Genomic DNA, 57,671 nt, shown 5'->3' with positions numbered 1-57,671 from the left:
TGGAGGGCACGAACGTCTGGTATACCTTTTTGCGGAAGAATATACCAGATTGGGCCATGAGGTAACCCTGCTTGCCGGGCCCGATTCGCATTGCAGCGGCAAGGTTATAACTTTTGGCGCAAACGATCTTAACAGGTCAAAAATGCAGCAATACAAAGAGGTTTTATTTGTTTGGAAATACCTTATCAAAAACCATCAAAAATTTGATCTTGTGCACAATTTTGGCCGGCTTATATATTACTTTCCTATTCTTAATAAATCCGTCAAAAAATTGATGACCTACGGCAGGCCGGTTAGCAGGCGTGGCATCCGCATTATTAATGCTTTACCCAATAAAAACCTGGTTTTTACGGCATGCAGTAACAACTGTGTTGCAACAGGTAATGTAGCAGGCCAATGGCACACCATTTACAATGCAATAGATTTTGACCAGTACCGGTTAAACGAAGGTGTTGCTCCTGATGCACCGTTGATGTTTTTGGGCCGACTGGATAAAATTAAAGGAGTACATAACGCCATAACAGTAGCAAAAGCAACCGGCAATAAGCTACTGATAGCCGGCAACATTTCACATACCGAAGATAACTATCTGTATTTTAAAACCGAGATCGAACCATGTATTGACGACGATAGAATAGTTTATTTGGGAGCATTAAATGACGAGGAAAAAAACAATTATTTAGGGCAAGCAAAGGCATTGCTGTTCCCAATTGAGTGGGATGAGCCCTTTGGTATTGTGATGATAGAGGCCATGGCTTGCGGCACCCCTGTGATCGCATTTAACCGGGGATCGGTGCCGGAGGTTGTTGAGGATGGGGTTAATGGCTTCCGGGTCAACAACGTTGATGAAATGATCAGCAAAATAGATAGTATACAGCTAATTGACCGATTTGCCTGCAGGCAGGCCGTGATACAAAGGTTTGATGTTAGTATCGTAGCAAGCCAATATCTATCACTAAAAACAACATAATATTTATGACTTTTAAACAAAAGATCGGGGCGCTTATTATTAAAAGTGCCCCCGTATCTCCAGAGATAATTTCAATTTTAAGGGGCGAATTGCGCGCTTTCAGGAACAGGCTTAATTATCGTCTCAACCCCTTTAAAAAGGCGGCAGTAAAAAAGATCACCAACGCCGCTAACATCAGCTTAAATGTTGGCTGCGGCCCCTTTGGGCACGATGGATGGGTAAATGTAGACCTGATGGCCCTGAAAAATGTTTCTTTTACCTACGATACCCGTAAGCACCTGCCGTTTAAAGATAATACAGTTGAAAGGATACGGGTAGAACATTTTTTTGAGCACATAGATAAGTCATTTGAAGCGCCATTTTTTTTAGAGGAATGTAAAAGAGTGATGAAACCCGGGGCAGTTTTAAGAATAGCCGTACCCGATGTCGAAAAATTTATTAACGCCTACTATCTTAACGATGAAGTATCATGGAAAGCACTGGGTTATGATATTAATAACCTTCCAAATGGGTTTGATACAAAAATTGCTATACTAAACCACATTTTCAGGCAGGATGGCGAACACAAATATGCCTACGATTGGGAGGCAATGCATTTCCTGCTAACAAAGCACGGGTTTAAAAATATCACCAGGCAGCAATACAGGCAATCGTTAGACGAGCAATTGATTGAAGACCAGTTTAATCACAGCAACCATTCCTTATACGTGGATTGCGTAAAGTAGCTTTGAAAAAAATTGTCCTTATTTCGGTAGGTCAGCCCTCAACCAACCCCAGGTTAGTAAAAGAAGCCAATGCTTTACAAGATGCGGGGTATAAGGTTTATGTGATATATACATTTTGGACACAATGGGCCTGGGAAACAGACAAACAATTGTTTAAGGAAGTTAACTGGACGCCGATATTAGCGGGCGGTTCGCCGTTCCAAGACAAATTAACCTATTTTTTTACCCGGTTAAGGGTAAAAGCAGCGCGTTTTATTGCTAAAAACATCACCTTAAAATTTGGCATTGCAGAAATTGCACTTGGGCGCACTTATCCGGAATTACTTAAAAAAGCACTTTCTGTAAAAGCTGATCTGTATATCGGCCATATACAGGCTGCCCTGCCCGTAGCTGTAAAAGCGGCAAAAAAACACCAGGTTAAATGCGGTTTCGACATCGAAGATCTTCACCGGCACGAGGTTAGCAATGATAATACTTCATTTGAGTACATTATCTCTAAATATATTGATGATAAATACCTTCCACTAACCGATTATTTAACGGCAAGCAGCCCAATAATTGCCGGTGAGTACCGCAAGCTTTACCCAGATACAGATCCTGTTACGATATTAAACGTATTTCCAAAAAGCAATGCGGTTAACCATATGCATCAAAACAAAAATGGGGCAATAAAACTCTTTTGGTTCTCTCAAACTATAGGCGGCGGGCGGGGCTTAAGTAATATTATTAACGCTTTAAAACTTTTAGGAAACAATCCGTTCGAACTTCATTTATTAGGAATGGTTGATGATGCCTTTAAAGAAAACTTTGATACCGGTGGGTTTCCTGTTTACTTCCATCAACCAATTAGCCCCAATAAACTTATAGAATTTGCCACGCAGTTTGACATTGGCATAGCCGCCGAAAATAATACGCCATACAACAGGGATATTTGCCTAACCAACAAAATATTTACTTATATGCAGGCCGGGCTTGCTGTAATAGCCAGCAATACTACCGCCCAGCAGGCCTTGTTAACCCAATACCCTGCTATAGGGCTGGTGTACCAAAATGATCGTATCGAATCTTTGGCTGTTGCACTGCAATATTATTCCCAAAATAACGATGCCCTTGTAAATACAAAGCAAGCCTCATATTCCTTAGCGCTGGAAAGGTTTAACTGGGAACAGGAAAGTATATCGTTCTTACAAACTGTGCAAAAAACATTGCAGACATCATGAACCGTAAAGTACTCATTATTTCACTTTACTTCCCACCGGTAAATGCTGCAGATATGCAAAGGGTAAGGATGAGCCTGCCCTATTTTGCAAATTTTGGCTGGGATGCAGAAGTAGTTTGTGTTGATGAACCATACACCGATATGGTGACTGATGAATTATTACTCCAAAGTGTGCCCGGCACCATCAGGATCCATCGGGTTAAAGCATTAAGTAAAAAAATAACGGCTAAATTTGGCTTAGGCAACCTGGCATTACGCTCATTGTGGTATTACCGTAAAACAGTAAATAAGTTACTGGCTGATTCTAAGTTCGATCTTATATATTTTTCTACTACGCAATTCCCTGTTTGTATCCTTGGTAGTTACTGGAAAAAGCGTTTCGGAATCCCATATGTAATAGATATGCAGGACCCATGGCATTCTGATTATTACCAGGATAAACCTAAAGCACAGCAACCACCAAAATACTGGTTTTCGTACCGGTTAAATAAATACCTTGAACCATTAGCCATAAAACAGGTGGATGGTCTTATCAGCGTATCAGAAAGCTATATAACTACGCTAAAGGAACGGTATCCGCAGATACAGAACATTCCGCAGGCTACCATTACTTTTGGCGCTTATCAACCCGATCTAACCATCGCGGCAGATAATGCTCAAAACTTCACACCCCTGCTTGATGCTGATTATAAAAATATAGTTTATGTTGGCCGTGGAGGTACAGACATGCATAAAGCGGTAGGCGCTTTGTTTACCGCATTTAAAAAATGTGCGGGTACAGATCCAGATTTATTCAATACAATAAAATTTTACTTTATTGGTACAAGTTACGCGCCTTTAAGGCAAGGCATACCAACCATACTACCGCTGGCAAAGCAGTATGGGATGGAAAGTAACGTCGTCGAAATTACTGATCGAATAAGTTATTACCACACCTTACTTACCCTGCAACAAGCTGATGCGCTATTCATACCGGGATCGGACGATCCTGCGTACACAGCATCTAAAATTTACCCTTATTTACTAAGCAAAAAACCACTTTTGGCAGTATTTAATGCTAAAAGCCCGGCACTTGCCACACTTGGCGAATACGGTGCTAAGCATGTTTACACCTTTAATAATGTTGATGAGATAACAGGCTTTTTAAATGAAGTAGCCAAAGGAGTTGCCATTGCAGAAAATTATAATGCTAATGCCATCGAACGGTATTCAGCTAACAACATGGCAAGGCAGCAATGCCTGCTTTTTAACAAGGTGGTAGGCAAATGAGATTAGCCATTATTACCACCCACCCTATTCAATATTACGCGCCCATTTTTAAGCTGCTTAGCCAGCGTGGAAAGGTTGGCATAAAAGTATTTTATACGCTTGGTCAGCAGGGAAACAAGTATGATTTTGGGTTTGAAAAAAACATTAACTGGGATATTCCATTATTAAACGGGTATGCTTATGAATGGATTGAAAACACTTCTACCTTACCCGGCTCACATCATACTAAAGGAATAATTAACCCTACTCTTATTAATAAGATCAAACTGTATAACCCTAATGCCTTATTGGTTTTTGGGTGGAATTATCACAGCCATTTAAAAGTCCTACGCTATTTTAAAAACAAAATACCCATCTATTTTAGGGGAGACTCAACACTTTTAAACTACAGTAATCCGGTAAAAGAAACACTAAAATATTTATATCTTAAGTGGGTATATAAACATATTAGCCATGCTTTTTATGTGGGCACCCGTAATAAAGCATACTTTAAAAAGTACGGATTAAAAAATGATCAGTTATCTTTTGCACCACATGCTATAGATAATGACCGTTTTAAAGTAGACCGTTCTGAGGGTGCCAATGAGTTACGGGCGTCATTAAACTTGTCTGCAGGTGATATACTGATAGTATATGCCGGCAAGTTTGAACCTGTTAAAAACCTGCATATTTTAATTGCAGCAATTGGCGCATTAAATAATCAAAAAGTACATTTACTTTTAGTGGGTAATGGAATGGATGAACTTGCCTTAAAGCAACAAGCCGGAATAAGTGTCGCATCTAATAATATCCATTTTTTAGATTTTGTAAATCAAACATATATTCCCATAATATATCAGGCAGCTAACCTCTATTGTTTACCCTCAATATCTGAAACATGGGGATTATCTGTAAACGAGGCTATGGCATGTAATAAAGCTATATTAGTGTCTGATAAGGTAGGATGCGCTATTGACCTGGTTAAACCCGGCTACAACGGCGCAATATTTAAAAGTGGTGATGAAAATAGCCTGCTTAAAAAACTGACGGAACTAACCGGATCTGCCGACAGGTTAACCGAACTTGGCAAACACTCGGGTATGATCATAAAAGACTGGGATTTTACCCAAATTGCGATTGCAATTGAAAATAAATTATTGAATGAAACGAACTGACCGCATAAAGCTAAATTTTATCCGCAACTGGAATTTACCGGGTAAGGAACGGCTGGCACATTTTTTCAGTCCGTCCGATCAGCTTAAAAGCCAAATTAAGGATGGTATTGTATGGTTAAATACCGAGGATATCGCTATTTACACAACTGCCGATAATTATATAGAATGGACAATTTTAAGCACCGGCACTTACGAGGACGAGATTAATAAACTGATCAGGGTATCGTTAAAACCAGGGGAAAACGCGTTAGATATTGGCGGTAACATTGGCTTGCAAAGCATCCGCATGTCGCAATGTGTTGGTAATAATGGTAAGGTTTATGCCTTTGAACCACTTAACCACCTGCAGGAAAAATTCAAAAAAAACGTATTGCTTAACAAGGCAGTTAATGTAACACTGCTTCCGTTTGCATTATCAGATACCGAAACCGAGGCCGAATTCAGCATCAACAAAAACGCATGGAACCAGGGCGCTTTTAGTTTAAATGATTCACAAGGACATAGCGATAAGCAAACCGTGTATGTAAAAATTGCCGACAACCTCCCGGAGATACAGGCGCTAAACCACCTGGCTTTAATAAAAATAGATGTTGAAGGGTATGAATACCAGGTGTTGCGCGGCCTTACAAATACGTTAAAACAATATAAGCCCCGCATTATTTTTGAATATGATAGCAACTATTGGGCTACAATTGGCCAAAGTATAACAGACTGTACTGCCTTTTTACTATCAATGGGCTATACGTTATACCAAATAACACCGGTTGGCTGCGAATTGATAATTGATGCTAAAAAAATTGAAAGTGGAAACCTGTTTTGCATCCCGCTTAAATAATGGCTAACAAACAAAAGCTGGAAAGGTACCTGGTGCTTTATTTACCCTGGCTTTTCGCATCGATATTTAGGGCTGATGCTGTTTTATCGTACATGATAGCCTGGCTGGGATCACTCCTTATATTTTATATCAGCTTAACAGGTTGGGTAAAACCACTGCCGCAAGATCGCAGCTTTAGTGAGCAACTGATGAGGCCGCTATTTATTATGCAGATAATCTTTGCCGGTTTTATGTGCTGTACATCGATTTTTTACTTTTTAGATATATTGGGTTACAGCGATTTCCAAAAAACAAACAGTATTATTTTAACCGACCAAACAAGGCTAATGTTTACGGCGCAATGCCAACGCTATTATAGCCTTGCACACGCATCATTTGTTACCGGGATATTGGTTTTCATGAAATATCCCGAAGAAAAAAAATATTACATAGAAAAAGAAGCACTTGCAAATTTACTGTTAAGGGTAGCTGTTATCAGCTTCCCTGTATCAATCGCATTCCTTAAGATACCCGGACTGTCCCAGTTCTACTACCAGCTTAGCTCGCTTAGTTTTATTGCCGGTACCCTGGCCCTGGCTTTTGCCATACCGTTAAACAAATCGTTAAACACCATTATTTGTACTGTGCTGTACCTGTTTAACCTTTACCAGGCATTTCATTCGGGTTATAAAGAACCAGTTATTATAAGCATTATGGTACTGGGTGTATTTTTATATCCCAACTACAAAAAAATAATTACGGTAACGTTTATACCCTTATTATTAGCTGCCTTTTTATTGTTACCCACCTACGTAACTAATTTTCGCCAGAATGCGTGGTCGGGGGATGTTGATGTGGAAGAATCATCACAATTAGCACTGGATGCTACGTTGAATAATGACAATGACGACTCTAACTGGTCGTTTTTTGTTTACCGTTTAAGCGAAATAGATATGTTTATCACCTTCGCGCAATCTACCCCTCAAAATGTAGACTACTATGGCGTTAAATTATTAGAGCAATCTTTAATAGCAATAGTACCACGCGTATTTTGGCCAGGCAAACCCGTAACAGAGGACCTGGTAATGGAGCGCGTTTATGATGCCGGTGTAGCTAACAGGCTGTCAAACGTATCTGCCAAGCCCGCGTTTGTGGTAGATGCTTATCTGTCCGGCGGTCTTATCGGCATATTTATAATTCTATTTGCTTATGGTGCAACAGCACAACTTATCTCTATTAAAGCAGAACAACTATTTGGAGGATATATTTTAGGTACTGCTTTAATATTTAGCGGCCTTTTCCAAATATTTTGGCGTGGCTTAAGTTTTGAATTTTTAATTAACTCTGTTTTTTGGAGTTACATAACGATGATCATCATTCAAAAGATATTATTGGGAACTGCTTTTCTTAAACGGATTTGAAAATACTGCATATCGTAGCTGCATATAAGCCGGCCTATATTTATGGGGGCCCTACTATGTCGGTTGCTATGCTGTGCGAGGCTTTAGTTAATGCAAAAGTACAGGCAGAAGTGTTTACTACAACTGCAAACGGTATAACCGAGTTACCTGTTATAGCTAACAGGCCAACTACAATTGATGGTGTAACGGTAACATACTTTAAACGCTTAACAAAAGATCATACCCATTTTTCGCCTGCTTTGTTAAAGGCTTTATGGAAAAGGGCTAAGGAGTTTGATGCGGTACATATCCACGCCTGGTGGAACCTGGTATCGGTATTATCGTGCGCTGTTGCTTTGGTTAAAGGAGTGCCGGTTATCTTATCGCCCCGGGGCACTTTAAGTAGTTATTCATTCGCTAATAATAATATCGGTAAAAAAAGGATCATCCATACCCTGTTAGGAAAAAGGTTATTGGCCAAATGCCACATCCATGTTACCGCCGCAAGAGAAAGTATATCTATACTTGATGTTGTAAAACCTTTAAGTACTGCAATTATACCAAACTTTGTAAAGCTACCGTCAGCTTGTGTTGAAAGACCCGCCGCCGATGGACCTGTAAAACTGCTTTTCTTTTCGCGCATCGAAGAAAAAAAAGGACTGGATATTTTGCTGAAGGCGCTTAATACGGTCACGCCCCCTTTTCACTTAACCATTGCCGGTGATGGCGACATTAACTACATCAACAAACTAAAAGCATCTGTAACAGATCCCAGTATTACCGCTAATATAACTTGGGCCGGTTTTTTTAATGATGATAAGTTTGAATTGCTTAGCCGACACGATCTGTTAGTATTACCATCGCATGATGAGAATTTTGGCAATGTTGTGATAGAAAGCCTTAGCGTGGGCACCCCCGTATTAATTAGCCATAACGTTGGCCTTGCCAATTACGTTAAAGACCATAAACTGGGCTGGATTTGCGATACTGATGCAGCATCGGTAAGTGATGCCATCAATAACATGACAGATTACAGCACACAAATAGCCGAGATACAGAAAACAGCGCCAGGCATTGTCAGGGCAGACTTTTCCGGATCTCGGTTACAACAGCAATACGTCAATTTTTATAAAGATATTTTAGCACATGAGCGATTATAAGGATTATGGGTACCATAACAGTACCATAACCTACAACTTCAATTACATTTTGCAGCCATTGCTAAACATGCTGGATAAAAACAAGAACCACTGCATTTTAGATCTGGGCTGCGGCAATGGTTACCTGGTAAACCATCTCATCACCTTAGGGTATAACGCATATGGTACCGATGCTTCAGAGAAAGGCATCGGGATAGCCAAACAAAAGAATGCCAACAGATTTTTTGTGCAGGATCTGTCGACCGGGAAATTGCCGGTTGAATTACAGGGATTAAATTTTGATACCATTATATCCACCGAGGTGATAGAGCACCTTTACGACCCGGAGGCCTTTATTACTTTTTGTAAAGAATCATTACCCGGCAAAGGCGAGATCATACTATCTACCCCTTATCATGGTTACCTTAAAAACCTTGTTTTAAGTATATTTAACAAGTGGGATACTCACCTTAGCCCCATATGGCTTGGCGGCCATATAAAAATGTGGTCGGCAGCAACCCTAAGCAGCCTGTTAACAAGCAAGGGGTTTAAGGTTATATGCTTTAAAGGCTGTGGAAGGGTACCTTATTTATGGAAGTCGATGATCATTAAAGCACAATTAAATTGAATACCCGGTATTCCTTCATCATACTTACTTATAACGAGGAAATACACCTGCCCAGGCTGCTTTCATCAATAGCGGGATTAAATGCCCCAACGTTCGTACTTGATTCGGGCAGTACAGATAATACCACTGCAATTGCTGAAGCGGCCGGGGCTACAGTATTACAGCACCCGTTTGAAAACCATCCAAAACAGTGGGATTTTGCGCTTAAAAACTTTAATGTACAAACCCCCTGGGTAATTTGCCTTGATGCCGACCATATAGTTACACCCGAACTTTTCCTGCTGCTGCAAAACTTTAATGAGGAACAACACCGGGATATAAATGGTATTTATTTTAACCGTAAAAACTTTTTTAAGGGGCGATGGATAAAGCATGGCGGCTATTATCCATTTTACTTGTTAAAAATGATCAGGTATGATGTTGGATTTTCGGATATTAACGAGAATATGGATCACCGGCTGGTAGTACCGGGTAACACAATCATCTGGAAGAATGGCCATATCCTGGAAGAGAACTTAAAGGAAAACAACATCAGCTTTTGGATAAGCAAGCACAACAAATACAGTGATCTGCTGGCCCACGAAGAGATTGAACGCATGCTGAGCCTTAGGCAGCAAATAGTAAAAACCCATTTTTGGGGTTCGCCAGATGAACGCACGGCATGGCTTAAACAGCGATGGTGGAAACTTCCCCGTTATTTGCGCCCGGCATTATACTTTACCTATCGTATAATATTTAAACTGGGCGTGCTCGACGGCCGCACGGGTTTAATATTCCATTTCATGCAGGGCTTTTGGTTTAGGCTGGTAGTAGATATTAAAATAGATGAGCTGCTAAAACAACGCAATAATGAAGCAAAATAAACCCGGGTTTAACCCTGCATTAAAGTTTGTTATTAAGTTTTTATGTCTGTTTGCCTTATTTTATGGCTTTTATATTCTTTTCCTTGCCATCACATCGCACGAAGGAAAATTATATTCACCGTTTTTAGACGAGCATCTTAACTTTATTAGCTGGCTAAGGTATACACTGATAGAAAGCAGCGCGGGCATTTTAAATTTACTTGGCTATCAAACCAAAACAACCACTTATCAAATGCTGGTGGTTGGGCACAACATCATACATGTAGGGTACGATTGTTTGGGTTTTGGGGTGATGTGTTTCTTTTCGGCTTTTGTAATTGCCTACCCCGGGGTATTAAAAGTTAAGCTATATTTTTTTATACCCGGCCTCGTATGCATCCAGTTACTAAACCTTTCGCGGTTTATACTGCTTGCACTTTACTGGCGGCATACCACCGTTTATATATCAGATCACCACACCATTTTCAACATAGTTACCTATCTTATCATCGCCATAAGCCTGTATTTTTACACCCGTTATCAGGACCGCGCCGTAAACCAAGCTACACTTTAACCCTTAATTACAATTAGCTAAAACATAAAAGCCTGTAAATCAATAAATTTACAGGCTTTTGTTGCTTTTTGTTATCAAATCTGGCGGTGAGGGAGGGATTCGAACCCTCGGTACAGTTTCCCGTACGTCAGTTTAGCAAACTGATCCTTTCGGCCTCTCAGGCACCTCACCATTATTTTCAAGAATACTTCCCTTTTTTCAGGGATTGCAAATATAGCAAATCGCTTAAGCTGTCAAAAAAATAAATCAGATTTTTAATAATCAATCCTAACGTGATAAATGCTGGCCAGCATCCGCTTAAATATATTTTTAATGGTTTCCAGGTCTTTCAGTGTTATGTTACTGTCATTCAACTGGTTTTGCTCAAGCTTGTACTTCACAATACGGTCAACCAGTATGCCTATAGATTCTTCATCTGGCTCTTTTAACGACCTCGAAGCAGCCTCTACCGAGTCGGCAAGCATTAAAACACCGGCCTCTTTTGAGAAAGGAATAGGCCCAGGATAGCGGAAAATATTCTCGTTGATGAATTTTTCGGGGAAATTTTTCAGGAACGACTGGTAAAAATAATCAACCCTGGTATTACCGTGATGGGTACGTATAAAGTCGATAACGATCTCGGGCAGGTTGGCTTTGCGTGCCATTTCGATACCCTTACTTACGTGGCGGATAATGATCTGGGCACTTTCCTCGTAAGGCAGTTTATCATGCGGGTTAAAGCCCGAACTTTGGTTCTCGATAAAAAACAAAGGATTCTCCATTTTACCAATATCGTGATACAAGGCCCCAGCCCTAACCAGCAGCGCATTACCGCCAATGGAGTAGATCGCGTTCTCGGCCAGGTTGGCTACCTGCAACGAGTGTTGGAAAGTACCTGGTGCGCTAAAGGCCATTTCGCGCAACAGGGGCGCGTTGGTATTGGTCAGCTCTATTAATGTGATGTCTGATGTGATGGCAAACACTTTCTCGAACAGATAAATAAGCGGATAAGCAAGTAAAGTAAGCAGTACGCTTACAGCAAAGGGTATAAAATCGATCCAGTCTATCGAATTAAAGGTGCCCTCGCGTATCAATGATATCCCCAGGAATGCTACAAAATAGGTAAACGTGATGATCAATGCCGATATCAGGAATTGCTCGCGGCGGATAAGGTTTTTGATGCTATAGATAGACACCATACCCGCGGTGATCTCAAAATAAGCGAATTCAAAGCTGTTAGGTACAAAAAAACCCGCTATAAGCACAACCAGCAAATGTATGTTTAATGCCAAACGGGTATCAAACAATATACGGATGATGATAGGCACTATACAATAGGGTATGTAGTAAAAATTTGGCAGCCCCAACTTTATAGCCAGCGACAAAGTAGCCAGCATGGCCGTTATAACCAGCAAAATCAGGCTCACCAAACGGTTATCATCATAAATATCCCGCCTAAACAAGTACAGGAACACCATTAATAAAGTGATGGTTATGCCTACCAGTAAAAACTGCCCTAATAAAACAAGGCTGCGGTTGCCATTGGTGCGGGCGTTATCTTCAAAGGCTTTTTTGTATGATGCCAGCTTCTGGTAAGCTTCATCGTTTATTACAGAGCCTTTACCTATTATAACATCTCCCTTTTGAACCATACCCCGGGTGATGGACAGGTTTTCGGTAACTTCCTTTTCTAAACGGGCGGTAAGGTTGGCATCATATATCAAGTTATTTTGCAACCTGTCCTGCACAACGTCAAGCAAAAAGGCCTTATCAAGGCCTGGTGATTTGCTTATCTCAAAATCGCAATAGGCAATGGCCCGTTCGCGGGTAAACAGGTCGGCGGTATTTTTATCGGTGGCAACATTAGCGCTTAAAATGGTAACCACGTAATTTTTGCCGCTTTGCTGGTATTTGGGGCTAAGCTTTAAAATACCCTTATCATAACATGTTTTTAAAATATCGTACCCGGTTTGCAGGTAGGCGTTTTTCTGTTTTTCGTTAAGACCAGCCGAGTGCCACTTTACTTCCAGGTCGGTTTTAAAACCCTCCTGCTGCTGCCGGCCCATATCATCATTTTTTTGATAGATGGGTGTTACAGCGGCCAGGGCGGCCTTTTGGTCGGCCTCTATTTCGTTATCGGTTTTAAGGATAGCGAAGTTGTAGGGCGATACCAGGTCTTTTTGGTTCCAGATCCTCCCCTTTTCGTATTCGTAACCAAACTTAGCTTGCTTGGGCAGGGCGTATACAATCACCGTTACGCTCGCCAGCATCATAAAAAACTTAACATTAAGGGCGTATTTACGCAGTAAGGCCTTTTGCCGGGACGATGATAGTTTTGCCATTAGCCGTGTTTATCCAATCAAAAATAATATAAGTTTCGGTTATCTGTTATTTTTCTTGCTTTTATCAAATCAAAGTTGATATCTTTATGATATCATTTTAAAATCAAACATTATCATGCAAACCGAAAAAGTTACCACAGCGCCATCAGGTTATTTAGCCTTTATTTTAGTACTTGTTCTTATTGGCGCAGCCGCAGCCGCCTTTTATTGGCAGCAGCCTGTTGTAGGCGCCATAATATGTGTAGTAAACTTTGTTTTTATTTTACCCGGCCTTGCCATAGTAAACCCCAACGAATCGAAGGTGCTTACCTTGTTTGGTAAATACCAGGGCACTGTTAAGCAAGATGGTTTTTTTTGGGTAAACCCTTTCACCGTTAAAAAGAAGGTATCGTTAAAGGCCTACAACCTGAACGGGCAGCAGCTAAAAGTAAACGACAGCGTAGGTAACCCCATTGAAATTGCCGCAGTAATTGTATGGCAGATAAAAGATACTGCTAAAGCCGTTTTCGCGGTAGAAAATTACCTTCAATATGTAAATATACAAAGCGAGGCTGCTGTGCGCCACCTGGCCAACTCCTTCCCTTATGACCATATTGAGGATGAAAACGCCAGTATTACCCTGCGCGGCGGATCTGAACAGGTTGGAATATTGCTGGTACAGGAGCTGAACGAACGCCTGGAACGCGCCGGCATCGAAGTTTTAGAAGCACGCATATCGCACCTGGCTTATGCGCCCGAGATAGCCCACGCCATGTTACAACGCCAACAGGCATCGGCTATTATATCGGCCCGCAGGTTGATAGTTGAGGGGGCTGTGGGTATGGTAGAAATGGCCCTGCAAAAAATGGAAGAGAAAAACATTATCGAGCTGGACGAGGAACGAAAGGCAGCTATGGTAAGTAACCTGCTGGTTGTGCTTTGCGGCGATAAAAGCGTATCGCCTATAGTTAATACGGGTACTTTATATCACTAAGATGATGAATCAACTAAAAAATTTCAACTTCATAAGTTCAAATGAATTGACAGTTGTAAAAACCTCTTTCATCAATTTTACTTATGAAATTAGGGATGAACAATATGCATATGCCCTAATTAGTGATCCTGACAAATTTATCGGGACATTAAATAATACATGGACTTTTGAAAAAGACAGTAGTTGGGATGGAAAGTTCACTAAGATATTAATTAAAAATATCACGGCTGAAAATGTTGGATTTTTCACATTTGAAGAAAACTCCAAAAACTTACTACTGGAAATGAACAATGGTTTTAAAGCAGAGCTTGTGAAAACTTCTTATTTAATGGGAATGAAATCGGATTATGTTTGGCGTAATGCGAGCTTTGGCGATATTTTAACTTTAAAAGAAAGCACCTGGAGCGGTAAAAAACCCATCAAAATAATTTTAAATGCCCCTTTAAGCAAGTCACCAACCGAAATGGAATTAATGTTATTATACGGAGTTGCTTATAGCTTAACCAACCGTTTCCGTTATATAAAACTTCCTTTAGGATTATATTAATAGCAATGAATGACTTAAGAAATGCCGACCAGCTCCGCACCAACGAACTTTTTATTGCAAGACATGGTTTCTGGAAACCGGAGTTTGAACTTACCGATGGGCAGTTTGTATATGCCAAACTCAGCTACCGATCTAACTTTAAGCGCGACGCCATTATTGAACTGCCGCAAAACAGCTGGACCATTAAACGTAAAGGATGGTTTAACCGTACCCTTTTGCTTAACCGAGGAGAGGACGAACCTGTAGGCAACTTAGTCCCCGAAATATGGAAAAGGGATTTTAACCTGTTGTTTGACACTGGTTTTGAAGCCACTTACCTGTGTAAAAAGTTGTTCTCCAAATCAATTACGCTAACCAACAGCCAATTAGGTGATATTTTACACATCACCCAAAAGCCTTTTGCAGTTAAACAACCTTTTACGGTAACTATAGCCCTGCTTAAAACACCTGAAAATATGCCGCCACTGCCATTGCTTATAATGATAGGGTTGCATGTGATAATGTTACGCCAGAAACAGGCTGCAGCACATTAATATTATGGCCGAAAAAAAAGCATTTGTATTAAGAATAAACCCTGATGTGCTAAAGGAGATCGAGACCTGGGGTGCTGATGAATTCCGCAGCACCAACGGACAGATAGAGTATTTGCTGCAGGAGGCTTTAAAGGCACGTAAGAAAACATCGCGCAAAAAAAAGGATTCATAATAAAATACTATGCATGCATAATATTTTTTAAATCTATCTTTATCTATGGGCAATAAATCCTAAATTTGCCCCACCATTATAAAAAGCATTTCTCGTATGAAAGAAGTATATATCGTATCGGCAACCCGTACCCCTATCGGCAGTTTTGGCGGTAGCCTGGCATCATTATCGGCTACGCAATTAGGCGCTGTAGTTATTAAATCGGCAATTGAAAAAGCGGGTTTACAACCGGCAGATGTGCAGGAAGTATATATGGGCAATGTGCTATCGGCTAATTTGGGCCAGGCACCTGCCACACAAGCGGCGATATTTGCCGGCTTACCTTACTTACCTGCAACTACAGTGAACAAAGTATGCGCATCTGGTATGAAAGCGATTATGCTGGCAGCCCAAAGTATAGCCAATGGCGATAACGATATTGTACTTGCCGGCGGTATGGAAAGCATGAGCAATGTACCCTACTACCTTGATAAAGCCCGAAACGGCTATCGTTTAGGCAACGGGCAAATTATAGATGGCCTGGTAAAAGACGGCCTTTGGGATGTATATAACGATTATCACATGGGTTCGGCAGCCGAGCTTTGCGCGGTTGACTGCAACGTAACCCGCGAGGAACAGGATGCCTTTGCAATAGAATCGTACAAACGTGCTCAGGCATCACAGGCGGGTGGCAAGTTTAAAGCCGAGATAACCCCTGTTGAATTAAAGGATAGAAAAGGTGAGGTTACTTTATTTGCTGATGACGAAGAACCGAATACGGTAAAATTCGATAAGATCCCTACCCTTAAGCCGGTGTTTAAAAAGGACGGCACGGTTACAGCCGCCAATGCTTCTACTTTAAATGATGGCGCAGCGGCTTTGGTACTAATGAGCAAGGAAAAAGCCGATGCGATGGGTATCAAACCTTTAGCCAAAGTAGTTTCTTTTGCCGATGCCCAGCAGGCACCCGAGTATTTTACCACAGCACCCGCGAAGGCCATCCCACTGGCCCTGCATAAAGCTGGCGTGTCTGCAGAGCAGATTGATTTCTTCGAGATAAACGAGGCTTTTTCAGTGGTATCTTTAGCCAACAATAAAATATTAAAGCTCGATGCTGCTAAAGTAAATATTAACGGTGGCGCGGTTGCAATCGGCCATCCGCTTGGTGCATCCGGTGCACGTATCATTGTAACGCTGATACATGTTTTACAGCAAAACGGCGGTAAACTTGGCGCTGCAGGTATCTGTAACGGCGGCGGTGGCGCCAGCGCAATGGTTATCGAAAACTTGTCGTAACATCAATATATCTTTTTAATAATTTAGCGGCGGGTAATACGTTATTATCTGCGATATCTTTATCTTAAAAATATTTGATGAGAGGTTTTCTTTCTGCACTTTTCCTGTTATTCATATCTACCGCATCTTTCGCGCAGCATTCCGACGGGAACAAGGACCTTAAGGACTTAGGTGTTTACCAGGATAGCCTTGCCGCACTTGGTAAAAAGTTTGTGAACCACCCCGATGAACTGGAGCGCAAAAATGCCAATTACCGGTTCATCCCCTTATTGGTTGCCGCTTTAAGGGTTCCTCATTCCTTCAATTTCCCGTTCGATTCGGTTAAAAGCATCAGCATTATTAACGCGCCCGATAACCGTTTCAGGATCTTAAGCTGGCATATAATGAACCAGGATGGCAGCTACCGCTTTTACGGCACCGTACAAATGAATACCGGCGGCAGCCTGCTGATGTACCCGCTCGAAGATTATTCGCCCTTCTTAAAAAACCCCGAAGACTCGGTAACCGATAGCCACAAATGGTATGGCGCACAATATTACAAAATAGTAAAAGTGGCAGCTTCAAAACCTTACTATGTTTTATTAGGCTGGAAAGGCAACACGGTAAAATCAACAAAAAAGGTGATCGAGGTGCTATCTTTCGACAGGAACGATAAGCTAAGCCTGGGCATGCCCGTGTTTGATGGCAACAAAAAAAACCGCAAACGCATCATTTTTGAGTACACCCGGCAGGCATCAATGCTTTTGCGTTACGTAGCCGATCAGCAGCTGATCGTATTTGACCACCTTGCCCCGCCCGACGATAAAATGAAGGACAGGCCCGAAACCTTTGGCCCCGACCTTACCTACGATGGTTACAAACTAAAAAACGGCAAATGGGTATTTGTAGAAAACCTTGACATGCGCAACATACCCCAGGAACAGGATGTAGATTATGTAGACCCAAAAGCACAGGCAATTAAAGACAGGGCATCCATCCCACTAAAGAAAAAAAATTAAAAACTTATTATCTGGTAGTAATCAAAACAAAGCGGGTATGCTTTGTAATAATTTCGGTATAAAATTTCGGATTAATTTAATTATAGTATTTTAGGCAAAAATAGTTCAGAAAAAGCATGGCAGAAAACCTACAAGCTACGGCTCCGTCAAAACCAAAATCCAGATTTCCAATGGCAGTCCCGTATATCATCGGGAACGAAGCTGCAGAGCGTTTTAGCTTTTATGGGATGCGGTCGGTGCTCACACTGTTTTTAGTGAACCAATTTTTTAACCCGGCAGATAACCCGGCATTAACCGACCAGGCCAACGCACATGCTAATAAGCTGCACCATTTATTTGTGATGGTAGCCTATGCGCTGCCCTTTGTAGGCGGCATGATAGCCGATTGGTTTACCGGCAAATACAAACTTATTTTATATGTATCGATAGTTTACTGCATAGGGCATTTAATGCTGGCCACGTTTGATGGCGGCCTCACCGGTTTCGAATTAGGTTTGCTGGTAGTTGCTGTTGGCGCCGGTGGTATCAAATCGTGCGTATCGGCCAACGTTGGCGATCAGTTTGATGCTACCAACCAGGACCTGCTTTCTAAAGTTTACGGTTGGTTCTATTTCAGCATTAACGCCGGTTCTATGATCTCTACCGTTGCAATTCCATGGACGTACGAGCACTTCGGCCCAAAATGGGCGTTCGGTATTCCGGGCCTGCTAATGGCGCTGGCTACCATCATATTTTTCTCGGGCCGTAAAAAATATGTGAAGGTTCCTCCGCAGGGCGTTAACCGTAACAACCTGGTATTTATAACCTGGTATGCGCTAACTCACTTAAGCCAGCGCAAACCGGGGCAAGCCATGCTCGATATTGCCAAAGGGGCTTACGATCCTGAACGCGTTGAGGGCGTAAAAGCTGTATATCGCGTTATGTCGGTATTCTTTTTTGCGCTTGCATTTTGGGCCGTTTGGGACCAGTGTTTATCTGAATGGACACTTTACGCCGAAAAAATGGACCGTGTAATTAACCTTGGCTTTACCAAATTCACTATATATCCTGGTCAGCTATCTACCTTCAACACCGTATTCCTGTTGTTATTCATTCCTTTCTTCAACTACGTGGTATATCCACGCCTTGATAAGATGGGGTTAAAAACAACGCCTCTTCGCAGGCTTGGTACTGGTTTGGTTTTAACGGCATTATCATTTGTGATAATTGGCGTTATCCACACCGATCTTGACCATGGTGGCTCGCCATCAATTTGGTGGCAGGTACTGGCATTTATGGTGCTTTCAGCGGCAGAAGTACTGGTATCTATCACCGGTTTGGAATACGCTTATACGCATTCGCCAAAATCAATGAAGAGTACCATGACGGGGATCTGGTTCCTGGTGGTATCATTCGGAAATTTGATAACTGCTATGGTTAACGGCGCAATAGAGAGCGGCGGCTGGTGGGCCAGGAATTTAAAAGGCGCCAATTACGAGTGGTTTTTTGTAGCATTTATATGTGTATTTATCATCGCGTTTTTAATCATCTCTCCGCGTCTTAAAGAACGAAATTATATTACCGACCCTGTTAGTATTAACCAGGTAGCTTCGGAAACCGAACGGTTGTAAACAAAATATTACTTTAAAAAAACAGGAAAGCACGCCACTTTCCTGTTTTTTATTTTAAAGCGGTATAAAATTAAATTATTTTAGCGCCGTTCATTACAAAACAAACAAACCAGCATCTACGTGCCTGATAGTATTATCATCATTCCTACTTATAACGAGAAGGAAAATATCGAGCGGATGATCCGAAAGGTGTTTACCCTTCCGCATGATTTCCACGTGCTTATTATTGACGATGGATCGCCGGATGGTACAGCGAATATTGTAAAGCAATTACAGCAGGAGTATGATGGTAAGCTTTTTATTGAAGAACGAACGGGCAAGCAAGGCTTAGGCACTGCCTATATCCACGGCTTTAAATGGGCTATAGCGCACCATTACGATTTTATTTTTGAGATGGATGCCGATTTCTCGCACAACCCCGACGACCTGCTGCGCCTGCGGCAAGCCTGTATCGATGGTGCCGATGCCGCCATTGGCTCAAGGTACATAAAAGGGGTAAATGTGGTTAACTGGCCCATGAGCCGGGTTTTAATGAGCTTTTTCGCATCGGTATATGTGCGTTTTATAACGGGCATTAATGTACAGGATGCAACCGCCGGCTTTATGTGTTACAAACGTAAAGTGCTGCAAACCCTTGATCTGGATAAGATAAAATTTGTAGGCTATGCTTTCCAGATAGAGATGAAATACACTTCCATAAAGCATGGATTTAAAGTAACCGAAGTACCCATCATATTTACCGACCGTACCGCCGGTACCTCTAAAATGTCGTCGGGCATCTTTAAGGAAGCATTTTTTGGCGTTATCCAGATGAAGATAAATAGCATTTTCAGGAAGTATCCGGAGGGGTGAGAAATTTCCAATTTCGGATGTTCAATTTCGAATTTATCCTATCGAAAGTCTGAATTTAGCTTAACTTTAACCTTTTCAAATCCGAAATTGAAAATTCGAAACGGCGCAGCCCTCAACATAGTTAATTCGAAATAAAAGCATGAACGAAAACCTTGATCCGGAAGCCGAACGCCTCTCTCCTGCCGAGCGTGATATAGAAAAAGTGCTGCGCCCACAGGTGTTTGAAGATTTTACCGGTCAGCATAAAATATTGGCAAACCTGCGCATATTTGTACAGGCTGCCCGCCAGCGCGGCGAAGCGCTGGACCACGTATTGCTGCACGGCCCTCCCGGATTGGGCAAAACCACCCTATCGCACATTATCGCCAACGAAATGGGGGTGGGTATCAAAATAACATCAGGCCCCGTGCTTGATAAACCCGGCGACCTTGCCGGCCTGCTCACCGGCCTGGAAACAGGCGACATACTTTTTATTGACGAGATTCACCGTTTAAGCCCCTTGGTAGAAGAATACCTGTACTCGGCCATGGAGGATTTTAAGATAGATATTATGCTGGAAAGCGGCCCTAATGCACGCTCGGTACAAATTTCGCTTAACCCATTCACCCTTGTGGGTGCCACCACCCGCTCGGGCTTGCTAACAGCGCCTTTGCGCGCCAGGTTTGGCATCAACAGCCGCTTAGAGTATTACGATGCTAAGCTGTTAACTACCATTGTGCTGCGCTCGGCCGCTATATTGCGTTCGCCCATTAGCGACGAAGGCGCTTACGAGATTGCCCGCCGCAGCCGTGGTACACCGCGTATAGCCAACGCCCTGCTGCGCCGTACCCGCGATTTTGCCCAGATAAAAGGCGATGGCAATATCGATACCGCCATTGCCAAATATGCCCTTAACGCCCTTAATGTTGATGAGCATGGTTTGGACGAGATGGACAACAAGATCCTATCAACCATTATTGATAAATTTAAAGGCGGCCCGGTAGGTTTAAAAACCATTGCTACCGCCGTGGGCGAAGAAGAAGGCACCATTGAGGAAGTGTACGAGCCATTTCTGATACAGGAGGGGTTTTTAATGCGCACCGCCCGTGGCCGCGAAGCTACCGAAAGCGCATATAAACACCTGGGCAAGATAAAACTGGGCGGTAATCCCTCCTTATTTTAAAACACTTAGCTATTCCATTTTTTTTGCTATGGTTAATTATTTGCAGATTAAGCAATTATGATGTGTCGTTATTACACATAGTGATACTTTTTTAACATTAAAACATTATTGGGTTGCAGTTGTAATATATTTTTTATTATTTGCCGACACCAATAACTACCTATGTCTGATTTGGTTTCACCTTGTGAAAAAGAGCTGCTCTTGAAGGTTGCCTGTGGGGACGAACACGCGTTTAGTGAATTGTTCAACATCCATCACCAGCTTTTAGGTACACATATTTACCGCATAACCGATTCTGTTGAACTGGCCGAGGAAATAGTACAGGATGTTTTCCTGAAGATTTGGATGAGCCGCGAAACACTTACAGCCGTACAAAATTTCAAGGCGTATTTATTTGTGATCTCTAAAAACCACGCGTTAAATTGCCTGCGTAAACTGGCTAAAGAACGCATACATCAAAAAACCATCGAGGATAATGTTGTTGCCCTGGCATATGAAGATAATGCCGGTACCGACGGCTATTACGGCTTATTAGACCAGGCCATTGACCACCTGCCGCCGCAGCAGCAAAAAGTTTATTTGCTAAGCCGCCACAGCCGTTTAAAATACGACGAGATAGCCAACCAGATGGGCCTGTCGCGCGAAACGGTGAAAAAATACCTGCAGGGCGCTACCCACTCTATTACCAGTTTTGTACAGTCGAATATCGATATTTCGGCAATGATCATACTGGCGTCGATATTTTTTTAAAAAAAATCACGAATCAATACCCCCTTTTTACCCGCCTTTGGTGTCATGTAATAAAAGCTCCCCGGCTTTTACACCTACCAATTTATTGAACAAACATTTAATGACTACATCCAGGCTAAGGTTGAGATACCTTTTTGATCGTTATTACAGTAAAACGGCTACCCCGCAGGAGCGCGACGAGTTGTTTGCTGCTATAAACGCCGGCGCAAGCGACGAAGAGCTTTCCCTGCTTATCCGCCAGGCCTGGGATGATCTTAAACCCGATACAAGGTTGTTCAGTACCGATAAAACAAGCGCCATACTCAAAAACATATTAGGCGCGGACGAAAACGGAAAACCCGTAAAAAAGCGCGGTAACATTATCCTTTGGACCAAAATAGCTACTGCCGCCATAGTATTGTTTTTTGTAGGCATAGGGTTTCATAAATTAATGCGCCAGCAAAATACTGTTCAGCATATAACAAAAACAAAGCCCATACTGCACGATGCCCAGCCTGGCGGTAATAAAGCGGTGCTTACCCTTGCAAACGGCAAAACCATCATATTAGATAACGCCCAAAACGGCACGCTGGCTAAACTGGGCGGCACATCCATCAAAAAAACAGCAAACGGCCAGCTGATATATGATGTATCTGCGCTTGCAGATGCAAACACGGTACCATCAATAAATACCATTACCACGCCGCGTGGCGGGCAGTACCAGGTTGTGTTGCCTGATGGCACAAAGGTTTGGCTAAACTCGGCATCATCGTTAAGCTTCCCTACCCGCTTTACCGGTACAACAAGGCAGGTTGAAATTACCGGCGAAGCGTACTTTGAGGTTACCAAAAACGCAGCCATGCCTTTCAGGGTAAAAACTAATAAAGCGCAAATAGAAGTTTTAGGCACCCACTTTAATGTAATGGCCTATGATGATGAAAGCACCATGAAAACCACCTTGCTGGAAGGCGCGGTAAACATCACCGCCGGCACGTTCAGCGCCAGGTTAAGGCCCGGCCAGCAGGCGCAGATAAAAGCATCGGGCCAAAGCAAAGTGGTTGACGATATAGACGTGGACGACGAAACCGCCTGGAAGAACGGCATTTTCCAGTTCAGGGAGGTGCATATTGACGCCATACTGCGCCAGGCCGCTCGCTGGTACGATGTTGATGTTACCTACAGCGGCAAAATACCTGATAAGGTATTCACAGGCCGGTTATCGCGCAATGTAAAAGCATCGGTGTTATTAGATATATTAAAGTACACAGGCATCAACCTGAAGATAGAAGGAAAGAAAATTATCGTTTTATAATAAAACAGCAAATAAGCCAAAAAACAATACCAATATATACATCAATTATTCACACTACAAAACTACCTATGATGAAAGAAATACACCCCGCAAGCTAAGCGCAATTGGCGGCCCCACTCTTATCGCAGCGTATAAGATAAGCATATAAAAAAACCGGGAAGTGTTTCGACCCACTTTCCCGGCAAATGCCTGGGTCCCATAATAATTGCAATTGACGAATTGAAACTTAATGTTTAACCCAAACACAACAAACTTATGAATTTTAATTCTAAGGCCACGCCTTTGGCGTGGTCTAAACTCTCCAAAATAATATTGGTTATGAAATTCACTGCCATTTTAATAATTGCAGCCCTTACCAATGTGAGCGCAAAAACATTCAGCCAAACTGTATCGTTGCGCCAAAAGAATGCTTCTGTTGAGAAAGTCCTGCGCCTGATAGAGAAACAAACCGGCTATCATTTTATGTATGATAAGCAGGATGTATCAAAGGCCGGCGGTATAAATATCGATGTTGATAATGTAACCATCGACCAGGCGCTTACCGAAGCCTTTAAAGACCAGCCCCTTACCTACAAAATTTTCCAGGAAACCATTGTAGTTAAAAAACGCGACGCCAACAACACCCCTATCGAGATAAAAGCTGTTGACATACAGGGTACTGTAAGCGATGCCAAAGGCCCGTTACCGGGTGTAAACGTTAAACTGAAAGGCACCACAACCGGCACAGCTACAGATGTTAACGGTAAGTATAAGCTAACCGTTCCCGAAGGCTCCGCCGTGCTGGTATTCAGCTTTATAGGCTATACCTCGCAGGAAGTCCCGATCAACAACCGCCAAACCATTGATGTGGTATTGGCCGAAGCGCCGCAAGCGCTGAACGAAGTGGTGGTGGTTGGTTACGGTACATCCAAACGTGTGGATCTAACCGGATCTGTGGGCAGCGTTGGCAGTAAGGCTTTGCAGGAAAGGCCGCAAACCAACCTGGAGCAGGAACTTGCCGGTAAAATTGCCGGTGTAAACGTATCCAGTAACTCGGGTGCACCGGGTGGTGCTACCAAAGTGCGTATCCGCGGTTATACATCGCTTAATGCAAGCACTAATCCCTTATACGTGGTTGATGGTGTTGTATGGACAGAAGGCGGTAACGCCATTAACCCTAACGATGTTGAATCAATCGATGTATTGAAGGATGCATCATCAACTGCTATTTATGGTACACGGGGTGCAAACGGTGTAATTTTGGTTACCACTAAACGTGGTGCAAAAGGCGGGGCCGGTACCGTTAGCTATGATAGCTACGTAAGCGTAAGTAAAATGGCTAAAAAGCTTGATGTGCTTAACGCAAAAGAATTTTTAGCTATCGAGGACCTGGGGTATGCCAACATCAAAAAGTACGACCCTACAGGCTGGGCCAATGGAGATTATGCTGATGACGACCCTAAAGTTATCCGTACAGCGTTAATCGGCAAACTATTCGATGCTAATTTGCAGCCGCTTTACGATGTAGACTGGCAGGACGCAACTACCCGCACCGCGGTTAGCCAAAACCACAATCTGTCTTTCACCGGGTCGGGCGAAAAAATGAACTACGGTTTCTTTTTAAACTATGCTGATGATCAGGGCATCATCCTAAACAGCTATTTAAAGCGATATAACGCGCGTTTAACTTTCGACAATCAAATTAAACCATGGTTAAAAGTTGGCGCAACATTAAACTATAACGCCCAGGAAGGCCGCGCGCAGGATAACGGTGTTGGCGGTAACAACATCCCGCGTATGTTGGTAGAAATGCCTTCTATTATCCCTATCCGTTACCCGGATGGCAGCTACGGCAAACGTACCGACTACCCTAACATGGAAGGCGGCGACAACCCGGTTGCGCAGGCCAACGAGATAACGCAACTATCAAAATTAAGGGTGTTTAGCGGTAATACTTATGCAAACATTAACATTTTGCCAAGTTTACAGTTTCGCAGTGTGCTGGGTGTTACTACATCTGCAAACTACTACCCTAACTCGCAAACAGGTTTAGTTGGTGGCGCAACCGCTAACCAGGATTATAGTTCGGCATCTATCAGCGAGGCCAATAATGTGTTTTGGCAATGGTCAAACTATTTTACATATGATAAAACCTTCGCAGGCATCCACAAAATAAACCTGGTAGCAGGTTTCGAGCGTCAAAACTTTAAACAAACAGGGTTTGGTGCATCAACCAGTACATTGTCTGATAATTTTTACAGCTTTTACAACCTTGGTGCCGGTCAAATCCCGGGCAGGCCAAGTTCTAATTATGATGCCTGGCAAATGCAATCGTTCTTCGCCCGTTTAAATTACAACTTAAAAGAAAAATATCTTTTAACCGTAACAGGCCGTCAGGATGGTTCATCGCGGTTGGGTAAAAACACTAAATATGGTTTCTTCCCCTCCGCCGCAATAGCCTGGAGAGCATCGCAGGAAGCATTTCTTAAGGATAACAAAACCATATCCGACCTTAAATTCAGGTTGAGCTACGGTTTAACCGGTAACACCGAAATTGGCGAGTACCGGTCGACTGCCAACATCGAAACCACGCCTTACGTATTTGGTGGCGCGCAAGCCATTGGCACCCGCCAAACATCTATCGGTAACGAGGACCTTGGATGGGAGAAAAACTCCGAGATCGATTTTGGTGTATCCTTGGGCTTATTTAATAATCGTATTAACATTGAAGCCGACGCGTTCCTGAAAAAAACCCAGGCGTTGTTGCTTAACTCTCCAATACCACAAACAAGCGGTTTTGGAAACGTGTTTAAGAACATTGGTAAATTGCAAAATAAGGGTATCGAACTTGGTATCAATACTACCAACATCAAAACCGAAAACTTTACCTGGAGTTCTAACTTCAATATCACATTCCTGAATACCAGGATCTTAGCGCTTGGCCAAAACAATGATGACATCTTTTTGGCTCCGGGCTTTTTATCAGACTTTAACCTGATGAGGGTTGGCCTGGCACCGGGTAGCTTTTATGGCTACACCGTATTAGGTACCTGGGGCACATCAGAAGCCGCACAAGCTGCTTCTTACAATAATCTTAAACCAGGCGACCTTAAAATAAAAGACACCAACGGCGATGGTAAGATCACTGCAGATGACCGCGAGGTGCTGGGCAAATCTACCCCGGATGGTTTTGGTACGTTTACAAACAACTTTCGCTATAAAGGCGTCGAGCTTGGTATCGAGTTACAGTTTAACTACGGTAACCAGATCATGAACTTAACCAAACACTCGGGCCAGGACCGCACAGGCCAGGCAAATAGCTATGCAACTGTACTGGATGCCTGGACACCTGAGCACCAAAACACCAGCATAGCCGAAACCCGCCCCGCTTATGTAGGTTATCAAACCGAGATCTATTCTACCAAGGTAGAGAACGGTAATTTCATCCGCGGCAGGTCTGTTACGTTAGGTTATAACTTTGCTGACAACATCTTGAAAAAGCTGAAAGTAAGCAGATTAAGGGTGTACGCGCAGGCGCAAAACCTGTTTATCATAACCAAATACACCGGTTACGATCCCGAAGTATCTACTTACAACGGTAGCAGCAACTTTACCCAGGGTATCCTGTTTTACGATTATCCAAAACCAAGAACATTCTTGCTTGGCTTAAACGTTAGTTTCTAATTAAACCATTTAATATATATTATTATGAAGTTTAACTTTAAAAAATTAAGGATCTGTTTATTACTCATCCTTACCATTACGGCAAGTAGTTGCAAAAAATACCTCGACGAAGAAAGGAGAGATAACTTTAATACCGGCAACTATTTCACAACCGCTTCACAGGCTAAAACATTTGTTAATGGCATTTACGCCAATTTATACATGTTCCAAAATGGCGATGCCTACGGCGAAAGCCCGTTTATTACTTTAGAGCTTTTTGCAGGGCATACAACCACGCTTGGGCAAAGTGTTAATAATAAACAGGTGATAAACCAAAGTACAAGCCCTACAAACCCGGGTTTTGAAACGGTATGGTCAAACAGTTATGCCGCTATCGCGAATGCTAACGTGGCGCTTAAGCGCATCCCCGAGATTACTATGCCCGATGCGGATAAGAAAAAGCTATTAGGCGAAGTTTATTTTTTAAGAGCTTTCTTTTACTACCATTTGGTAAGGCTGTATGGCGATGTGCCGTTAATAACAGAACCGGTTACCATTACCAGCGAAACTCTTTACCCCGAGCGTTCGCCCGTTGCGGCGGTTTACGACCTGATCGTGGCCGATCTTAAAGCGGCGAAAGATTCGGGCATGCCCGAAACCGACCAAACCGGCCGTGCATCAATAGGTGCTGTGCGTACGTTGTTAGGGAGCGTTTACTTAACTATGGCAGGTTATCCGTTGAAAAAAATCGAAAACTATGCTTTAGCCGCGGCCGAAGTATTGCCGGTATTAAGCGACTATACTTTATTTGACAAGTATGATTACCTGCACGACAACGCCCATAAAAACCAGGGAGAATTGATCTTCCAGATAAACTACCTGGTTGGCATAAAAGAAAATGCCATACCGCAGTTAACTTTACCATTTAACTTACAGGTGGGGTCTTATGGCGATCACCTTGGGGCTATGATACCTACAGATGAGTTTGTTGCCAGCTATCCGGCAGGCGACCTGCGTACCGAAGAAAGGCAGTTTTATTTCTCCAGCTATCCAAAGGATAAAGACCCCGGTACCATCATCCAGTTTGGCGAGCATGCGCTTTACAAATATTTTCATGTAGAAAGCGCTTTAGGGAACGGTAAAAGCGACGAAAACTGGACACTGCTGCGTTTGCCCGAAGCTATGCTGATATATGCCGAAGCACAAAACGAAGCGGATGGGTCGCCAAACTCAACATCCCGCGACGCGATAAATGCTATACGCAACCGTGCGCATTTAGCGCCTATTGGCGCATTGTCGCAAAGCGCCTTTAGGGAAGAAGTGTGGCAGCAGCGTTACCACGAGCTTGCCTACGAGAACAAGGCATACTTTGATATGCAGCGCACACACAAAAGGTATGATGTGGCGACCCACTCCTTCCCCGATGCTACAACAGGTAAAAACGAGCAGGATGTCACCTTTAAGGAACAATATTACCTGTGGCCTATACCGCAGCGCGAAATGAACACCAACCCGAAACTTACACAAAACCCGGGGTGGCAATAATTTTACAATATAAAAGACTGGCAATACCTGCCAGTCTTTTATATTTACGGCCAATTACGTTTATAACTATTAATCTCTACATGAAAAAAAGGCTCCTTTTTTTAAGCACCATACTATTTACCGCTACCACATTTGCCCAGCAGGTTACCAAAGTAACCGACCCTGTTGAGTGGATAAACCCGTTAATGGGCACCCAATCCAAATACGACCTGAGTAACGGCAACACTTACCCCGCCATTGCCGTGCCCTGGGGCATGAACTTCTGGACACCGCAAACCGGCAAAATGGGCGACGGGTGGCAATACACTTATGATGCCTATAAAATTAACGGCTTTAAGCAAACCCACCAGCCATCGCCATGGATGAACGATTACGGGCAGTTTGCCATTATGCCGGCTACGGGGAAAATAAAAGTATCGCAAAACCAGCGTCAAAGCTGGTTCTCGCACAAGGCCGAAATAGCTAAGCCATATTACTACAGCGTTTACCTGGCCGACCACGACGTAACTACCGAGATTGCCCCTACCGAGCGCAGCGCGCAGTTCAGGTTCACATACCCAAAAACGGATAGCTCCTTTATTGTGATAGATGCTTTTGACAAGGGGTCGTACATCAAGGTTATCCCCGGCGAAAGAAAGATTGTTGGCTATTCAAGTAAATACGCCCGCGGCCCGCTTAAAAACTTTAAAAATTACTTTGTTATATATGTAGATAAGCCCATTACCCTGGCCCAGGTTTACAGCGATAGCACCCTGAACGATGGTTTAGAGCTTACCGCCAAACATGCCAGCGCGGTTATAGGTTTCAAGACCGCTAAAGGCGAAAAGGTGAACATGCGGGTGGCCTCGTCATTCATCAGCATTGAGCAGGCTGAAGTGAGCCTGAACAGAGAAATCGGTAACGACAACTTCGACATTACCAAACAAAAGGCAAAAGCCGTTTGGAACAAAACGCTAAGCCGCTTGTCGGTTGAGGGCGGTTCGGTTGAGCAGGTTAAAACCTTTTACTCATGCTTATACCGTATGCTTTTCTTCCCTAATAAAATGTACGAGATCGATGCCAAAGGAAAAATAATGCATTACAGCGCGCAAAATGGCGAGGTATTGCCGGGTTACAAGTTTGCGGGCACCGGTTTTTGGGATACTTTCAGGGCACTGTATCCATTCCTGAACCTGGTATATCCTTCCATTAATAAAGAGATGCAGGAAGGCCTGATAAACGATTACAAGGAAGGCGGCTGGCTACCCGAATGGAGCAGCCCTGGTTACGCGAATGTAATGGTGGGGAACAACTCGGCATCGGTGGTATCCGAAGCTTACTTAAAAGGCGGTCGCGGTTACGATATCGGCACCTTGTACCAGGCGCTTTTACATGGCGCTAACAACGATGGGCCAAACGCAACCGGCCGCGATGGTGTGGATTTTTACAACAGCTTAGGCTATGTGCCCTACGATGTAAAGATAAACGAGAACGCCGCCCGTACTTTAGAGTATGCTTATGACGATTTTGCGATATATAAATTAGGCAAAGCGCTGGGGCGCCCTGCATCTGAAACGGAGATCTACCGCAAGCGAAGCATGAACTATAAAAACCTGTTCGACCCGCAAACGGGATTAATGCGCGGGAAAAACAAGGATGGTAAGTTTCAAAGTCCGTTTAACCCATTTAAATGGGGCGATGCCTTTACCGAAGGTAACAGCTGGCACTATACCTGGAGCGTTTTCCATGACGTGCAGGGGCTGATAGACCTGATGGGTGGTAAAGAGAAATTTGTAACCAAGCTCGATTCGATATGGACTCTGCCACCAATATTTGACGATAGCTACTATGGCGAGGTGATCCATGAGATTCGCGAGATGCAGATAGCGGGCATGGGCCAGTACGCGCATGGTAACCAGCCTATCCAGCACATGACCTATCTGTACAATTACGCCGGCCAGCCGTGGAAAACCCAGTTGCACGTGCGCGATGTGATGAACAAAATGTACCACTCGGCCCCTGATGGTTATTGCGGCGACGAAGATAACGGCCAAACATCGGCCTGGTATGTGTTTTCGGCTATGGGTTTTTACCCTGTAACACCTGCCAGCGACCAGTACGTTTTAGGCGCGCCATTGTTTAAAAAGATAACCCTTACTTTAGAGAACGGTAAAACAGTCACCATAAACGCTGCAAATAACAGCCCGGTAAACCGTTTTGTAAGTAACCTTACTGTTAACGGCAAACCATACAGCTATAACTGGCTTAGCCATAAGGCGTTGCAGCAAGGCGGTAATCTTAATTTTAGCATGTCGGCCACGCCAAACAAAGTACGGGGAAGCAAAGCGGCAGATGTACCATACTCGTTATCAAATGAAAAATAGCATGATAAAAACTACAAGGTTTATCTGTGTATGTATTATATCGTGCGCATTTTTTACAGCTGCACGGGCACAAACCACCGCGGTTATCAAAACGCTGCCACTTGCCCCGGCGCCGCCTGTATTACTTAGCACCCAAAAGCTGGCAATCGCAGGCCTTGCGCACGATCATGTGCATAATATCCTGGGCGATTACCGCGATGGAAAGGTTATTATTGTAGGTATTGCCGAGGCTGATAAGCAGCTGCGCGCGCGTTACCAAAAACAGTACAACCTGCCCGATTCCATTATGTTTGATGACCTGAAGAAGATGGTTACGGCTAAAAAGCCGGATGTGGTACTGGGGTATAACCCGGTTGCAAAGCATATTGATATTGTAGAAGTGTGCGCCCCTTTAGGTATATCTGTAATGGTTGAAAAGCCGCTGGCGGCCACCCTTGCGCAGGCCAACCGGATGGAGTTTTTAGCCCTAAAGTATTACATTAAACTGCTCACCAATTACGAAACTACCTGGTACCCATCGTACCAGCACGTGTATGATGTGGCAGGCCAGGACAGCCTGGGCCAAATCAGGAAAATGGTGGTACACGATGGCCACCAGGGCCCTAAAGAGATTGGCTGCAGCAAGGATTTTACCAACTGGCTTACCGATCCCGAAATGAACGGTGCCGGTGCCCTTAACGATTTTGGCTGCTACGGCGCCAACCTGATGACCTGGCTGATGAACGGACAGAAACCTATTGCGGTAACCGCGGTTGCCCGTCACTTTAAGCTGCAAACCTACCCCAAAGTTGATGATGATGCTACTATATTGGTAGAGTACCCCACGGCTACCGGTATTATCGAAGCATCCTGGAACTGGCCGTTCTCTATCAAGGACCTGGAGGTTTTTGGCGATGAAGGCTACATGCACGCTTTAGATAAGGATACAGTTATCACCCGGCTAAATAACGCGCCTGCTATAAAAAGCGTGGCTGCGCCTTTAGCCACACCAAATGATCATCCCATCCCCTACCTGCAAATGGTGGTAAAAAACAGGTTAAAAGGAATAACCGACAGGTCATCGTTAAAATACAACATGATAGTGATGCAGATATTGGATGCCGCCAAAAGGTCTATCGCCGAAGGCAAGCGGATAGTGTTGTAAACATTGAAATAATATTTATTAACAGTTAATACAACCCTGTTTAATTGTATTATTTTAGCGGCATATTAATCATCATCCGCAATATGTTTAAGCAATTTTCGGCATTGCTGCCGCTTTGTATTTTGGGCATGGTATCGTGCCAGTCTAAACCCGCATCTTCTGAAAAAGCCGCTGCTGATAGCGTTAAAACAACCACCGAAGCAGCATCGTCTTCGCCGGTGGCAAAACTGGCGACAGGCCCGGTTGATAAGGCCGCTGTTTTGGCCCGCAAGCAGGTTCCTATAGTTTGCTATCACCAGATCCGCGACTGGAAGGCTACCGACTCTAAAAACGCCAAGGACTATATTGTACAGATAGCCGCGTTTAAAGAGCATATGAAAATGCTTGCCGATAGCGGTTATCACACTATCCTGCCCGACCAGTTGTACAATTACCTGGTATCGGGCGCTCCGCTGCCAAAAAAACCTATTATGCTAACGTTTGACGATACCGATGTAGACCAGTTTACCATAGCCGCCCCCGAAATGAAGAAATACGGCTTTAAAGGCGTTTTCTTTGTAATGACTGTATCTATCGGCCGCCCGCATTATATGACCAGCGAGATGATCAAAAAACTATCTGACGACGGGCACGTCATTTCCAGCCACACCTGGGACCACCACCGTGTAGATAAATATTCGCATAATTCTAACCTGGTGATTAAAGGCCTTAACGGCAAAATAACTAACAGGCCGGTTGATGACTGGGTTACCCAGATTGATAAGCCGACTAAAAAGCTGGAAGAAATTACAGGCAAAAAAATTCAATACTTTGCTTATCCGTTTGGCATTTGGAAAAAACCCGTATTACCCGAACTTGATAAAAAAGGATTTAAAATGGCTTTCCAACTGGCTGATAAGCGCGATCCTGACTACCCGCTGCTAACCGTGCGCAGGATATTGGACAGTGGTTACTGGAGCGCTAAAACTTTAAGCAACAGCATACGTAACAGTTTTTAAGAATAACTGAAATAATAAAGCCCCCTTTTGTATTACATAAGGGGGCTTTATTATTTCAGATAAATAAGTACTTTTAAACCATGACAACCACCTTGCGCCCCATCCTGTTCATATTACTGGCAACTGCATTTGCCGCCTGCAACAATAAACCCGAAACGCCTGTTGTTACGCAAACCGAAATATCCAAACAGCTTGTTAACGAGCATTTCAGATACCTGAACGACCATGACCTTAAAAGCCTGGTTGCCCAATATGCCGATAAGGCCAAAATAACCACTACCGACTGGGATGGCGAATCGGTTGGCCAGCAAGGTGCCGACCAGATCTTCCACCAGCTGTTTTACGTATCGCCGGATGCCAAGTATCTGGTGGATAATATGATCAATACCGATAGTACCGTGGTGGTAGAATATGACATTATCGGCTTAAAAGAAAAAGCCGGCAGCCCTATCCGTTACGATGTGCGTAACGCCAGCATATTCAAGATCAAAGGGAATAAAATTGTAAGTGAGGCAACCTATTCAAATTCGAGATTATATCATAACAGATAGACTTGCCACCAAAAATATCAATGACGCGCGGTAGTAAAAGGAAAGGCCTCTTTAATGAAGAGGCCTTTCCTTTTTATAAGTTCTCGCCCGACGGGCCTTGTCCTTTATTAGAGGCGCTTTGTTCTGTTGGTGTTTCCAACTCCGGCGTATCATTCTCGGGGACAACGGTTGGTACCTTTTTAGCAAGGTCTTTGTCGTTTATGTCCTGTTTTAGGGTATCGTTACCTACGTTGGCAACGTTGCCGGTAATATCGTGGTTCTGACCCTGGCCATTGGCCCTGTCAAATCCTTCGGGTTTATTTTCCATATATGTGTGTTATTTAGATTCTACTGGTTGTTCTTCCTTCGCGGTTATCCACTGTATAGCCTCGTCAAGTTGCGCTAATGAATAACCTTTTGATTTACCGGGCACAAAAAAGCGGAACGCATCTGTAAACCATTGTACGCCCTTTTGGTCGCTTACAACGGCAATTTTGCTCCACTTGGTAAAGTTCTTCAGGCCCATTTTAATATCGTCCCACCAGGCGCCGGCTGTCCAGTTTTGTACATCGGTTTCCAGTACCAGCAGGTAATTGATTTCGCCTTGTAGCGCTACCAATTCATCAATACGTGGCAGCAGCACTTTCTCCATATCTTCTTTGGTCACCTCGCCTATGGCATGTATGCCCACCACGTGAGGTTCCAGATCGTTTATAAATTGTAGCATGATATTTCAGTTTCCATAACTATACCAAAAGCCATACCATTGTTTAAAAAGAAACTTATTTAAGGTGTATTTAACTTTTTCTATGATGATGCAATTGCGTACCCGTCTAAAAAACATTGGTTTGTACTATCTTTGCGCAATGCAACAAAACCTGTCGGCATATTCGCAATTGATAAAAACCGAGGCAAAAAACCTGGGCTTTTTGTTTTGCGGCATAGCGAAGGCAGATTTTTTGGAAGAAGAAGCCCCCCGGCTGGAAGCATGGCTTAACAAAGGCATGCACGGCGAAATGCGCTACATGGAAAACTACTTTGACAAGCGCCTGGACCCACGTTTGCTGGTAGATGGCGCTAAGTCTGTTATATCCTTAGGGCTTAACTATTATGCCGATACCACACAGTCAGACCCATCAGCCCCCAAGATCTCCAAGTACGCTTATGGCATTGATTATCATAGCGTTATTAAAGATAAGCTAAAGCAATTGTTAGACATCATTAACCAAAAAATCGGCGAGGTTGGCGGCAGGGCTTTTGTAGATTCGGCACCGGTGCTGGATAAGGCCTGGGCCAAAAAAGCCGGTTTAGGCTGGGTGGGTAAAAACACCAACCTCATTAGCAAGCAGGCAGGCTCGTTCTTCTTTTTGGCAGAGCTGATAGTGGATATTGAGCTGGAATACGATATAGAACCCACTGCCGACCACTGCGGCACCTGCACACGCTGTATTGATGCCTGCCCTACCGATGCCATTGTAGGCCCTTATGTGGTTGATGGCAGCCGCTGCATCTCGTACCTTACTATCGAGCTGAAGAACGAGATACCGCAGGAATTTAAAGGCAAAATGGATAACTGGATGTTTGGCTGCGATGTATGCCAGGACGTTTGCCCCTGGAACCGTTTCTCGGTGCTCCACAACGAACCCGCCTTCACCCCTCACCCCGAATTGCATGGCCTTAAGAAAGAAGACTGGGAAGATATCACCACCGATGTATTCCAAAAAGTGTTTAAAAATTCGGCGGTGAAACGGACGAAGTTTGAAGGGCTGAAGCGGAATATACAATTTCTTAGCCCACCCCCCCCAACTCCCTGAAGGGGAGCTTACCTTTCTAACTGTTCCACCCCGTCATTGCGCGGTGAATAAAGCATAAAGCCCGGTTCTGTTAGAACCGGGCTTTATGCTTTATTCAAAAAACTCCCCCTTCAGGGGGTTGGGGTGCTTCGTTTTAGCTCTTTTTAAATTTCATGGCCAGTTGTGCCAGCATATCTTCATCCACCGGTTTGGCGGGCTCTTCCTTCTTTTTAAATGACTGGCTGTTTAGCTGTGGGCTACTTTTAGGACTATTGTTCTGGAAGGACGGTTTTGGTGCCTGTGCCTGTTGCCCTTGCTGATTTGCAGGTGCCTGGGCAGGTTGCGCGGGCCGGGCTTGCTGGCGCTCGGCTACCTTTTTGGCGTTCCAGCGTTTGTAGATCTCTTCCAGTTTACGTTTGGTGTACAGCGGGAAATCGCCCTGCATCATCCACGAGTAGTAACTTGGCTCTACATTCAGCACATCCTCTACCCTTTTGCCTTTGTGCTTGCCAAAGTTTATCAGCTCTTCGCCCTGCTCGTTATAAACCATGCGGCCGGCAAAATCAACCGGGCGGCTAAGGTTGGTAAATTTGTGTAACGCCTCTACATCGCCCACAACCGGGGTGCTTTTGTTGCCTTTTTTATCTTCCCATTCCTGGTTTTCGTAGCGTTCTATCTGCGCCAGCAAAACTTCCATGGTAGCGCGGGTGTCGGCCTCTGCCGAGTGCGCGTTGATGATCTGTTTATCGCAATAAAACTGGTATGCAGCCCTTAGCGTACGCTGTTCCATCTGGTGAAAAATGTTCTGTACATCCACAAAATGGCGCTGATCGAGGTCGAACTGTACGCCTGCGCGCAAAAATTCTTCCATCAGCATAGGTATATCAAATTTGTTGGAGTTGTAGCCCGCAAGGTCACTATCATGTATAAAATCGGCTATATCCTGCCCAAGGTCATGAAAACGCTTCTCGTCCTTTATATGCTCATCGTAAATACCATGCACCAACGACGATTCCAGCGGGATAGGGATCCCGGGGTGTACACGCCAGGTTTTAACATCCTCGCTGCCATCGGGGTTAAGTTTAATAACAGAGATCTCCACTATACGGTCGGCTCCAATATTGGTGCCGGTAGTTTCCAGGTCAAAAAAGGCCAGGGGCCGCTTTAATTGTAATTTCATTTTTGCTTATCAGTTTACAAAGGTGGTAAAACTCTCAAAATTATCGGCACACTATTTTGTGCATAAAATATCAGGATTATTTTATATTTTCAGGTTTGCTGATTTGCACCTAAACTACATGAACAAATTTATACTTAACCTGCTGTTATTCACCTCCCTTGTTACCGTTGCGCAAGCACAGGACTTTCCATACGGTAGTTTCACCGTTGCAGAAACGCAATTAAAAACTTATCAAAAAGATACATCGGCCCACGCGTTTGTTATACAGGAATTTGGATCTACCCGCCTGGATATTACCAATGATGACGATATAAAGCTGACATTTAAATACCACGTACGCATAAAGATATTAGACAGTAAGGGCTTTAATAAAGGCACTGTCAGCATTCCGTTTTACGATGCCGACAATACCCATGATGAAATTACCGATATTAAAGGGCGTACAATTTACGTAGATGAAAGCGGCGGGATCAAAACCACTGACCTCGACAAATCAAAAGTTTATACCACTACCCAAAACAAATACTGGAAAGAAGTAAAATTTGCCCTGCCTAACCTGCGCAATGGCTGTATCATAGAGTATAGCTACACCAAAATGATAGACGGATTTTACAGGTTTCCATCGTGGCAGTTCCAGGACGATATCCCTAAAATGTACTCGGAGTACGAGGTGCACATCCCTGCTTTTTGGGTGTATAATGCCCTTATACGCGGGCCGCTTAAACTTACTAAAAGCAAAGCCGATGTAGAGAAAGAATGCTTTAGCAGCCATGGCTCAAAATGCGATTGCTCGTTCCTTAGCTATGGCATGGCCGATATCCCGGCATTTATTGAGGAAGATTATATGACATCGCCAAAAAACTTTCTATCGGCCATTTACTTTAACCTGCAGGAATATACAAACCCTTATACCGGTGTTAAAAACAAAGTTACCAAGGAGTGGAAAGATATTGATTACGGCCTTAAGCATGCCGAGTATTTTGGTTCGCAAATAAAAAAGGACCTGCTTAAACAATATATTGCCCCTGTAATTGCCGGTAAGGCTACCACCCTGGATAAGGCTTCGGCCATTTACAGTTACATCCAAAAAAATATTAAATGGAATGAGATATACTCCAGAGGCAGCGATGGGGTAAAAAAAGCGCTTGATAACCATACAGGCGATGTTGCCGATATAAATCTGGCGCTGGTAGCAGCGTTAAATTCGGCGGGTATTAAAACGGATGCCGTATTGTTATCTACCCGCCCTAACGGGCTGGTAAACAGGCTATACCCTGTAGAAAACGAGTTTAACTATGTAATTGCGAAAACAACCATAGATAACGTTGATTACCTGCTTGATGCTACCGACCCTATGCTGCCGTTTGGCATGCTGCCGCTTAAATGCCTTAACGACCAGGGGCGGGTTATCAGCCTTGATAAACCATCGTACTGGATAGATCTTGTTGCAAGCCAGAAAAAGGCATACACCACCAACCTGGATGTTACCCTGAAACCCGATGGCAAACTAAGAGGGATCATCAGCACTTACTCTAACGGGTACGAGGCATACGAAAAACGCAAGGCTATTAAAAAATTCAACTCTGTTGATGAATATGTAGAAAACCTTGACGAAAAACTGGTTAAATTAAAGATCCTGAAATCGAATATAATGAACCTGGATAGCCTTGATAAACCGCTTGGCGAGCAATACGAAGTAGAAATTGATATTTTTGATAACCTTAACCACAACAGGCTATCATTTAACCCCATTATTTTTGACAGGTACGTAACCAACCCCTTCAAATTAGAAGAACGTACCTACCCGGTAGATTGGGGCATGCCATCAAGCAGCAGGTATATTTTAACTATGCACCTGCCCGATGGGTATAGTGTTGAGAGCGCTACCCAAAACGCGGCCATAAGCCTGCCCAACCAGGGCGGTAAATTCCTTACCGAATTTAGCGGCGAGGGCAACACGTTTACCTATTCAAATGTGATACAGTTCACAAAATCTGTTTACGCGCCCGAGGAATACCCCTATTTAAAAGAATTATACAATAAGATAATCGCGTCGGAAAAAGCCGAGATCGTGTTCAGGAAAAAGTGATGAGAAAATTTTTTACGTTATTATTTTTATTAACCACCGCTGCCCGCATAAACGCGCAAACCAATTATGCGGTAAGCCTGATAGCAAAGGACCTGCTGCCCTATGCAAGCGCTGTGATGAGGGATCAAAGCACCTATACCGAAATAAGGGATAACAATACTTATTACCATATTAAAACTGCCATAACGGTTTTAAACAAAAACGGCGACGACCTTGCCCACATTGTGGTTTGGTATGATAAAAGCAACATAATAAAAGGTATTAAAGGCACCGTTTATGACGAGTATGGCAAACTTAGCGGCAAGTTCTCTGAAAAAAACTTCTCGGACGAGGATGCCTCTGCCGATTATTCGCTGTTCGAGGATTCGCGGGTCAAGCATTTTATACCTTCGATAGGCTCGTACCCCTACACTATAGAGTATGAGTATGATATCAGATCGAAACAAACGCTGAACATCAGGGATTGGAAACCAAACCCGTATCCCGGCCTTGCTGTCGAGAAAAGTTCGTATACGTTTGCCTGCAAGCCCGATTTTGTTATCAGGTATAAAGAAATAAATATGCCCGCCAAAATGGTTACCGGCACCAATAAAGACGGATTAAAAACCTATACATGGCAGTTAAACAACCTTAAAGCGGCACGCAACGAACCCTACAGCCCTATTAGGGATACTTACTTAAGCACCGTAAAAATAGCACCTAAAGATTTTATTTACGCTGGTATAAGCGGCAGTTTCACCAACTGGAACGAACTTGGGCGCTGGAATTATGATAAGCTGCTGGCAAACCGGCAGATATTGCCGCAAGCAACAATAGACCAGGTAAAAAGTATGACGGCCGGCATAACCGATATTAAACAAAAGGCAAAAAAATATACGAATATATGCAGGGCAAAACCCGCTATATAAGCGTGCAGGTAGGTATTGGCGGTTACCAGCCTTTCCCTGCAACAGATGTAGACAGGCTTAGCTATGGCGATTGCAAAGCCCTGGTAAACTATACCCAGGCGTTATTTAAAGCGGCGGATATCCCATCGTGGTATTGCGTTGTAGAGGGCGATAGTTACGAGAAAATAAGCCTGATGAAGGATTTTGCCAGCATGAGCCAGGGCAACCACATTATACTGTGCCTGCCTATTAAAAATGATACCACTTTTTTAGAGTGCACCAGTCAGAAAATTCCGTTTGGCTTTTTGGGTGATTTTACTGATGACCGCAACGTGTTGGCCTGCACACCCGGGGGCGGCAAACTGCTGCATACGCCCAAATATACATCGCACGATAATATCCAATTGCGTAAGGCCGGCTTTACTATTGATACAACCGGCGCCTTAAGCGGTGATATGGTTACCGTTTACAGGGGTACACAGTACGATAACCCGGATGAACTGGTTAACGAACCATTTAGCGAGCAAAAGAAGATCTTGCAAAAAATGTACGCGAATATCAACAACCTCAGTATTCAAAAGCTTGATATAAAGCAGGACAAAAAGCAAATGCCTGTAGCAACAGAAACCATAAACCTAAGCGCCCGCGATTTTGCATCGGCAGATAACGGGAAGCTGTATTTTTCGTTAAACCCGGTTAACAGGCACCGAAACATACGCGAAGTTCATAACCGTGTAAACCCCGTTTACATAAACAGTGGCTATACCGATGAGGATGAGATAATTTACACCCTGCCGGCCGGTTATCGCCCGGAGATGGAAGCGCTGAACGTTAACCTGGATAAACCCTTCGGCAAATTTAAAATGACGGCTGTTGCAGATAATGGCAAGATCATATACAAACGCAGGTTAGAGTTGATCGACGGCACTTACAGTAAAGAGAGTTATGACGACCTTGTTGATTTTTACCAGAAGGTTGCCGGGGCCGATGTTTATAATGTAGTGCTTGTAAAAAAACAAACTAACTGAATATGATGATACCCAGTATGATACCTGCTATCATAATAACATAAAGCATTATTTCGGTACCGGCAAAACGCTTATATTTAGTCCAGAAAGTGTAGTCGTTTTTTTGTTTTGCCATCGGCACAAAATTATACATAATATTTTAGCAATGAATATTAAAGAAGAAGAGGGAATAAAAAGAGAGTTTCAGTTAGAGCGGGTTATACTGTTTAGCGATGCGGTATTTGCCATCATCATTACCATAATGGTTTTGGAAATAAAATTACCCGAAGGACTACGCCATGCCGGCAGCGAAAAAATACGGGAAGCTTTTTTAGAACTGATCCCCAAGTTGCTCGGTTACATTACGGCTTTCTTTTTTGTTGGGATGTTTTGGTCAAAGCACCTAAAATTGTTCAGTTACCTTAAAGATTATACAAACACGCTTATAGTTTACAATCTTATCTTCCTGTTCTTTATATCACTTTTCCCTTTCGCGGTATCTATCATGACAGGGACATTGAGCCCTTCAAACCCTACCGGTTTAATGGTGTACTTTTTTGTGATAGGTTTTAGCATGCTATCGCAAACGTTGCTTGCAGGTTATTTGGTACGCAATGCCCAAAGTATTTGTTATAACTCAAATGAGATCGAAAAAAACCTGCAATGGAAAGCACAGCGGATAAATTTTGTTTTGTTACCGTTACTGTTTATCTACCTGGGTATATGCCTTTACATGAATGTAAGGCCGGAGGTATATGGCATTGGCTTTGTTTTATGGGGACTAACGCTTACCCGGCTGCGCAGAAAATATTACAAAGGCGAAAGCGGTGATGTTCCGCTGATAGCACGACTTTTTAGATCGAGAAAGAGAAAAAAAATACCGGCCGAAGATACCGATTAATCGTTTTGTGACGAGTATACCGGGTCGGCCACGGAGCCGCCACGCGAGAAAAATTTGTAGATACCGTTATCGTGCAGGCGGGCAACCATAACGCCCTTGCGCGTACTGGCATGCACAAAATAGCCGTTTTGCAGGTACACCCCAACATGGCTAAACTGCTTGCCGTCGAAATCAAAAAAAACCAGGTCGCCTTCCTTTAACTCATCTTCGTATTTACGTTTAATAGCATTTACCTGTAATGCGCAGGTACGCGGCATAGGCTGGTCGTAAACCTGCAGCTGCAGTAAAAGCACCAGGCCCGAGCAATCCACCCCATCCTTACCCATGCCGCCAAAACGATAAGGCGCACCGTACCATTCGTCGATAAAGCTGTAGAGGCGGCCGTTTTGGATCTCGTTACGCTTAACGCCCATTAAATTAGCGTACTTCTCTGCAATGTCCTTATCAGGCTTTACCATTACATATGGCCCGCGTTTTACAACCGGCACACCATTTTGTTGCAGGTCGGCATTGTTCCTGATGGTTAATTTTTTAGAATGGCAGGCAGACAGCAGTATCGCGGCAGCAAAAAACAACAACAAACGCGATTGGCGGGGTATTAACATAAGCTAAAGATATCTGCTAACGCCTAAACGTTACAAAGGGATTTATAAACATATTAACAAGCCTCCTCTAAATCTCCCCCGTTAGGGGATACTTTTTACTTAAAGCCCATCCCTTCGGGGAGGGTTTGGGTAGGGCCTCTACCCCTTTATCACCCTTTGTATCTCGTCCAGCTTCATTAGGGCTTCAACAGGGGTTAGAGTGTTTACATCAAGGTTGTTCAGTGTATCGCGAATTTTTACCAGCACCGGATCGTCTATCGAGAACATCTGCATCTGCACAGCCTGCTTCTGCACCTTGCGGATGCTTTCCTTGATGTGTTCGCCGCCGGTGCGCTCGTTCTCCAGTTTCTTCAGTATTTCGTTGGCACGGTTCAGCACCTTTTGGGGCATACCCGCCAGTTTGGCCACGTGGATGCCGAAGCTGTGCTCGCTGCCGCCCGGCACCAGCTTACGCAGGAAGATGATCTGTTGGCCAACTTCCTTAACTGATACATTATAATTTTTGATGCGGTTAAAGCTATTGCTCAACTCGTTCAACTCGTGATAGTGGGTGGCAAACAATGTTTTGGCTTTTGCGGTGGGATGGTTATGCAGGTACTCACCTATAGACCAGGCAATGGAGATGCCATCATAGGTTGATGTGCCACGACCTATCTCATCCAATAATATCAAACTACGGTCGCTTAGGTTATTCAGGATGCTGGCGGTTTCGTTCATCTCCACCATAAAGGTCGATTCGCCCGACGACAGGTTATCCGATGCCCCCACCCTGGTAAAGATCTTATCTACCAAACCGATAGAAGCCGCTTTGGCCGGTACAAAACAACCCATCTGCGCCATCAATACAATGAGGCCGGTTTGCCTCAACAGGGCCGATTTACCCGCCATATTGGGACCGGTAATGATGATAATTTGCTGCGAATCCGAATCGAGGTAAACATCGTTGGTGATGTATTCCTCGCCCAGGGGCAGGTTCTTTTCTATTACCGGGTGGCGGCCGCCTTTTATATCCAGCACCCGCGTATCGTTTACATCCGGTTTAACATAATAGTTTTTGATGGATATGGTAGCAAAGTTAAGCAGCACATCCAACCGGGCAATCAGTATTGCATTTAGTTGGATGGGCTTTATATATTCGGCAAGGGCGTATAGCAGGTCGTTGTAAAGCCTGGTTTCCAGAACCAGGATCTTTTCTTCGGCGCCCAGTATCTGCTCCTCGTATTCTTTCAGTTCGGGGGTAATATAGCGCTCGGCATTAACAAGGGTTTGCTTGCGGATCCACTCGGTTGGCACCTTATCGCGGTGACTGTGGGTTACTTCCAAATAATACCCAAACACATTATTGAACGATACTTTTAGCGACGGGATACCTGTTGCCTCGGCCTCGCGTTTCTGGATCTCCAGCAGATAGCCTTTGCCGCCAAAAGCTATCTTGCGCAGCCGGTCAAGCTCCTCGTTTACCCCCTCGTTCATCACCGAACCCTTAACCATCATCACTGGTGGTTCGGGGTGCAGTTCGCGGGCTATTTTTTCACAGATGGAAGCACATGGGTTTAGCTGTTCGCCAATAGCTTTCATCGGTTCGCTGGCCGAGCCTTCCGTTAGTTTTTTGATGCTTTCGATGGCTAATAAAGCCTTTTTCAGCTGGCAAACCTCGCGGGGGTTGGCTTTTTGCAGGCCGATCTTTGATATCAGCCTTTCCAGGTCGCCGATCTGGCGGATCTGGTTTTGCAGGGTCTCGCGCAGTTCTTCCTGTTCTATCAGGTATTCCACCACGCCAAGGCGGTCGTTTATGGGCTTAATTTCTTTAAGCGGCATCACAATCCAGCGGCGAAGCATGCGCGCACCCATGGGAGAGCAGGTATGGTCTAATACATCTACCAGGGTAAGTGCGTTCTCGTTATTAGAGCCTACCAGTTCCAGGTTACGGATGCTGAACCTGTCGAGCCACAGGTACCTGTCCTCCTCTATCCGGCCAATGGCCGAGATATGCTGCAGGTTGCGGTGTTCGGTCTCGTTCAGGTAATGCAGCGCCACACCGGCAGCCACAATGCCCAGATTCAGCTTATCGATACCAAAGCCTTTTAATGATTTTACCCCGAAATGCTTCAGCAGTGTTTCGTGCGCGTAATCGCCGCTGTAGGGCCATTCGTCGAGGGTGTAGGTATAAAAGCGGTCGCCGTAAGTATCTTTAAAATCGTGCTGACGGCTTTTGGGGAATATCACCTCGCTGGGTGCATAGCTTTGCAGCAGCTTATCAATATAACTTGTATTGCCCTGGGCGGTCAGGAACTCGCCGGTAGATATATCTATCAGGGCAATGCCGATGCTGTTCTTTTCGAAATACAGCGATGCCAGGTAGTTATTGCTCTTTTGCTGCAATATGTTATCGCTGGTGGCCACGCCGGGCGTAACCAGTTCGGTAACACCACGTTTTACAATGGTCTTGGTGGTTTTGGGGTCTTCCAGCTGGTCGCAAATGGCTACCCGCTGGCCTGCACGCACCAGTTTGGAAAGGTAGGTATCCAGCGAATGGTGCGGGAACCCGGCCAGCTCGATATGCGTTGCCGCGCCGTTTGCCCTGCGCGTAAGCACTATGCCCAATATGCCCGAAGCCTTCACCGCGTCCTGGCCAAAAGTTTCATAAAAATCGCCCACCCTAAACAGCAGCAAGGCACCGGGGTACTTTGCTTTGATGGCATTGTATTGCTGCATTAAAGGGGTCTCTTTGGTTTCGGTTTTGGCCAAGGGTTTTGCTGTGATTAATAATCTGCTAATTTAATTGATTGCACGCGTAATACCGGGATTGTGGAAAAGTTAAGGCGATGTGGAGAGAAGCTGAAAGGCGAAAGCAGAAAGCTAAAAGCTTTTGCTTATTGAAACGGATGCCTGCATAAGGGAATCTTTTGGGGAGCTTGGCAAAGAGTTATACGCTTGTCAAATGGTTCGACAGGTTCACCATGATAAAGGACTATTTATCGGTGGTGTCCCACTAAATATTACACAATGCGGGACAAGATCATAAATGATTAATTACCAGCATATTACAAAATATAAATTTGCAATTTTATTTAAAGTGGTACTTTAACAAGAGCAACTTAAATATTTAAATATAAGTTGTTTATGTGTTTTTATCAGGGTGTCCCACTCGTTTCTGAATGGGACGGAATGGGACACTTGATTTCGGATTTTAAATTTACGATCTCGGATTGATTAGTAGTTAATACTACTATTGATTTACACTTTAAATTGCGAAATGGCATTGCCTCTTACAGATTAATAATTATCTTCAAATCATCATGATCGATATTGATATTAGCACCCAACGCATGCAAAACCAGCACCTTGCCGGGCCTGAGTTTACCAACCCTGCCGATGTTGTAAAATATCTTGGGGCTGTGCAATCGCAGGATTATACCGGTGCCAAATGGGCGCTGGGCATGCGGATGAATGACGGTACCGACGAGCTGATAGAAAAAGCGTTTACCAATGGCGACATTATCCGTACCCATGTAATGCGCCCCACCTGGCATTTTATCCATCCGGATGATGCACGCTGGATGCTCGACCTTACCGCCAAACGCATACAGGCCTTGGCCAAAGGCAGGAATAAGCAATTAGAGATAGACGATGTAGTGCTCCGCAAAAGCGAAAAACTGCTTACCAAAGCCCTGCTTAGTGAAAAGCAAATAGCCCGCGATGAACTTTCGGCCCTGCTTAAGTATAATGGCATCAATACCGATGAGCAGCGCTTTGTGCATATTATGATGCACCTGGAACTGGAACAGGTTATTTGCAGCGGCGGCCGCGAAGGCAGGCAATTTACTTACGCCTTGTTTGATAACCGGATCCCCAAAAGCAAAAAACTTGGCCGTACCGGGGCCGTTGTGAAATTGATGGAACGTTATTTCACCTCGCACGGACCCGCTACGCTTGCCGACTTTGTATGGTGGAGCGGCCTTACCATTACCGATGCCCGCGCCGGTATAGAATCCCTTAAAGATAAATTTGAAAGCTACACTTTTGAGGGCAGCACTTACTGGTTTGCAGACACTCTCTTATCTGCCCAACCCGCCCCAGCCTATCTTTTGCCCAATTACGACGAATACATCGTTAGTTATAAAGACCGCAGTTTCGCCATTGCAGGAAAAGACATCAGCAAGGCCGACCCGCGCGGCACCATCTTTAACCACACCATCATCATCAACGGTAAAATTGAAGGTATCTGGAAACGTACTATTAAAAAAGATATGCTTGAAGTGGCTTTAACACCCTTTAAGAAATTAAGCCTGGTAAATTTAAACCAGATAAAAAAAGCAGCGAAAAGCTATGCCGGCTTTTTGGGCTTGAAGGACGCTAAGGTTAAATAATTTGTTCGGTAACTATCTGTATCCCAAATTAAAGCAAAGTTTAACTTAATTACTTATCTTTCCTTATCAAAAACCAATCACCCGTTATGAAGAAGCTAATCTTTTTACTACTTGCATTGTCAACCTGCCTTTTTGCCTGTAAACAGGGTGATAAACCTGCTGAAACCAGTAATGTGCTTGCCTCCTATTTTAAGGATGATGCACCGGGCGTAAAAAGTGGCGGCGTACAAATGATACAGATAAATACCCCGAAAGGTAAATTTAACGTATGGACAAAAAAACTGGGCAATAACCCAAAGATAAAGCTACTGCTGCTAAATGGCGGGCCGGGTGCCACGCACGAATATTTTGAATGTATGGAAAGCTTTTTACCTGCCGAAGGTATCGAACTGATCTATTACGACCAGCTGGGCTGCGGAAACTCTGATAACCCCAAAGATACATCGATGTGGAGCCTGCCGCGCTATGTGGAAGAGGTGGAGCAGGTGCGCCAGGCGCTAAAACTGGATAAGGATAACTTTTACCTGCTGGGCCATTCGTGGGGTGGTATTTTGGCTGCGGAATATGCCTTTAAATACCAGCAGCACCTAAAGGGGCTTATTATATCCAACATGATGATGAGCGCCCCCGATTATGGCAAATATGCTAACGATGTGCTGGCCAAACAATTTGACCTTAAAGTACTGGCACGCATCCGCGAAATAGAGGCCAAAGGCGATTTTGAGAACCCCGAATACATGGGCCTGCTGATGCCGAACTTTTATGCCAAGCATATTTGCCGCCTGCCGATGGATAAGTGGCCCGAGCCGATGAACCGCGCGATGGGTAAAATGAACCAGTCGTTATATGTTACCATGCAGGGGCCAAGCGAATTTGGCGTATCCGGTAAACTATTGAAATGGGACCGCGTAGCCGACCTGCCAAAACTTGCCGTACCTACCCTGAGCATTGCCGGCGAATACGATACCATGGACCCAAAACACATGAAAATGGTAGCCGAAAAAGTACAAAACGGCAGCTACCTGTATTGCCCCAACGGCAGCCACATGAGCATGTACGACGACCAGCAAACCTACATGGCCGGCCTGATAAAGTTTATTAAAGGCGTGGATAACGGGGAGAAAAAGGTGGCTTTGTAGGTAACGCACTTATCGGGATACAAGGCAAATAGAGTTAAGAGCAAAAAAATGGAAGCTTCCTGTTTCCTGAGATCTTGCGTTTCTACAAAACCCTATCAAACTTTCAATGCAACATACCTATGTAAATAACAATTATAATTGATATGCATGCATAATGAAACATTGTTAATAATAGCGCGGTGTGCATAAATCAAAACATCTAATTATTACATTTGCAGCCATACTTTATATATGAAATTCATTTATCAAACCTGGTGGAAGGTATTAGCGGTTGTAATAATATTTTACACGCTTATAGCCGGGTTTCTGCTGGGTGTGCCAAGGCTGCCCATAATGCACGAAACCATACGCAACACATATTTCCACGTACCTATGTGGATAGCCATGTTCACGGTGTTCACTATATCGGTTATTTATAGCATTAAATACTTACAAACGGGCAAAGAAGAGCACGATATGATAGCTGTTGAATGCGCCAATACCGGTATTTTCTTTTTTGTGCTCGGGCTTGTTACCGGCATGCTGTGGGCACGCTATACCTGGGGCGAATACTGGAGCAACGACCCTAAACAAAACAGCGCCGCAATTGCCTTTTTGCTTTACTGCGCCTACCTGGTGCTGCGCAACTCCATCGACGAAGAGCAAAAGCGCGCCAAAATTTCGGCCATTTACAACATTTTCGCCTTCCCGGTAATGGTGGTGCTTATTATGGTGCTGCCCCGCTTAACCGACTCGTTACACCCCGGCAACGGCGGTAACCCTGCCTTTGGTAAACTGGATATGGATAACCGCATGCGTATGGTTTTATACCCTGCTTTTATTGCCTGGGCATTACTGGCGGTTTGGATAGCCACCATACGTTACCGTATCCGTTTAATTGAATATAAAAAGAACGCAATCAATTAACATGAAACCATTATTCGCCACCGCTCAAAAAACTAAAACGAGTAAAACGGCCCATAATAGCTTCATCACCACAAAAAATAAATTACCCTAATGAAAAAACTTGTTTCCTTAATATTAATGCTGCTTTGTTTTATAGCCGTAAAAGCGCAAAGCGGGCAGGCTGTTGAAATGGCCGATAAAATGCGCAGCGAAGGCAGAATTTACGTGGTGGTGGGCACCATAGTGATCGTATTTGCCGGCATAACCGTTTACCTGTTCGGTATTGACAGGCGATTAAAAAAAATCGAGAAAGAAAAGTAAATCAAAAGCACGGCCTGTATTGTTTAAACATTGATTTAAGCCCCTGCCAATATCATGTGTAAGCGATACACTAACATTAAAAATTTGCATTATTGATAAAAAATATACCAAATTTGTGCACTTTTTTAAGGAATTAATTATTTATCCAATTCTAAATTATGAATATCAATAATCCGACTGCAAATCAGGATACACACTTTTTTGGTGATGTATGTAAGAACTTTGATCATGCAGCGCAGTTCACCCAGCACGATGCAGGTTTGTTAGACCAGATCAAATCATGCAACAGTGTTTATCGTTTTCGTTTCCCTATACGCAAAGGCAATGGTTTTGAAGTGATTGATGCCTGGCGTGTAGAGCACTCGCACCACCAGTCGCCAACAAAAGGCGGTATCCGCTACAGCGAAATGGTGAACGAGGATGAAGTTATGGCCCTTGCAGCCCTAATGACCTATAAATGTGCCATTGTAAATGTACCGTTTGGCGGCGCTAAGGGTGGCATCAAGATCAATCCAAAAAACTACACCGTTGGCGAGCTGGAGAACATTACCCGCCGTTACACGGTTGAACTTATCAAAAAGAATTTTATTGGCCCAAGCATTGACGTACCCGCCCCGGATTATGGATCGGGCGAGCGCGAAATGAGCTGGATAGCCGATACTTACGCCACCATGAACCCCGGCCAGCTGGATGCTTTAGGAGCGGTAACGGGTAAACCAATTTCCTTACACGGTATTGCAGGCCGCCGCGAGGCTACCGGCCGTGGTGTGGCTATTGCCATACGCGAGTGTGTAAGCGTTGGCGAGGATATGCAAAAGCTTGGTTTAACCACAGGCTTATCGGGCAAAAAAATAATTGTACAGGGTTTGGGTAACGTGGGTTACTACTCGGCCAAATTTTTGTCGGAGTTTGGCGCTATCATCGTTGGCCTTTGCGAGTTTGAAGGCGCTATTTACAACGAGGACGGCCTTGATGTAGAAGCCGTGTTTCAGCACCGCAAATCAAGCGGATCTATCTTAGGATACGCAGGCGCTAAAAAAGAGTTTAAAAACACCATGGACGGCCTGGAGCAGCCATGCGATATTTTAGTGCCAGCCGCTTTAGAGAACCAGATAACCGCAGAAAATATTGGCAGTATTAAAGCCAAAATTATTGCCGAAGGCGCCAACGGCCCAACATCGCCCGAGGCTGAAGCCGCTTTTTACAAAGCCGGCGGTATGATCATCCCGGATATGTATGCTAACGCAGGTGGTGTTACCGTATCGTATTTTGAGTGGTTAAAAAACCTGAGCCACGTAGCGTTTGGCCGTATCAACCGCAGGTTTGAGGAAAACTCGAACCTTAACCTGGTGAACATGGTAGAAGGCATTACCGGTACATCGTTAACGCCGCTGCAACGCTCAACCATTATCAAGGGTGCATCAGAGCTGGAACTGGTAAACTCCGGTTTGGAAGATACCATGATCCGCTCGTACCACGAGATCCGCGAGATATACAAGAACAACCCTAAGGTTGAAACCTTGCGTAACGCGGCAATGGTAGGCGCTATCAACAAAATTGCGGTATCGTACCAAAACCTTGGTGTGTGGCCGTAAATAGAGATTAGTGGTTAGTGATTAGTGATTAGGTGAAAGGAAATTAAAGATTAGTTTTTATTCCGATAGTATTGAAAGAGCGCCTGAAAAGGCGCTCTTTTTGTTGGATATTGAAAAACAAAATGTTCTTCAGGCAATTCCTAATCACTAACCTCTAATCACTAATCTCTAATTACTAACACCTAATCACTAATCTCTAATCTCTAACCCCTCCCTTATCAATAATAATTCTAAATAATATATATCCCTTGTAATAAACTTATTTAGCTTTGCGTTTTGTATTTTTGTAAACTGTTTACAGGAAAATATCAGTTAATGAAGAAAAGTTCAATTATAGGTATTATTGTTATCGCTATCGCTATCGCGGTTATCATCAGTACCTATTCAAGTACAAGTACTTACGGGTCGTTCAACGATGCCAAAACAACTAAAAGCGAATTGCATGTGGTTGGGCGTTTAAACAAAACCAAAGAGTTGTTTTACGATGCCACTAAGGATGCCAATTATTTTTCGTTTTACATGAAGGATAATAAGGGCGAAGAATGCAAGGTAGTTTTCAGCGGTACAAAACCCCAGGATTTTGAACGCTCGGAGCAGATAGTACTTACCGGCCAGATGAAGGGCAGCGAGTTTCATGCTTCCAAGATCCTGATGAAATGCCCGTCTAAATACACCGACGACAAGTTGAACGTTACCGAAGTTAGCGCTAAGAAAAGCGCGAGCATATAATAAATTTTTAATGGATATAGTTTTCAAAGGCGAACACCTGCTACCGGGTGATTTAGGCCAGTTTTTTATTGTTCTTGCATTTGGTTCCGCCCTTTTTTCCTTTATCTGTTATTTCTTCGCCACGCAGGAAAACACGCCCGAAAGTGACAACTCGTGGCTGCGTTTGGGCCGTATAGGTTACTGGTTAAATACTGTAGCTATACTGGGCATGGGCGTTTGCCTGTTCTACATACTTTACAATCACTATTTCGAATACCATTACGCGTGGTCGTACACCTCGCGCGAATTGCCTGTTTACTACCTGATATCGGGCTTTTGGAACGGCCAGGAAGGCGGCTTTTTATTATGGATGTTTTGGGAGGCCGTATTGGGTAACATCCTGATCTGGAAAGCCAAATCGTGGGAGAAGCCGGTAATGACAACGCTTGCCCTATCGCAGGTGGTGCTGGGCACCATGATACTGGGCTTGCAGATAGGCAGCGCGCATATTGGCAGTTCGCCGTTTATGCTGCTGCGCAACTCGGGTATGGAGGCGCCTATCTTCCAGAATGCAAACTATCTCGATTTTATAAAAGACGGCAAGGGCATGAACCCTTCGCTGCAAAATTATTGGATGATCATCCACCCGCCCACCCTGTTCCTGGGGTCGGCATCATTGGTTGTGCCCTTTGCCTTCGCGGTGGCCGGCCTTTGGAAAAGGCGTTACAAAGAGTGGGTGCAGCCCGCTATCCCCTACGCGCTGTTCTCGTGTATGGTGCTGGGTACCGGTGTTGTTATGGGTTCGTTCTGGGCGTATGAGTCGTTAAACTTTGGCGGCTTTTGGGCGTGGGACCCGGTAGAGAACGCTTCTATCTTCCCGTGGCTGATACTGGTTGCCGCCGTACACGTAATGATCGTGTATAAAAACACGGGGCACTCCTATTTTACAGCAACCTTTTTAACCCTGGTTTCATTTGTACTGGTTTGGTATTCATCGTTCCTGGCACGCAGCGGCGTACTGGGCGAATCATCCGTACATGCCTTTACCGATCTTGGCCTGTTCTGGCAACTGGTTATAGGCATACTGGTATTCCTGGCTATTACCATTTACCTGTTGATAAGCCGCTTTAAGGAAATGCCTATCACCAAAAAGGACGAGGAAACCTACTCGCGCGAGTTTTGGATGTTTGTAGGCGCTATTTTCCTGGGCTTATCGTGCTTTCACCTTATTGTGGTAACATCGGTACCCGTTTGGAACCTGATGTTTGGCACCAAGCTGGCGCCACCTACCGACCCGGTTAAGCATTACAATGTTATCCAGGCATCGTTCGCGGTGGTGGTTGCTTTGCTAAGCGGGTTTGCCCAGTTCCTAAAATACAAAAAAACAGATATCACCCGCTTCTTTATCACCACGCTTATCTACTTTGTTTTTGCCGCGCTGATAACCGGGCTTATTGTTTACGCTACGGGTTTTTATAAACTGCATTTTGTGTTTATACTGGTGATGCTGTGCTCGGTATACACCATTGTGGGTAACGGTAAAATACTGGCCGATTCATTTAAAGGCAAAGCTAAGCTTGCCGGATCGGCTGTTGCGCACATAGGTTTTGGCCTTTTGCTGGTTGGCGCGCTGATATCCGCAGGCACAAAAAAGATAGTATCTGAAAACCTTACCGGCGAGCAGTACAGCGCCGATTTTGCCAAAGACGAAAACCCTAAAGACAACATACTGCTTTACAAGAACGAGCCTCTTAAAATGGGTGAGTATATGGTTACATTTAAAGGCGATACCATAGAAGGCGCCAGCCATTTCTTTAATATTGATTACCAGCGCATTAAAGATGGTAAAGTAACTGAAAATTTTACGCTCAGGCCAAACGTTATACAAGCGCAGGGGGGCATGTCATCAACACCCGATACCAAGCATTACCTGTTCCATGACCTGTACACGCATATTACCATGACCAACGTAATAAGCACAGCGCCAAAAGAAGAGGAAGCATCGCACGGCGAAGAGGGTGACGATAAAAATTACGACGCCCCTGTAGCGCATGAAGTTGCTATTGGCGATACCATAAGCTACCGCGACGGTGTAATTGTATTAAAAAGCTTAAACAAGAACGCCAAACTGCAGAACATCCCGCTTACCGATAAAGATATTGCTGTTGGCGCGCAGCTGGAAGTTATTACCCATGGTAAAACCTACCAAACCGAGCCGGTGTACATGATAAAGGGCCGCAGCGTTTTCGATTTTGGTAAAAAAATAGAGGATGCGGGTTTAAAACTGCGCTTTACCAAAATAATCCCCGGCAAAACCATGGCCGATGGCAAGGTAGAGATAACCGTTTACCAGCAGCCCGAAAGCAAGAAGAAATTCATCGTAATGAAAGCTATCGAGTTTCCGTACATCAACTTCCTGTGGGCCGGTACCATCATCATGATCATCGGTTTCTTTATGTCGATACTGCGAAGGAATAAAGAAATTAAACCCGAAACGGTCAAAGTTGCCGGTAAACCAAGGGCAACGATTAAAAAAAAGAAGTAGTATTACGTTAAGATGTACAAAAGCCACAAAGCAATACTTCGTGGCTTTTTTGTTTTACTGTAAACTGCCAACTGAAATTGAGCGTTACTTGCGGCCAATGCTATCCGTTACAATCTTCTACCTACAAAGCCGCAGACAAGTCTATCGGGGATTGCCACGTCGCTATCGCTCCTCGCAATGACTTTTTTAATTTGTCTGGATTGTAGGATTTCTTTTCTCCGACGTCAGCAGAACAGCTTCGTCCGAAATCGGGAAGAACGATGGTGGCCTTGTTGCGGGGGTGAGGGTATAGGAAACTTTTGCAGAAGCGTGGGGAATTGCGCGGGCGGGCAAAAGATTTCCAGCCCGTGGTTCTGAGCGATTTGCGGGGCGGGCCTTGTGCGGCAAAGAAGCATTTTTGCTGACTTGATTTTTGGTTACTTTGTATCAAGACAAAGTAACAGCCCTCCGCGGCAATTGAGCGGACTGACATTAATAAAACCACAAACCTATGCCACAAAGCAATTGCTTTAGTCCTTTTTTCGTTTCTTTACACAAATGGACACCATAACCCATCAAAAAAACACCATCGCGGTAAATGGCTTTACAACCATCGAAAGCGTTTACACTTCTGCGGAAATTAAAGCCATCCTTACCGAAATAAATAAAGCCAATACCGATAAAAGCACATTCCGCAAAACTACCGACCTGTTCGCTATCAGGCAGTTTCTTAAGGAAGTGCCGGCGGTAAATAACATCGTATTTAATGCGAAGCTAAAGGCAATCATCGCCGACTTATTCGGTGATGATTATTTCGTTGTAAAATCTATCTACTTTGATAAACCCGAAGCATCGAACTGGTTTGTAGCCTGGCACCAGGACCTCACCATATCAGTTGATAAGAAGATCGACCTGCCCGGTTACGGCCCGTGGACGGTAAAACAAAACCAGTTTGCCGTGCAGCCGCCTTTGGAGATTCTGCAAAATAACTTCACTATCCGCATCCACCTGGATGATACTGATGAGGGTAACGGCGCATTAAAAGTAGTACCCGGCTCACACCTTAAAGATATTTATCGCCCCGAAACTATAGACTGGCAAACAGAAACAGAGCATACCTGCAGCGTAAAAGCAGGCGGGGTAATGGTCATGAGGCCGCTGCTGCTCCACGCATCAAACCGCACCACTAATAACAAGCCCCGCAAGGTTATACATATCGAGTTTAGTAATGCGGAACTTCCCGATGGGTTGGAGTGGTCGGAAAGGCAATGGTTTTAACAGCTTGCATTTACATGGTAAAATGTTTAAACTGCATACATATTACCAAACCTTATGAACTCCAACTACAGATCAGTAAAATTAGAACCAAAGCAGGCGTTTAAAATGGCTAAAACAATCCACCTTGCCTTGCTTGCAGGGCAGTGTTTGTTTGCAGGTGTTGTTTTATTTTTAGGGAAACAATCCGCGGCAGGGCCTGCAAATGACAATCAATTCATCATTATAGCCGCTGTTTTATGTGTTGTGGCTTTTGCTGTAGGGAACCTGGTTTATAAACAAGTTATTGCAGCGGCCGTAAATAAACAAACGCTAACCGAAAAAATGGCCGGGTATATGTCGGCGCTTATTGTAAAGTTCGCGCTTATAGAAGGCGCTTCGTTATTTAGTATTGTAAGTTTTCTGTTAACCGGCAATTACTTTTTCTTAGGGATAGCCGCAGTAATGGTAGTTTACTTTTTTACACTTCGACCCAATTTAGATAAAGCCGCCGAAGAGTTAGGCCTAACCTACGAGGAGAAATTAGAAATTGAAAACTAAATTGGATGATAATATTTATCATGGGTAGCCCTTCATTGGCTGATAAGCATAACAAGCCCGAAAAGGTCTAATTCCCCGTCAATTCCGATGGCTCGTAATCAACCGGCAGCAGGTTGGCCAGCTTGGCTTTTGACCACGTACCTTCGTACAACGGGCTTTCGGCTACAACTGTGCCGTTCATATCAAACACCACTACAGGCCCTAAAAGGGTTATTACACTGGTTTCAAAGTTCTCCATATCCAGCGGCCGGTACAGGTCTTTAAAGTCTTCGGTCTCGTGTTTTTTGTTGTAAACTACGTACAGGTAATTAGGAAAAGTTAATACAAAAAGCCCTTCCTGCGGTGGTTTACGTATTACCTGGTAAGCGGTTAGCGGTGGCTTGGTTAAATGCTCCCGGTACCATTTGGGCATGTTCTCTTTGGCAAGCCAGTAACTTATCGAATCGCGGTTGATCATCCTGAACTCTTTCAGCTTTTTTTGTATCAGCGCTTCGGGCGGGCGGTTGGGGTCTAAGGCGCGGCTAAAATCGTACATTACAAACCCCTCCTGCGACAGGCGGTTTTTTTGCAACGCCCGGTAAAAATGCTGCGACGAGCCATAATATGCTTCATCGCGTTTTAGCTTCCATTTCTTTTTTTGCGCCCCGGTGCCGGGCAACTCTTCGAAAAGTACACGGCCCGCGTAATTAATTGTGCGTGTAATGTTGTTGCTGGAAAACTCTTTTAGCAAAAACTTTACCCGGTAGCCCAGTGCATCGTTATTAACCACCAAAAACTCATCGGCAGATGCCTCTAAGGTTTGCGTTTTGCGGATAAAAGACAGGTTAAGAATGCGCGGGTTTTCTACCTTACAATATTTAGCATTATCGGTTTGGCCGATAAAATCCTTTTTAAACTGCTCAAAATTCCTTTTCCAATCGGCGTTGCTGGTTATTACCACTTCGCGCATCATCATCACCTTTGGCGTAATGGCTATTTCAAGGTTTATTGGCCCCTGCCCCACCTGTACCTTCTGCGTGTATTCTTCATACCCAATTGTTGATACGATAAGGTCATACTGGCCGGGCTTTACCCCGCGTAAGCTAAACGTTCCATCATCATTGGTGGCGGTGCCAAAAGTGGCATTGTTTAAAAATACGCTGGCTTTCGGCACCCCTTCTTTTGATGCCGAACTAATTACCTTGCCGCTGATAACCGTTTGCGCCTTTACCGTAAAACCCACGCCCAGGCACACAAGCAACAGGCACCAGCGGTGCACAATAATTTTGTATGGAGATGATGAAAGCATTAGTCGCGCCACAGGTATGGGAAAAGTATTAAAGATGACGCAATTACTATAACATTTATTGCCACCAGCACACCAATGTTACCAAAGCTAAGGCTTGGGTCGATACCATCCATTGCGGCTTTGCTTACTTTAACCAGCAGCAGTATCACCGGGATTATCACAGGGAAACTTAGTATGGCCATCAGCGTACCGTTATTGCCCGCCTTTGATGCTATGCCCGATAGCATGGTAAACACCGTTGAAAAACTGATACTGCCCAGCATAACGGTAATAAAATAAAAAAGCAGGTCCTGAACGTTGTTTGGGAAAAATAATATATAAACCAACAATGCAAGTATGCTTAGCAAAGCCATTAATAAGGCGTTGTAAATGGTTTTTGAGAGGATGATGGCCTGCGGATGGGCAATGGAATAATAATACAGCAGGCGCGCCTTATTCTCCTGTAAAAAGCTTTTGGCAATGGCATTTACCGATGCAAAAAGCATAATTATCCAAAACAGGATGTTCCATACAATACCATATCCGCTGCTTCCCTTAAAACCGGGGTTTAAGTTAAAGGATATGTAGCAAACAAAAACGGTGGACACAATATACAGCAGGATACCATTGAAGGCGTATTTTGAGCGCCACTCCAGGATGATCTCCTTTTTTAAAAGCTCTATAGTTTGCCCCAAAAGTTTCATGCTGCAAAGTAAGGGAAAAAAGTCCGAAAGTCAGGGAATCGGTAAAGTCCGAAAGACTGACTTTTCCGACTTTCGGACTAAAAGAATAACTTAGCGACATGAAACACCTGCAGCTTAATAATAAATGGGTATTGGTAACCGGCGCGTCAAGCGGCCTTGGGCAGGAAATGGCCCGGCAACTGGCGCACCTGCATAAAGCCAACCTTATTATTGCCGCCCGCCGCGCCGATAACCTTAACCAGCTGAAGGCCGAACTGGAAAAATACGCAGGTATACAGGTAAAGGTTATTGTTGCCGATCTGTCCATCCCCGAGGAAGCCGACCGTGTAATTGCCGAAAGCATTGCGGGCAATAACTTATACGCGGCAATTTTAAACGCCGGCGTAACCTATTTTGGCAGGCATACCGAACTGGCCTGGGATAATTTTGAAAGCATCCTTA

At 44.1% G+C, this 57,671-nt stretch carries 50 protein-coding genes, 1 tRNA gene and 1 pseudogene (2 of these 52 only partly in view); 42 read left to right on the top strand and 10 right to left on the bottom strand.

Going from position 1 to position 57,671, the window contains the following annotated elements; genetic code table 11:
- From EWM62_RS06645 to xrtY, 10 genes and pseudogenes are all read left to right on the top strand, one after another.
- Positions 1-970: the 3' portion of a glycosyltransferase family 4 protein gene (locus EWM62_RS06645; protein ID WP_129875869.1), read on the top strand. It extends 53 nt beyond the left edge of the window; 970 of the gene's 1,023 nt are visible here — the last part of the coding sequence; the start codon falls outside the window, past its left edge; its stop codon occupies positions 968-970.
- Between the two features lie 5 nt (positions 971-975).
- A complete protein-coding gene (locus tag EWM62_RS06640; protein ID WP_129875868.1) occupies positions 976-1,695 on the top strand; it encodes a class I SAM-dependent methyltransferase in 720 nt (239 codons plus the stop codon).
- 2 nt (positions 1,696-1,697) lie between these two features.
- Positions 1,698-2,915: a glycosyltransferase family protein gene (locus EWM62_RS06635; RefSeq protein WP_129875867.1), complete on the top strand. Its 1,218-nt coding sequence runs from the start codon at positions 1,698-1,700 to the stop codon at positions 2,913-2,915.
- Complete coding sequence (locus EWM62_RS06630; protein WP_238989292.1) at positions 2,912-4,183, top strand: glycosyltransferase; 1,272 nt, start codon at positions 2,912-2,914, stop codon at positions 4,181-4,183. Before EWM62_RS06635 ends, EWM62_RS06630 begins: the two co-directional genes overlap by 4 nt.
- Positions 4,180-5,337 carry a glycosyltransferase family 4 protein gene (locus EWM62_RS06625; protein WP_129875866.1) on the top strand — a complete coding sequence of 386 codons (1,158 nt, stop codon included), beginning with the start codon at positions 4,180-4,182 and terminating at the stop codon, positions 5,335-5,337. The genes EWM62_RS06630 and EWM62_RS06625 overlap by 4 nt, the downstream gene beginning before the upstream one ends.
- Positions 5,324-6,172 (top strand): FkbM family methyltransferase, encoded by an 849-nt coding sequence (locus tag EWM62_RS06620; RefSeq protein ID WP_129875865.1) that lies wholly within the window; start codon positions 5,324-5,326, stop codon positions 6,170-6,172. Before EWM62_RS06625 ends, EWM62_RS06620 begins: the two co-directional genes overlap by 14 nt.
- The gene (locus EWM62_RS06615) at positions 6,172-7,572 is read left to right on the top strand and encodes an exosortase Y-associated Wzy-like protein (protein ID WP_129875864.1); all 1,401 of its coding nucleotides are present in this window, start codon (positions 6,172-6,174) and stop codon (positions 7,570-7,572) included. The genes EWM62_RS06620 and EWM62_RS06615 overlap by 1 nt, the downstream gene beginning before the upstream one ends.
- Positions 7,569-8,711, top strand: a complete 1,143-nt coding sequence (locus EWM62_RS06610; protein ID WP_129875863.1) for an XrtY-associated glycosyltransferase XYAG1 — start codon at positions 7,569-7,571, stop codon at positions 8,709-8,711. The genes EWM62_RS06615 and EWM62_RS06610 overlap by 4 nt, the downstream gene beginning before the upstream one ends.
- On the top strand, positions 8,698-9,318 hold the full coding sequence (locus tag EWM62_RS06605; RefSeq protein WP_129875862.1) for a class I SAM-dependent methyltransferase: 621 nt from the start codon (positions 8,698-8,700) through the stop codon (positions 9,316-9,318). The genes EWM62_RS06610 and EWM62_RS06605 overlap by 14 nt, the downstream gene beginning before the upstream one ends.
- Positions 9,315-10,734, top strand: a pseudogene (gene xrtY / locus EWM62_RS19815) (exosortase Y). The gene EWM62_RS06605 and the pseudogene xrtY overlap by 4 nt, the downstream one beginning before the upstream one ends.
- An 81-nt stretch (positions 10,735-10,815) precedes the next feature.
- On the opposite strand, the gene EWM62_RS06590 reads toward xrtY, so the two are convergent.
- Positions 10,816-10,905, bottom strand: a tRNA-Ser gene (locus EWM62_RS06590).
- 83 nt (positions 10,906-10,988) lie between these two features.
- Complete coding sequence (locus EWM62_RS06585; protein WP_129875859.1) at positions 10,989-13,055, bottom strand: HD family phosphohydrolase; 2,067 nt, start codon at positions 13,053-13,055, stop codon at positions 10,989-10,991.
- 115 nt (positions 13,056-13,170) lie between these two features.
- On the opposite strand from EWM62_RS06585, the gene EWM62_RS06580 reads away from it, so the two are divergent.
- From EWM62_RS06580 to EWM62_RS06500, 17 genes are all read left to right on the top strand, one after another.
- A complete protein-coding gene (locus EWM62_RS06580; protein ID WP_129875858.1) occupies positions 13,171-14,028 on the top strand; it encodes an SPFH domain-containing protein in 858 nt (285 codons plus the stop codon).
- Position 14,029: 1 nt separating this feature from the next.
- On the top strand, positions 14,030-14,575 hold the full coding sequence (locus EWM62_RS06575; protein ID WP_129875857.1) for a hypothetical protein: 546 nt from the start codon (positions 14,030-14,032) through the stop codon (positions 14,573-14,575).
- A 5-nt stretch (positions 14,576-14,580) separates the two neighbouring features.
- On the top strand, positions 14,581-15,108 hold the full coding sequence (locus tag EWM62_RS06570; RefSeq protein ID WP_129875856.1) for a hypothetical protein: 528 nt from the start codon (positions 14,581-14,583) through the stop codon (positions 15,106-15,108).
- Positions 15,109-15,112: 4 nt separating this feature from the next.
- Positions 15,113-15,280, top strand: a complete 168-nt coding sequence (locus tag EWM62_RS06565; RefSeq protein WP_129875855.1) for an Arc family DNA binding domain-containing protein — start codon at positions 15,113-15,115, stop codon at positions 15,278-15,280.
- Between the two features lie 96 nt (positions 15,281-15,376).
- Positions 15,377-16,555 carry an acetyl-CoA C-acyltransferase gene (locus EWM62_RS06560; protein WP_129875854.1) on the top strand — a complete coding sequence of 393 codons (1,179 nt, stop codon included), beginning with the start codon at positions 15,377-15,379 and terminating at the stop codon, positions 16,553-16,555.
- A gap of 77 nt (positions 16,556-16,632) precedes the next feature.
- The gene (locus EWM62_RS06555; protein WP_129875853.1) at positions 16,633-17,553 is read left to right on the top strand and encodes a hypothetical protein; all 921 of its coding nucleotides are present in this window, start codon (positions 16,633-16,635) and stop codon (positions 17,551-17,553) included.
- Between the two features lie 170 nt (positions 17,554-17,723).
- Positions 17,724-19,163 carry a POT-type proton-dependent oligopeptide transporter gene (locus EWM62_RS06550; RefSeq protein ID WP_238989291.1) on the top strand — a complete coding sequence of 480 codons (1,440 nt, stop codon included), beginning with the start codon at positions 17,724-17,726 and terminating at the stop codon, positions 19,161-19,163.
- A gap of 120 nt (positions 19,164-19,283) precedes the next feature.
- The gene (locus tag EWM62_RS06545) at positions 19,284-20,015 is read left to right on the top strand and encodes a polyprenol monophosphomannose synthase (protein ID WP_129875851.1); all 732 of its coding nucleotides are present in this window, start codon (positions 19,284-19,286) and stop codon (positions 20,013-20,015) included.
- Positions 20,016-20,154: 139 nt separating this feature from the next.
- Positions 20,155-21,177 (top strand): Holliday junction branch migration DNA helicase RuvB, encoded by a 1,023-nt coding sequence (ruvB, locus tag EWM62_RS06540; protein ID WP_129875850.1) that lies wholly within the window; start codon positions 20,155-20,157, stop codon positions 21,175-21,177.
- A gap of 162 nt (positions 21,178-21,339) precedes the next feature.
- Positions 21,340-21,927: an RNA polymerase sigma factor gene (locus EWM62_RS06535; RefSeq protein WP_129875849.1), complete on the top strand. Its 588-nt coding sequence runs from the start codon at positions 21,340-21,342 to the stop codon at positions 21,925-21,927.
- 100 nt (positions 21,928-22,027) lie between these two features.
- Positions 22,028-23,218 carry a FecR family protein gene (locus tag EWM62_RS06530; RefSeq protein WP_129875848.1) on the top strand — a complete coding sequence of 397 codons (1,191 nt, stop codon included), beginning with the start codon at positions 22,028-22,030 and terminating at the stop codon, positions 23,216-23,218.
- Between the two features lie 255 nt (positions 23,219-23,473).
- Positions 23,474-26,881, top strand: coding sequence for a TonB-dependent receptor (locus EWM62_RS06525; RefSeq protein WP_129875847.1), 3,408 nt, complete (start codon positions 23,474-23,476; stop codon positions 26,879-26,881).
- 24 nt (positions 26,882-26,905) lie between these two features.
- A complete protein-coding gene (locus EWM62_RS06520) occupies positions 26,906-28,405 on the top strand; it encodes a RagB/SusD family nutrient uptake outer membrane protein (protein WP_129875846.1) in 1,500 nt (499 codons plus the stop codon).
- 80 nt (positions 28,406-28,485) lie between these two features.
- On the top strand, positions 28,486-30,768 hold the full coding sequence (locus tag EWM62_RS06515) for a GH92 family glycosyl hydrolase (RefSeq protein WP_129875845.1): 2,283 nt from the start codon (positions 28,486-28,488) through the stop codon (positions 30,766-30,768).
- 1 nt (position 30,769) lies between these two features.
- Positions 30,770-31,912: a Gfo/Idh/MocA family protein gene (locus tag EWM62_RS06510; RefSeq protein ID WP_129875844.1), complete on the top strand. Its 1,143-nt coding sequence runs from the start codon at positions 30,770-30,772 to the stop codon at positions 31,910-31,912.
- 83 nt (positions 31,913-31,995) lie between these two features.
- Positions 31,996-32,910, top strand: coding sequence for a polysaccharide deacetylase family protein (locus EWM62_RS06505; protein ID WP_129875843.1), 915 nt, complete (start codon positions 31,996-31,998; stop codon positions 32,908-32,910).
- An 80-nt stretch (positions 32,911-32,990) separates the two neighbouring features.
- A complete protein-coding gene (locus EWM62_RS06500; protein ID WP_129875842.1) occupies positions 32,991-33,461 on the top strand; it encodes a nuclear transport factor 2 family protein in 471 nt (156 codons plus the stop codon).
- A 73-nt stretch (positions 33,462-33,534) separates the two neighbouring features.
- Here EWM62_RS06500 and EWM62_RS06495 read toward each other — a convergent pair whose 3' ends face one another.
- Positions 33,535-33,768 carry a hypothetical protein gene (locus EWM62_RS06495; protein WP_129875841.1) on the bottom strand — a complete coding sequence of 78 codons (234 nt, stop codon included), beginning with the start codon at positions 33,766-33,768 and terminating at the stop codon, positions 33,535-33,537.
- Positions 33,769-33,777: 9 nt separating this feature from the next.
- Positions 33,778-34,167: a SpoIIAA family protein gene (locus EWM62_RS06490; RefSeq protein WP_129875840.1), complete on the bottom strand. Its 390-nt coding sequence runs from the start codon at positions 34,165-34,167 to the stop codon at positions 33,778-33,780.
- 139 nt (positions 34,168-34,306) lie between these two features.
- Between EWM62_RS06490 and queG the strand changes: the two genes are divergently transcribed.
- On the top strand, positions 34,307-35,254 hold the full coding sequence (gene queG, locus EWM62_RS06485) for a tRNA epoxyqueuosine(34) reductase QueG (protein ID WP_129875839.1): 948 nt from the start codon (positions 34,307-34,309) through the stop codon (positions 35,252-35,254).
- A gap of 133 nt (positions 35,255-35,387) precedes the next feature.
- On the opposite strand, the gene EWM62_RS06480 is transcribed toward queG, so the two are convergent.
- Positions 35,388-36,413: a 3'-5' exonuclease gene (locus tag EWM62_RS06480; RefSeq protein WP_129875838.1), complete on the bottom strand. Its 1,026-nt coding sequence runs from the start codon at positions 36,411-36,413 to the stop codon at positions 35,388-35,390.
- 118 nt (positions 36,414-36,531) lie between these two features.
- On the opposite strand from EWM62_RS06480, the gene EWM62_RS06475 reads away from it, so the two are divergent.
- Genes EWM62_RS06475 through EWM62_RS19550 form a run of 3 tightly spaced genes read left to right on the top strand, consistent with a single transcriptional unit; the run spans position 36,532 to position 40,417 of the window.
- Positions 36,532-38,502, top strand: coding sequence for a DUF3857 domain-containing protein (locus tag EWM62_RS06475; protein WP_129875837.1), 1,971 nt, complete (start codon positions 36,532-36,534; stop codon positions 38,500-38,502).
- A complete protein-coding gene (locus tag EWM62_RS19555; RefSeq protein ID WP_238989290.1) occupies positions 38,502-39,410 on the top strand; it encodes a DUF3857 domain-containing protein in 909 nt (302 codons plus the stop codon). The genes EWM62_RS06475 and EWM62_RS19555 overlap by 1 nt, the downstream gene beginning before the upstream one ends.
- Complete coding sequence (locus tag EWM62_RS19550) at positions 39,386-40,417, top strand: hypothetical protein (protein WP_238989289.1); 1,032 nt, start codon at positions 39,386-39,388, stop codon at positions 40,415-40,417. Before EWM62_RS19555 ends, EWM62_RS19550 begins: the two co-directional genes overlap by 25 nt.
- Here the strand turns inward: EWM62_RS19550 and EWM62_RS19660 are convergent.
- A complete protein-coding gene (locus tag EWM62_RS19660; protein ID WP_262708465.1) occupies positions 40,410-40,532 on the bottom strand; it encodes a hypothetical protein in 123 nt (40 codons plus the stop codon). The two genes, EWM62_RS19550 and EWM62_RS19660, sit on opposite strands and share 8 nt — an antisense overlap.
- Positions 40,533-40,562: 30 nt before the next feature.
- Here EWM62_RS19660 and EWM62_RS06465 point away from each other — a divergent pair, with 30 nt between their 5' ends.
- Positions 40,563-41,297: a TMEM175 family protein gene (locus EWM62_RS06465; protein WP_129875836.1), complete on the top strand. Its 735-nt coding sequence runs from the start codon at positions 40,563-40,565 to the stop codon at positions 41,295-41,297.
- Here EWM62_RS06465 and EWM62_RS06460 read toward each other — a convergent pair.
- Positions 41,294-41,902, bottom strand: a complete 609-nt coding sequence (locus tag EWM62_RS06460; RefSeq protein WP_129875835.1) for a C40 family peptidase — start codon at positions 41,900-41,902, stop codon at positions 41,294-41,296. The two genes, EWM62_RS06465 and EWM62_RS06460, sit on opposite strands and share 4 nt — an antisense overlap.
- A 138-nt stretch (positions 41,903-42,040) precedes the next feature.
- Complete coding sequence (gene mutS / locus EWM62_RS06455; protein ID WP_129875834.1) at positions 42,041-44,650, bottom strand: DNA mismatch repair protein MutS; 2,610 nt, start codon at positions 44,648-44,650, stop codon at positions 42,041-42,043.
- A gap of 551 nt (positions 44,651-45,201) precedes the next feature.
- Here mutS and EWM62_RS06450 point away from each other — a divergent pair.
- From EWM62_RS06450 to EWM62_RS06410, 9 genes are all read left to right on the top strand, one after another.
- Entirely contained in the window at positions 45,202-46,272 is a 1,071-nt protein-coding gene (locus EWM62_RS06450) for a winged helix DNA-binding domain-containing protein (protein WP_129875833.1), read from the top strand.
- Between the two features lie 86 nt (positions 46,273-46,358).
- The gene (locus tag EWM62_RS06445) at positions 46,359-47,411 is read left to right on the top strand and encodes a proline iminopeptidase-family hydrolase (protein ID WP_129875832.1); all 1,053 of its coding nucleotides are present in this window, start codon (positions 46,359-46,361) and stop codon (positions 47,409-47,411) included.
- A 240-nt stretch (positions 47,412-47,651) separates the two neighbouring features.
- Entirely contained in the window at positions 47,652-48,317 is a 666-nt protein-coding gene (ccsA, locus tag EWM62_RS06440; protein WP_129875988.1) for a cytochrome c biogenesis protein CcsA, read from the top strand.
- Between the two features lie 90 nt (positions 48,318-48,407).
- Positions 48,408-48,617 (top strand): CcmD family protein, encoded by a 210-nt coding sequence (locus EWM62_RS06435; RefSeq protein WP_129875831.1) that lies wholly within the window; start codon positions 48,408-48,410, stop codon positions 48,615-48,617.
- Between the two features lie 158 nt (positions 48,618-48,775).
- Complete coding sequence (locus EWM62_RS06430; protein ID WP_129875830.1) at positions 48,776-50,212, top strand: Glu/Leu/Phe/Val family dehydrogenase; 1,437 nt, start codon at positions 48,776-48,778, stop codon at positions 50,210-50,212.
- Between the two features lie 315 nt (positions 50,213-50,527).
- Complete coding sequence (locus tag EWM62_RS06425) at positions 50,528-50,941, top strand: cytochrome c maturation protein CcmE domain-containing protein (RefSeq protein ID WP_129875829.1); 414 nt, start codon at positions 50,528-50,530, stop codon at positions 50,939-50,941.
- Positions 50,942-50,951: 10 nt separating this feature from the next.
- On the top strand, positions 50,952-53,465 hold the full coding sequence (gene ccsA, locus EWM62_RS06420; RefSeq protein WP_129875828.1) for a cytochrome c biogenesis protein CcsA: 2,514 nt from the start codon (positions 50,952-50,954) through the stop codon (positions 53,463-53,465).
- A gap of 537 nt (positions 53,466-54,002) precedes the next feature.
- Positions 54,003-54,722, top strand: a complete 720-nt coding sequence (locus EWM62_RS06415; protein ID WP_129875827.1) for a phytanoyl-CoA dioxygenase family protein — start codon at positions 54,003-54,005, stop codon at positions 54,720-54,722.
- Positions 54,723-54,776: 54 nt separating this feature from the next.
- Positions 54,777-55,259 carry a hypothetical protein gene (locus EWM62_RS06410; RefSeq protein WP_129875826.1) on the top strand — a complete coding sequence of 161 codons (483 nt, stop codon included), beginning with the start codon at positions 54,777-54,779 and terminating at the stop codon, positions 55,257-55,259.
- A gap of 67 nt (positions 55,260-55,326) precedes the next feature.
- On the opposite strand, the gene EWM62_RS06405 is transcribed toward EWM62_RS06410, so the two are convergent.
- Together EWM62_RS06405 and EWM62_RS06400 are read right to left on the bottom strand one after the other, a co-directional pair.
- Complete coding sequence (locus EWM62_RS06405) at positions 55,327-56,547, bottom strand: carboxypeptidase-like regulatory domain-containing protein (protein WP_162499793.1); 1,221 nt, start codon at positions 56,545-56,547, stop codon at positions 55,327-55,329.
- Entirely contained in the window at positions 56,547-57,230 is a 684-nt protein-coding gene (locus tag EWM62_RS06400; protein WP_129875824.1) for a heme exporter protein CcmB, read from the bottom strand. Before EWM62_RS06400 ends, EWM62_RS06405 begins: the two co-directional genes overlap by 1 nt.
- A gap of 98 nt (positions 57,231-57,328) precedes the next feature.
- Here EWM62_RS06400 and EWM62_RS06395 point away from each other — a divergent pair, with 98 nt between their 5' ends.
- Positions 57,329-57,671 carry the 5' end (the start) of an SDR family NAD(P)-dependent oxidoreductase gene (locus tag EWM62_RS06395; protein WP_129875823.1) on the top strand. The gene runs 464 nt beyond the window's last position, so the window shows 343 of its 807 coding nt (coding positions 1-343); the start codon lies at positions 57,329-57,331; its stop codon lies beyond the right edge, outside the window.

This window comes from Mucilaginibacter terrigena (assembly GCF_004168255.1).
GTDB classification, from domain to species: Bacteria; Bacteroidota; Bacteroidia; order Sphingobacteriales; family Sphingobacteriaceae; genus Mucilaginibacter; species Mucilaginibacter terrigena.
The sequence above is the reverse complement of the archived record's forward strand: the minus strand, read 5'-3'. Positions and strand labels throughout refer to the sequence as shown.

Excerpts from the sequence above, each read along its gene's own strand:
- EWM62_RS06530 (WP_129875848.1), top strand. The coding sequence starts at position 22,028 with ATGACTACATCCAGGCTAAGGTTGAGATACCTTTTTGATCGTTATTAC.
- EWM62_RS06560 (WP_129875854.1), top strand. The coding sequence starts at position 15,377 with ATGAAAGAAGTATATATCGTATCGGCAACCCGTACCCCTATCGGCAGT.
- EWM62_RS06585 (WP_129875859.1), bottom strand. The coding sequence starts at position 13,055 with ATGGCAAAACTATCATCGTCCCGGCAAAAGGCCTTACTGCGTAAATAC.
- EWM62_RS06625 (WP_129875866.1), top strand. The coding sequence starts at position 4,180 with ATGAGATTAGCCATTATTACCACCCACCCTATTCAATATTACGCGCCC.
- queG (WP_129875839.1), top strand. The coding sequence starts at position 34,307 with ATGCAACAAAACCTGTCGGCATATTCGCAATTGATAAAAACCGAGGCA.
- EWM62_RS06410 (WP_129875826.1), top strand. The coding sequence starts at position 54,777 with ATGAACTCCAACTACAGATCAGTAAAATTAGAACCAAAGCAGGCGTTT.
- EWM62_RS06550 (WP_238989291.1), top strand. The coding sequence starts at position 17,724 with ATGGCAGTCCCGTATATCATCGGGAACGAAGCTGCAGAGCGTTTTAGC.
- EWM62_RS06615 (WP_129875864.1), top strand. The coding sequence starts at position 6,172 with ATGGCTAACAAACAAAAGCTGGAAAGGTACCTGGTGCTTTATTTACCC.
- EWM62_RS19660 (WP_262708465.1), bottom strand. The coding sequence starts at position 40,532 with ATGGCAAAACAAAAAAACGACTACACTTTCTGGACTAAATATAAGCGT.
- EWM62_RS06535 (WP_129875849.1), top strand. The coding sequence starts at position 21,340 with ATGTCTGATTTGGTTTCACCTTGTGAAAAAGAGCTGCTCTTGAAGGTT.
- EWM62_RS19550 (WP_238989289.1), top strand. The coding sequence starts at position 39,386 with ATGCAGGGCAAAACCCGCTATATAAGCGTGCAGGTAGGTATTGGCGGT.
- EWM62_RS06620 (WP_129875865.1), top strand. The coding sequence starts at position 5,324 with ATGAAACGAACTGACCGCATAAAGCTAAATTTTATCCGCAACTGGAAT.
- EWM62_RS06575 (WP_129875857.1), top strand. The coding sequence starts at position 14,030 with ATGATGAATCAACTAAAAAATTTCAACTTCATAAGTTCAAATGAATTG.
- EWM62_RS06520 (WP_129875846.1), top strand. The coding sequence starts at position 26,906 with ATGAAGTTTAACTTTAAAAAATTAAGGATCTGTTTATTACTCATCCTT.
- EWM62_RS06435 (WP_129875831.1), top strand. The coding sequence starts at position 48,408 with ATGAAAAAACTTGTTTCCTTAATATTAATGCTGCTTTGTTTTATAGCC.
- EWM62_RS06505 (WP_129875843.1), top strand. The coding sequence starts at position 31,996 with ATGTTTAAGCAATTTTCGGCATTGCTGCCGCTTTGTATTTTGGGCATG.
- ccsA (WP_129875828.1), top strand. The coding sequence starts at position 50,952 with ATGGATATAGTTTTCAAAGGCGAACACCTGCTACCGGGTGATTTAGGC.
- ruvB (WP_129875850.1), top strand. The coding sequence starts at position 20,155 with ATGAACGAAAACCTTGATCCGGAAGCCGAACGCCTCTCTCCTGCCGAG.
- EWM62_RS06400 (WP_129875824.1), bottom strand. The coding sequence starts at position 57,230 with ATGAAACTTTTGGGGCAAACTATAGAGCTTTTAAAAAAGGAGATCATC.
- EWM62_RS06515 (WP_129875845.1), top strand. The coding sequence starts at position 28,486 with ATGAAAAAAAGGCTCCTTTTTTTAAGCACCATACTATTTACCGCTACC.
- EWM62_RS06580 (WP_129875858.1), top strand. The coding sequence starts at position 13,171 with ATGCAAACCGAAAAAGTTACCACAGCGCCATCAGGTTATTTAGCCTTT.
- EWM62_RS06460 (WP_129875835.1), bottom strand. The coding sequence starts at position 41,902 with ATGTTAATACCCCGCCAATCGCGTTTGTTGTTGTTTTTTGCTGCCGCG.
- EWM62_RS06510 (WP_129875844.1), top strand. The coding sequence starts at position 30,770 with ATGATAAAAACTACAAGGTTTATCTGTGTATGTATTATATCGTGCGCA.
- EWM62_RS06605 (WP_129875862.1), top strand. The coding sequence starts at position 8,698 with ATGAGCGATTATAAGGATTATGGGTACCATAACAGTACCATAACCTAC.
- EWM62_RS06565 (WP_129875855.1), top strand. The coding sequence starts at position 15,113 with ATGGCCGAAAAAAAAGCATTTGTATTAAGAATAAACCCTGATGTGCTA.
- EWM62_RS06500 (WP_129875842.1), top strand. The coding sequence starts at position 32,991 with ATGACAACCACCTTGCGCCCCATCCTGTTCATATTACTGGCAACTGCA.
- EWM62_RS06480 (WP_129875838.1), bottom strand. The coding sequence starts at position 36,413 with ATGAAATTACAATTAAAGCGGCCCCTGGCCTTTTTTGACCTGGAAACT.
- EWM62_RS06555 (WP_129875853.1), top strand. The coding sequence starts at position 16,633 with ATGAGAGGTTTTCTTTCTGCACTTTTCCTGTTATTCATATCTACCGCA.
- EWM62_RS06450 (WP_129875833.1), top strand. The coding sequence starts at position 45,202 with ATGATCGATATTGATATTAGCACCCAACGCATGCAAAACCAGCACCTT.
- EWM62_RS06570 (WP_129875856.1), top strand. The coding sequence starts at position 14,581 with ATGAATGACTTAAGAAATGCCGACCAGCTCCGCACCAACGAACTTTTT.
- EWM62_RS19555 (WP_238989290.1), top strand. The coding sequence starts at position 38,502 with ATGAGAAAATTTTTTACGTTATTATTTTTATTAACCACCGCTGCCCGC.
- EWM62_RS06475 (WP_129875837.1), top strand. The coding sequence starts at position 36,532 with ATGAACAAATTTATACTTAACCTGCTGTTATTCACCTCCCTTGTTACC.
- EWM62_RS06640 (WP_129875868.1), top strand. The coding sequence starts at position 976 with ATGACTTTTAAACAAAAGATCGGGGCGCTTATTATTAAAAGTGCCCCC.
- EWM62_RS06415 (WP_129875827.1), top strand. The coding sequence starts at position 54,003 with ATGGACACCATAACCCATCAAAAAAACACCATCGCGGTAAATGGCTTT.
- EWM62_RS06525 (WP_129875847.1), top strand. The coding sequence starts at position 23,474 with ATGAATTTTAATTCTAAGGCCACGCCTTTGGCGTGGTCTAAACTCTCC.
- EWM62_RS06405 (WP_162499793.1), bottom strand. The coding sequence starts at position 56,547 with ATGCTTTCATCATCTCCATACAAAATTATTGTGCACCGCTGGTGCCTG.
- EWM62_RS06630 (WP_238989292.1), top strand. The coding sequence starts at position 2,912 with ATGAACCGTAAAGTACTCATTATTTCACTTTACTTCCCACCGGTAAAT.
- EWM62_RS06425 (WP_129875829.1), top strand. The coding sequence starts at position 50,528 with ATGAAGAAAAGTTCAATTATAGGTATTATTGTTATCGCTATCGCTATC.
- EWM62_RS06495 (WP_129875841.1), bottom strand. The coding sequence starts at position 33,768 with ATGGAAAATAAACCCGAAGGATTTGACAGGGCCAATGGCCAGGGTCAG.
- EWM62_RS06490 (WP_129875840.1), bottom strand. The coding sequence starts at position 34,167 with ATGCTACAATTTATAAACGATCTGGAACCTCACGTGGTGGGCATACAT.
- EWM62_RS06445 (WP_129875832.1), top strand. The coding sequence starts at position 46,359 with ATGAAGAAGCTAATCTTTTTACTACTTGCATTGTCAACCTGCCTTTTT.
- EWM62_RS06430 (WP_129875830.1), top strand. The coding sequence starts at position 48,776 with ATGAATATCAATAATCCGACTGCAAATCAGGATACACACTTTTTTGGT.
- EWM62_RS06465 (WP_129875836.1), top strand. The coding sequence starts at position 40,563 with ATGAATATTAAAGAAGAAGAGGGAATAAAAAGAGAGTTTCAGTTAGAG.